At 68.7% G+C, this 54348-nt stretch carries 59 protein-coding genes (2 of these 59 only partly in view); 28 read left to right on the forward strand and 31 right to left on the reverse strand.

Features of this window, described 5'->3' with window-relative positions; all coding sequences use genetic code 11:
- Positions 1–378, reverse strand: partial view of a hypothetical protein gene (locus tag SPI01S_RS11110; protein ID WP_066722128.1) — the 5' portion only. Its footprint begins 39 nt before the window's first position; only the first 378 of its 417 coding nucleotides appear in the window; the start codon lies at positions 376–378; its stop codon lies off the left edge, out of view.
- A 578-nt stretch (positions 379–956) separates the two neighbouring features.
- Between SPI01S_RS11110 and SPI01S_RS11115 the strand changes: the two genes are divergently transcribed.
- Positions 957–1718 carry a histidine phosphatase family protein gene (locus SPI01S_RS11115; RefSeq protein ID WP_066722130.1) on the forward strand — a complete coding sequence of 254 codons (762 nt, stop codon included), beginning with the start codon at positions 957–959 and terminating at the stop codon, positions 1716–1718.
- Positions 1715–2590, forward strand: coding sequence for an NAD(P)H-hydrate dehydratase (locus tag SPI01S_RS11120; RefSeq protein WP_066722132.1), 876 nt, complete (start codon positions 1715–1717; stop codon positions 2588–2590). The genes SPI01S_RS11115 and SPI01S_RS11120 overlap by 4 nt, the downstream gene beginning before the upstream one ends.
- Here the strand turns inward: SPI01S_RS11120 and SPI01S_RS11125 are convergent.
- The 3 genes from SPI01S_RS11125 to SPI01S_RS11135 all read right to left on the reverse strand — a co-directional run bounded on the left by SPI01S_RS11125 (position 2587) and on the right by SPI01S_RS11135 (position 5425).
- The gene (locus tag SPI01S_RS11125; RefSeq protein ID WP_169804500.1) at positions 2587–3552 is read right to left on the reverse strand and encodes an alpha/beta fold hydrolase; all 966 of its coding nucleotides are present in this window, start codon (positions 3550–3552) and stop codon (positions 2587–2589) included. The genes SPI01S_RS11120 and SPI01S_RS11125 overlap by 4 nt on opposite strands.
- 98 nt (positions 3553–3650) lie before the next feature.
- Positions 3651–4688: an ATP-dependent DNA ligase gene (locus SPI01S_RS11130; RefSeq protein ID WP_066722134.1), complete on the reverse strand. Its 1038-nt coding sequence runs from the start codon at positions 4686–4688 to the stop codon at positions 3651–3653.
- Entirely contained in the window at positions 4685–5425 is a 741-nt protein-coding gene (locus SPI01S_RS11135) for a DUF72 domain-containing protein (RefSeq protein ID WP_066722136.1), read from the reverse strand. The genes SPI01S_RS11130 and SPI01S_RS11135 overlap by 4 nt, the downstream gene beginning before the upstream one ends.
- A gap of 318 nt (positions 5426–5743) precedes the next feature.
- Between SPI01S_RS11135 and SPI01S_RS11140 the strand changes: the two genes are divergently transcribed.
- The gene (locus SPI01S_RS11140) at positions 5744–7186 is read left to right on the forward strand and encodes a PQQ-dependent sugar dehydrogenase (protein WP_066722139.1); all 1443 of its coding nucleotides are present in this window, start codon (positions 5744–5746) and stop codon (positions 7184–7186) included.
- Positions 7187–7311: 125 nt separating this feature from the next.
- On the opposite strand, the gene SPI01S_RS11145 is transcribed toward SPI01S_RS11140, so the two are convergent.
- Both SPI01S_RS11145 and SPI01S_RS11150 read right to left on the reverse strand, forming a co-directional pair.
- The gene (locus SPI01S_RS11145) at positions 7312–8454 is read right to left on the reverse strand and encodes a cellulase family glycosylhydrolase (RefSeq protein ID WP_066722300.1); all 1143 of its coding nucleotides are present in this window, start codon (positions 8452–8454) and stop codon (positions 7312–7314) included.
- 29 nt (positions 8455–8483) lie between these two features.
- Positions 8484–9641: an aldose epimerase family protein gene (locus SPI01S_RS11150; RefSeq protein WP_066722140.1), complete on the reverse strand. Its 1158-nt coding sequence runs from the start codon at positions 9639–9641 to the stop codon at positions 8484–8486.
- Positions 9642–9957: 316 nt separating this feature from the next.
- Here SPI01S_RS11150 and SPI01S_RS11155 point away from each other — a divergent pair, with 316 nt between their 5' ends.
- Both SPI01S_RS11155 and SPI01S_RS11160 read left to right on the forward strand, forming a co-directional pair.
- Positions 9958–12723, forward strand: coding sequence for a TonB-dependent receptor (locus tag SPI01S_RS11155; protein WP_066722141.1), 2766 nt, complete (start codon positions 9958–9960; stop codon positions 12721–12723).
- Between the two features lie 102 nt (positions 12724–12825).
- A complete protein-coding gene (locus tag SPI01S_RS11160) occupies positions 12826–13794 on the forward strand; it encodes a family 43 glycosylhydrolase (RefSeq protein ID WP_066722302.1) in 969 nt (322 codons plus the stop codon).
- Between the two features lie 18 nt (positions 13795–13812).
- Here the strand turns inward: SPI01S_RS11160 and SPI01S_RS11165 are convergent, their stop codons facing one another.
- The 12 genes from SPI01S_RS11165 to SPI01S_RS11220 form a co-directional block, all read right to left on the reverse strand.
- Positions 13813–14526 carry a DUF3142 domain-containing protein gene (locus tag SPI01S_RS11165; protein ID WP_245653557.1) on the reverse strand — a complete coding sequence of 238 codons (714 nt, stop codon included), beginning with the start codon at positions 14524–14526 and terminating at the stop codon, positions 13813–13815.
- Positions 14527–14545: 19 nt separating this feature from the next.
- Positions 14546–16621, reverse strand: a complete 2076-nt coding sequence (locus SPI01S_RS11170; RefSeq protein WP_066722143.1) for a PA5441 family protein — start codon at positions 16619–16621, stop codon at positions 14546–14548.
- A gap of 131 nt (positions 16622–16752) precedes the next feature.
- Positions 16753–17478 (reverse strand): DUF6683 family protein, encoded by a 726-nt coding sequence (locus SPI01S_RS11175; protein WP_066722146.1) that lies wholly within the window; start codon positions 17476–17478, stop codon positions 16753–16755.
- An 18-nt stretch (positions 17479–17496) separates the two neighbouring features.
- Positions 17497–18381, reverse strand: a complete 885-nt coding sequence (locus SPI01S_RS11180; protein WP_066722148.1) for a DUF6683 family protein — start codon at positions 18379–18381, stop codon at positions 17497–17499.
- Between the two features lie 73 nt (positions 18382–18454).
- Positions 18455–19090 (reverse strand): hypothetical protein, encoded by a 636-nt coding sequence (locus SPI01S_RS11185; protein WP_066722150.1) that lies wholly within the window; start codon positions 19088–19090, stop codon positions 18455–18457.
- 151 nt (positions 19091–19241) lie between these two features.
- Positions 19242–19619: a helix-turn-helix domain-containing protein gene (locus SPI01S_RS11190; protein ID WP_066722152.1), complete on the reverse strand. Its 378-nt coding sequence runs from the start codon at positions 19617–19619 to the stop codon at positions 19242–19244.
- A complete protein-coding gene (gene sctT / locus SPI01S_RS11195) occupies positions 19616–20443 on the reverse strand; it encodes a type III secretion system export apparatus subunit SctT (protein ID WP_066722154.1) in 828 nt (275 codons plus the stop codon). Before sctT ends, SPI01S_RS11190 begins: the two co-directional genes overlap by 4 nt.
- On the reverse strand, positions 20440–20706 hold the full coding sequence (sctS, locus tag SPI01S_RS11200) for a type III secretion system export apparatus subunit SctS (RefSeq protein WP_066722156.1): 267 nt from the start codon (positions 20704–20706) through the stop codon (positions 20440–20442). The genes sctT and sctS overlap by 4 nt, the downstream gene beginning before the upstream one ends.
- Positions 20707–20835: 129 nt before the next feature.
- Positions 20836–21534 (reverse strand): type III secretion system export apparatus subunit SctR, encoded by a 699-nt coding sequence (sctR, locus tag SPI01S_RS11205; protein ID WP_066722158.1) that lies wholly within the window; start codon positions 21532–21534, stop codon positions 20836–20838.
- On the reverse strand, positions 21531–22448 hold the full coding sequence (locus SPI01S_RS11210) for a FliM/FliN family flagellar motor switch protein (protein WP_066722159.1): 918 nt from the start codon (positions 22446–22448) through the stop codon (positions 21531–21533). The genes sctR and SPI01S_RS11210 overlap by 4 nt, the downstream gene beginning before the upstream one ends.
- The gene (gene fliO / locus SPI01S_RS11215) at positions 22448–22768 is read right to left on the reverse strand and encodes a flagellar biosynthetic protein FliO (protein WP_066722160.1); all 321 of its coding nucleotides are present in this window, start codon (positions 22766–22768) and stop codon (positions 22448–22450) included. The genes SPI01S_RS11210 and fliO overlap by 1 nt, the downstream gene beginning before the upstream one ends.
- 24 nt (positions 22769–22792) lie before the next feature.
- Positions 22793–23950: an EscU/YscU/HrcU family type III secretion system export apparatus switch protein gene (locus SPI01S_RS11220; RefSeq protein ID WP_066722161.1), complete on the reverse strand. Its 1158-nt coding sequence runs from the start codon at positions 23948–23950 to the stop codon at positions 22793–22795.
- 474 nt (positions 23951–24424) lie between these two features.
- Here SPI01S_RS11220 and SPI01S_RS23035 point away from each other — a divergent pair, with 474 nt between their 5' ends.
- From SPI01S_RS23035 to SPI01S_RS11280, 12 genes are read left to right on the forward strand one after another with little or no spacing between them, the layout of a single operon-like run.
- Entirely contained in the window at positions 24425–25267 is an 843-nt protein-coding gene (locus SPI01S_RS23035) for a lytic transglycosylase domain-containing protein (RefSeq protein ID WP_245653559.1), read from the forward strand.
- A 2-nt stretch (positions 25268–25269) separates the two neighbouring features.
- On the forward strand, positions 25270–27231 hold the full coding sequence (locus SPI01S_RS11230) for a flagellar biosynthesis protein FlhA (protein ID WP_066722164.1): 1962 nt from the start codon (positions 25270–25272) through the stop codon (positions 27229–27231).
- Positions 27228–29066 (forward strand): type III secretion system outer membrane ring subunit SctC, encoded by a 1839-nt coding sequence (sctC, locus tag SPI01S_RS11235; RefSeq protein WP_066722166.1) that lies wholly within the window; start codon positions 27228–27230, stop codon positions 29064–29066. Before SPI01S_RS11230 ends, sctC begins: the two co-directional genes overlap by 4 nt.
- The gene (locus tag SPI01S_RS11240) at positions 29063–30286 is read left to right on the forward strand and encodes a hypothetical protein (RefSeq protein WP_157084654.1); all 1224 of its coding nucleotides are present in this window, start codon (positions 29063–29065) and stop codon (positions 30284–30286) included. The genes sctC and SPI01S_RS11240 overlap by 4 nt, the downstream gene beginning before the upstream one ends.
- Positions 30283–30591 carry a flagellar hook-basal body complex protein FliE gene (fliE, locus tag SPI01S_RS11245; protein ID WP_066722170.1) on the forward strand — a complete coding sequence of 103 codons (309 nt, stop codon included), beginning with the start codon at positions 30283–30285 and terminating at the stop codon, positions 30589–30591. Before SPI01S_RS11240 ends, fliE begins: the two co-directional genes overlap by 4 nt.
- 2 nt (positions 30592–30593) lie before the next feature.
- Positions 30594–31016, forward strand: a complete 423-nt coding sequence (locus tag SPI01S_RS11250; RefSeq protein ID WP_066722172.1) for an EscF/YscF/HrpA family type III secretion system needle major subunit — start codon at positions 30594–30596, stop codon at positions 31014–31016.
- Positions 31013–31777 (forward strand): type III secretion system inner membrane ring lipoprotein SctJ, encoded by a 765-nt coding sequence (gene sctJ / locus SPI01S_RS11255; RefSeq protein WP_066722174.1) that lies wholly within the window; start codon positions 31013–31015, stop codon positions 31775–31777. The genes SPI01S_RS11250 and sctJ overlap by 4 nt, the downstream gene beginning before the upstream one ends.
- Positions 31774–32250 carry a hypothetical protein gene (locus tag SPI01S_RS11260; RefSeq protein WP_157084655.1) on the forward strand — a complete coding sequence of 159 codons (477 nt, stop codon included), beginning with the start codon at positions 31774–31776 and terminating at the stop codon, positions 32248–32250. Before sctJ ends, SPI01S_RS11260 begins: the two co-directional genes overlap by 4 nt.
- Complete coding sequence (locus SPI01S_RS11265; protein ID WP_066722178.1) at positions 32247–32834, forward strand: FliH/SctL family protein; 588 nt, start codon at positions 32247–32249, stop codon at positions 32832–32834. The genes SPI01S_RS11260 and SPI01S_RS11265 overlap by 4 nt, the downstream gene beginning before the upstream one ends.
- Complete coding sequence (locus SPI01S_RS11270; protein WP_066722180.1) at positions 32831–34150, forward strand: FliI/YscN family ATPase; 1320 nt, start codon at positions 32831–32833, stop codon at positions 34148–34150. The genes SPI01S_RS11265 and SPI01S_RS11270 overlap by 4 nt, the downstream gene beginning before the upstream one ends.
- Positions 34140–34595 (forward strand): hypothetical protein, encoded by a 456-nt coding sequence (locus SPI01S_RS11275; RefSeq protein ID WP_066722182.1) that lies wholly within the window; start codon positions 34140–34142, stop codon positions 34593–34595. Before SPI01S_RS11270 ends, SPI01S_RS11275 begins: the two co-directional genes overlap by 11 nt.
- Positions 34592–35146, forward strand: a complete 555-nt coding sequence (locus SPI01S_RS11280) for a hypothetical protein (RefSeq protein ID WP_066722183.1) — start codon at positions 34592–34594, stop codon at positions 35144–35146. The genes SPI01S_RS11275 and SPI01S_RS11280 overlap by 4 nt, the downstream gene beginning before the upstream one ends.
- Positions 35147–35158: 12 nt before the next feature.
- On the opposite strand, the gene SPI01S_RS11285 is transcribed toward SPI01S_RS11280, so the two are convergent.
- On the reverse strand, positions 35159–35629 hold the full coding sequence (locus SPI01S_RS11285) for a hypothetical protein (RefSeq protein ID WP_066722185.1): 471 nt from the start codon (positions 35627–35629) through the stop codon (positions 35159–35161).
- 123 nt (positions 35630–35752) lie between these two features.
- On the opposite strand from SPI01S_RS11285, the gene SPI01S_RS11290 reads away from it, so the two are divergent.
- Positions 35753–36130: a hypothetical protein gene (locus SPI01S_RS11290; protein WP_066722187.1), complete on the forward strand. Its 378-nt coding sequence runs from the start codon at positions 35753–35755 to the stop codon at positions 36128–36130.
- A 4-nt stretch (positions 36131–36134) separates the two neighbouring features.
- Here the strand turns inward: SPI01S_RS11290 and SPI01S_RS11295 are convergent, their stop codons facing one another.
- The 5 genes from SPI01S_RS11295 to SPI01S_RS11315 all read right to left on the reverse strand — a co-directional run bounded on the left by SPI01S_RS11295 (position 36135) and on the right by SPI01S_RS11315 (position 40669).
- Positions 36135–36458: a hypothetical protein gene (locus tag SPI01S_RS11295; protein WP_066722189.1), complete on the reverse strand. Its 324-nt coding sequence runs from the start codon at positions 36456–36458 to the stop codon at positions 36135–36137.
- Positions 36455–37759, reverse strand: a complete 1305-nt coding sequence (locus SPI01S_RS11300) for a phage tail tip lysozyme (RefSeq protein WP_066722190.1) — start codon at positions 37757–37759, stop codon at positions 36455–36457. The genes SPI01S_RS11295 and SPI01S_RS11300 overlap by 4 nt, the downstream gene beginning before the upstream one ends.
- Before the next feature lie 150 nt (positions 37760–37909).
- Entirely contained in the window at positions 37910–38632 is a 723-nt protein-coding gene (locus tag SPI01S_RS11305) for a PEPxxWA-CTERM sorting domain-containing protein (RefSeq protein WP_245653560.1), read from the reverse strand.
- 158 nt (positions 38633–38790) lie between these two features.
- Entirely contained in the window at positions 38791–39711 is a 921-nt protein-coding gene (locus SPI01S_RS11310; protein ID WP_066722194.1) for an ankyrin repeat domain-containing protein, read from the reverse strand.
- Between the two features lie 34 nt (positions 39712–39745).
- On the reverse strand, positions 39746–40669 hold the full coding sequence (locus SPI01S_RS11315) for a Tle-like phospholipase domain-containing protein (RefSeq protein ID WP_066722195.1): 924 nt from the start codon (positions 40667–40669) through the stop codon (positions 39746–39748).
- Positions 40670–40849: 180 nt separating this feature from the next.
- Between SPI01S_RS11315 and SPI01S_RS11320 the strand changes: the two genes are divergently transcribed.
- The 9 genes from SPI01S_RS11320 to der all read left to right on the forward strand — a co-directional run bounded on the left by SPI01S_RS11320 (position 40850) and on the right by der (position 48913).
- On the forward strand, positions 40850–41692 hold the full coding sequence (locus SPI01S_RS11320) for a DUF1521 domain-containing protein (protein WP_169804502.1): 843 nt from the start codon (positions 40850–40852) through the stop codon (positions 41690–41692).
- Positions 41693–41855: 163 nt separating this feature from the next.
- Positions 41856–43118 (forward strand): YceI family protein, encoded by a 1263-nt coding sequence (locus SPI01S_RS11325; RefSeq protein ID WP_245653561.1) that lies wholly within the window; start codon positions 41856–41858, stop codon positions 43116–43118.
- Positions 43115–43528, forward strand: coding sequence for a GNAT family acetyltransferase (locus SPI01S_RS11330; protein ID WP_066722198.1), 414 nt, complete (start codon positions 43115–43117; stop codon positions 43526–43528). Before SPI01S_RS11325 ends, SPI01S_RS11330 begins: the two co-directional genes overlap by 4 nt.
- 6 nt (positions 43529–43534) lie before the next feature.
- Entirely contained in the window at positions 43535–43882 is a 348-nt protein-coding gene (locus SPI01S_RS11335; RefSeq protein WP_066722199.1) for an ArsC family reductase, read from the forward strand.
- A gap of 138 nt (positions 43883–44020) precedes the next feature.
- Positions 44021–44398, forward strand: coding sequence for a hypothetical protein (locus tag SPI01S_RS11340; RefSeq protein WP_066722200.1), 378 nt, complete (start codon positions 44021–44023; stop codon positions 44396–44398).
- A 48-nt stretch (positions 44399–44446) separates the two neighbouring features.
- Positions 44447–45307 (forward strand): 3-methyl-2-oxobutanoate hydroxymethyltransferase, encoded by an 861-nt coding sequence (gene panB, locus SPI01S_RS11345; RefSeq protein ID WP_066722201.1) that lies wholly within the window; start codon positions 44447–44449, stop codon positions 45305–45307.
- A 73-nt stretch (positions 45308–45380) separates the two neighbouring features.
- Complete coding sequence (locus tag SPI01S_RS11350; protein WP_066722202.1) at positions 45381–46094, forward strand: tetratricopeptide repeat protein; 714 nt, start codon at positions 45381–45383, stop codon at positions 46092–46094.
- The gene (locus SPI01S_RS11355) at positions 46091–47422 is read left to right on the forward strand and encodes an outer membrane protein assembly factor BamB family protein (RefSeq protein ID WP_066722203.1); all 1332 of its coding nucleotides are present in this window, start codon (positions 46091–46093) and stop codon (positions 47420–47422) included. The genes SPI01S_RS11350 and SPI01S_RS11355 overlap by 4 nt, the downstream gene beginning before the upstream one ends.
- Positions 47423–47545: 123 nt before the next feature.
- Positions 47546–48913, forward strand: a complete 1368-nt coding sequence (der, locus tag SPI01S_RS11360) for a ribosome biogenesis GTPase Der (RefSeq protein ID WP_066722205.1) — start codon at positions 47546–47548, stop codon at positions 48911–48913.
- 182 nt (positions 48914–49095) lie between these two features.
- On the opposite strand, the gene bfr is transcribed toward der, so the two are convergent.
- From bfr to SPI01S_RS11390, 6 genes are all read right to left on the reverse strand, one after another.
- Positions 49096–49578, reverse strand: a complete 483-nt coding sequence (bfr, locus tag SPI01S_RS11365) for a bacterioferritin (protein ID WP_066722209.1) — start codon at positions 49576–49578, stop codon at positions 49096–49098.
- A gap of 70 nt (positions 49579–49648) precedes the next feature.
- The gene (locus SPI01S_RS11370; RefSeq protein ID WP_010545522.1) at positions 49649–49819 is read right to left on the reverse strand and encodes a (2Fe-2S)-binding protein; all 171 of its coding nucleotides are present in this window, start codon (positions 49817–49819) and stop codon (positions 49649–49651) included.
- 34 nt (positions 49820–49853) lie between these two features.
- Positions 49854–51098, reverse strand: a complete 1245-nt coding sequence (locus tag SPI01S_RS11375) for a DUF418 domain-containing protein (protein ID WP_066722211.1) — start codon at positions 51096–51098, stop codon at positions 49854–49856.
- Between the two features lie 10 nt (positions 51099–51108).
- Entirely contained in the window at positions 51109–51762 is a 654-nt protein-coding gene (locus SPI01S_RS11380; RefSeq protein ID WP_245653562.1) for a nitroreductase family protein, read from the reverse strand.
- Positions 51763–51844: 82 nt separating this feature from the next.
- Positions 51845–52258, reverse strand: coding sequence for a DUF3052 family protein (locus tag SPI01S_RS11385; RefSeq protein WP_066722215.1), 414 nt, complete (start codon positions 52256–52258; stop codon positions 51845–51847).
- A 67-nt stretch (positions 52259–52325) separates the two neighbouring features.
- On the reverse strand, positions 52326–53354 hold the full coding sequence (locus SPI01S_RS11390; protein WP_066722217.1) for a sensor histidine kinase: 1029 nt from the start codon (positions 53352–53354) through the stop codon (positions 52326–52328).
- 270 nt (positions 53355–53624) lie between these two features.
- Here SPI01S_RS11390 and SPI01S_RS11395 point away from each other — a divergent pair, with 270 nt between their 5' ends.
- Positions 53625–54224: an alpha/beta hydrolase gene (locus SPI01S_RS11395; protein WP_066722218.1), complete on the forward strand. Its 600-nt coding sequence runs from the start codon at positions 53625–53627 to the stop codon at positions 54222–54224.
- 9 nt (positions 54225–54233) lie between these two features.
- Here the strand turns inward: SPI01S_RS11395 and SPI01S_RS11400 are convergent, their stop codons facing one another.
- Positions 54234–54348: the 3' portion of a cyanophycinase gene (locus SPI01S_RS11400; RefSeq protein WP_066722220.1), read on the reverse strand. 686 nt of this gene lie beyond the right edge of the window; 115 of the gene's 801 nt are visible here — the last part of the coding sequence; the start codon falls outside the window, past its right edge; its stop codon occupies positions 54234–54236.

The following is a 54348-nucleotide window of genomic DNA, read 5'->3' on the forward strand; positions in this document are numbered from 1 at the left end:
GCCCATCGATGTCGCGACCGCGTCCTGCAGGGCCTCGATGACCTGGAACGCGGCATATGGCCAGATGAATGCCGGCTGCAGGCTCGAAGCTCCGTCCCGCCAGGGGGCGTTGTCGACCACAAGATAGGGAATGTTCAACCGCGCCAGCGACAGCGGCAGGGACGCTGCCGATCCCCGAAGCCAGTCAGCGGCGATGATTGCGGCTGCGGCAGAGGGAGAAGCGTCGACCCAGGCGTGCAGTTGGGCAACGGAAGAAAAGGGGCCAACGGTCCGCAGCCCGAACATGGACAGCGCCTGGGCGAGGTACGCGGTACAAAACTCCTGCTGCGCGGCCAGCAAGATGGTCGACTGTCGAAAAAATGGTTGGGGCGCCCACATGCTCGCCTCCTTCCTGTTGCAGCCAGAACTTCGGTTTCGGTTGTAAGATCCCGACGAAGATATTGATCTACGTCTACGCCAGCGTTCCGCCGGCCATGGCCGTGCGCGGCGAGGGGCGACGCTGTCAGGCGCGGCATGCGCCGAGCCAAGCGGTACCGGCGCCTTGCGCCCTCCGCGCGGCGGGCTGAAGCGAACAGGCGGGTTTTTGCTACCAACTGCCTGCAATCCTTGAAATTTGTCGAGCGACGCCAATATTGCTGGCCTCGTGCAACAACAGAAAGGAGGTGGTCGAATGTCTCATTGTCCCACGCCGCTGAAGGCGGATCCGATGCGTATGGCCGACCTCGCGGAGGCTCGTCGCGTCTGACGTCCTGGCCTTCAGAAGGCAGGCAATGGAAGGGCCGCTCCAGCGATGGAGCGGCCCTTCGTGCGTTCGGCTGCCGGGACGCGGGGAACGATGGCGACGCGCTGCGCTCCGGCGGGCCAGGCCCGGGGAATAGCGATCCGCCAGCCGAGGGCGCTGTGACAGGACGAAGCGCGCGTCGGGAACGAGCGCGCGCAGGCAGCATTTATCTCCCATGACGTCCGTTGCTTCCCGCTGGCCGGCGCGCCTTTGGCTGATCCGGCATGGCCAGAGCGCGGGCAATGTTGCGCGCGATGCGGCGCATGTCGCCGGAGCGGAGCGGATCGCGCTCGACCAACGCGACGTGGACGTGCCGCTGTCGGCACTGGGCGAGCGCCAGTCGCAGGCGCTCGGGCGATGGTTTGCGGCGGGAGGGGGGCTGGGCGCGCCCGATGCCATCCTGTGCAGTCCCTATGCTCGCGCCCATGCGACCGCGCGGCTGTTTCGCGACGCCGGCGGCGCCGCGATGGGCGCGACGCTCTGTACCGACGAGCGGCTGCGCGAGAAGGAGTTCGGCATCCTCGACGGGCTCACCACCGCCGGCATCGCCGCGCAGATCCCCGACCAGGCCGAGTTTCGGCGCCTGCTCGGCAAATTCTATCATCGGCCGCCCGGCGGCGAGAGCTGGTGCGACGTGATCCTGCGGCTGCGCTCGCTGCTCGATACCGTTTCGCTGCACTATGCGGGACAGCAGGTGATGATCGTTGCGCACCAGGTTGTCGTGCTGTGCATGCGCTATATCCTCGAGGGGATGAGCGAGGCGGAGATCCTCGCGATCGATCGCGAAGGCGATGTCGCGAATTGTTCGGTCACCGAATATGTCTGTGACGACAAGGGCCTGGAGCTGGTCCGCTACAATGTCACCGCACCGATGGAAGACGATGTGGCGGCGACGGTGACGGCGGCGCCCGATGCAAGGGTGGGCGCCCGCGGATGATCGCGCTCGATCGCGCCTGGCTGGCCGCCAACCCGCTGCCGCCCTGCGACGGCGCGACCGACAAGAACGCACGCGGCCGTGTGCTGATCGCCGGGGGATCGGAGCAGTTGCCCGGCGCGCTGCGGCTGACCGGTGAGGGCGCGCTGCGCGCAGGGGCCGGAAAGGTCCAGCTTGCGACGGTGGAGCGCGCGGCGCTGGGGCTGGGGCTGGCAATGCCTGAGGCGGCCGTCTTCGGCTTGACGGCGAACGGCGCGGGCGAACTTGGCGGTGCGGCAGGACGCGAACTCGCCGGGCTGCTGGAACGATGCGACACGCTGGTGCTCGGGCCCGGCACGGGTGCCGATGCCGATGCGGGGCCGTTGCTGGATGCGGTGCTGGCCGCGAAGCATTCGGCGCCCACGCTGCTGCTCGACGCGGCGATGCTTGCAGTGGCGGCAGAGCGCGACGCGGCGATCGCGGGGCGTACGGGCGGCACCGTGCTGACGCCGCATCCGGGCGAAATGGCCGGGCTGATGGCGGTGGATCCGGAGCGGATCGCCCGTGCCCCAGCCGACATTGCCCTTGCGGCCGCGACCCGCTTCGGTGCGGTGGTGGCGCTGAAGGGGCCGGAGACGCATATCGCGACGCCGGAGGGGACGGTGCTCCGCTATCCGGAGGGCGGTCCAGGCCTGGCGACGGGCGGGTCGGGCGATGTTCTGGCGGGCGCCATCGGCGGGCTGCTGGCGCGCGGCGCCGATCCCCTGATCGCCACCGCCTGGGGCGTGTGGCTGCACGGCGAGGCCGGGCGGCGGCTGGCTGCGCGCGTCGGGCCGATCGGGTTTCTCGGCCGGGAACTCCCGCAGGAAATCCCCGGCCTGATGGCGGCGGGTTAGCCGCGCTCGACCGCGCCGACTGCGTCGGCCACCGCGTCGGGCTGGGCATAGTGGAAAAGATGTCCCTCGCCTTCGATCAGCCGGAGGGTAGCGGTGGGCAGTGCCCGGGCGAGGCGCTCGGCATGCCGCGAGGGCCAGGCGATCCGGTCGCCGGCACCGGCAAGGATCGCGATCGGCATGTCGAGGTCCTCATATCGACGTGACAGGCTGGCGGCCGCCGGCACCATCATCGCCGCTTCGGCGGAAGCGGCGCGGAGCTGGGAGGGGCGCAGCGCCAGCGCCTTGGGGAACCGTTCGAACTTCGGCGATACCGGCGCGGGTGCGAAGCTCGCGGCGACCACGGCCGGGCCGGTCGCCGCGGCGACCAGCGGCGAGACGGTGTGCGCGAGGACGTCGCCGGCCAGCGGCACCGCCGCCAGACCTGCGGGGGCCACGTCGCCCCGGACGGTCGGATAGTAATAGCCCGACATCAGGACCAATCCCGCCACCTTCTCCGGATGATCGAGCGCGAGTGCCAGCGCGACCATCGCTCCCCAGCTATGCCCCACGACCACCGCCGACTCGATGCCGAGCGTGTCCAGCGCCTTGGCGAACAGCGCCGCCTGCGCCGCGGGTGTCCAGGCCCGGCCCCGGGGGCGGCTGCTATGGCCGAAGCCCGGCCGGTCGATGGCGATGACCCGGTGCGTCATCACCAGCCGATCGAGCACATCGCTGGCGATGAAGTCGCCGAGCGACACGCCGTTGCCGTGGAGCAGCACCACCGTGCTGCCGGAGCCGCGGTCCACGAGGTGCAGCCGGACGCCGTCGACATCGACGAAACGCCCCTGCGGCGGGTTCTGCGCTTCGGCGCGTCGGCTCGCGAGATGATGGAACAGCGCGGTGCCGGCGGCTGCCACCCCCATGGCAGCCGCGATGCGGATCGTGCGGCTGCGTTCGGACGTCGCTGGATGGTTGCTGTGCATGGTCAGGGAACGTGTCGTGATACGGCTTGGTTGCGAGTGTTGCGTGCGGCTAGCGTCGCCGGCGCCGGGCGGATCGTTCGACAGCATGCCGGCACCGCTCAGGCTTGTCGGCTGTCGTCGGCGCGGGTCAGCGTCGAGAGCTCGGCAGGGCGCAGTTCGTGGATCAGCTGCTCCATGCGGCACTGGGCGGGTGCCTTGTCCGGGCGCCAGCGCAGCAGCCTTGTGCCGTGGCGAAACCGGTCGCCGGTCACCTGGTCGTACAGCACTTCCACCACCAGTTCCGGGCAGAGCGGTTCCCAGGCGCTTTCGGCGCCGTTGTTCCAGCGGCTCGGCCCGCCGGGCGCCTTGCCGGTGAAGCCGGGCGGGTCGATCAGCGGTTCCAGTCGAGCGAGCAGCGGCCCGCGCGCGTCTGCTGCGATGCCGGACGTAAAGCCGACATGATGCAGCAGGCCCGCATCGTCGTAGAGGCCCAGCAGCAGCGATGCCACGCCGCCGCCCTCCTTCGTCCGCCGAAAGCCGCCGACGACGCAGTCGGCGGAGCGATGCTGCTTCACCTTCAGCATTGCGCGCTCGCCCGGGCGATACGGCGCGTGGAGCTGTTTCGCGACCACGCCGTCGAGGGCGCCGCCGCCCTGGGCGAGCCAGGCGCGGGCGGTCTCGATCCGCTCCGTGCGGTCCGACAGCAGCAGCGCCGGTCCGCCATGTTCCTGATGGAAGCGCTCAAGGCAGCGGCGGCGCGCTTGCAGCGGGGCGGCGAGCAGATCCCGGCCGTCCAGCCGAAGGCAGTCGAACAGCATCAATTGCGCCGGGGTGTCGTGCGAGAGGCGCCGGATACGGCTCGGCGCGGGGTGCAGGCGCGCCTGGAGCGCGTCGAACGAAAGCACGCCCCCGATCGGCAGGATGAGCTCGCCGTCCAGCGTGAAGTCGTCGCGCCCCACCGCCTCGATCATCTCGACGATCTCGGGGAAGTAGCGGCCCAGCGGCTTGCCCGACTTGGACAGGATGTCGACCTTGCTCCCGCGCCGGAATGCCAGTGCGCGGAAACCGTCCCATTTGGGTTCGAACTGCCAGCCCGTTTCCTCCGGCAGCGCGGCGACGAGCCTGGCCTCCATCGGCGACAGATCGGGCGTCGTCATCGGCGCTCTCCAGGCGCTGGAAACCGGCGGGAAAGTTGGAGCGCGTCGCCCAGCGCTGCGGAGGCCGCCGTGTTGTCGAACATGCACCAGACGGGGCCGGCGGCCTCGGTATCGGCGAGGAGCGCCGCCGCGATGTCGCGCAGGCGCGGCTCGCCATAGGCGGAGCGATACATCACCGGCGATCCATGCAGCCGCCAGTAGGAGAGCCCATGCCAGCCGCCCGGCACCGCTGCTTCAGGGACGCGCGCCGGATCGGCGGCGACGCGCGCGACCTTCCACCGGATGAGCAGAGCCTCGGCTGCAGGGGTGAACCAGCTGGCATGTCTCGGCTCGCAGGCGACGGGTACATTGGTCTTCGCGGCAACGGTGGCCGCAAAGGCGGAGAACATATCCGCGTCAAAGGCGAAGCTCGGCGGCAGCTGGAGCAGAAGCACCGCCAGCTTCTCGCCAAGGCCGCCGGCTTCTTCCAGGAACTGCGCGAGCTGCGCCTCGACGTCGACCAGTCGCCGGTCATGGCTGATTGCCCTTGGGATCTTGGCGGAAAAGCGGAAATGATCGGGAACGCTCTCGCCCCAGCGCTGCCAGGTGGACCGCCGGTGCGGGCGGTAGAAGGAGGAATTCACCTCCACGCCGCGTAGCCGTGCAGCATAGCGCGCCAGCGCGGAGCCTTCGGCCGGGAAGGCAGGGCGATCGACGGCAGGGATGGACCAGCCTGCGGTTCCGATCACCAGTTTCATCTTCCCCCCTCCACGGCAGCCAGATCCCGCTGTCTCATCGATTTTGGACGGCGTTCGTTCCGAAACCCGGCGCGGACAGACGGTCGCGGAGCTGTCGCACTCGCCGGCCGCGGCCTCGCGCACGCATTTCGGGAAGGGCGTACACATGCTTGATGCGCTTCGGCGGTGGAAGGCACCTGGTTTCGTGACGTGCGGTCCAAAGGGTGTTGGATGCCCGCCAACGGGCGGAGAGGGGGGCACGTACGGCACGTCCGTTGACGTCGCCGACCGGGCTGGCGATGGCGCTCGCGCCGGACGCAACCGGCGAAGGGGGAAATCATGAAGTCGAATGCACGCGCCTTCTTGCGGATGGGGGGCGGTGTCTCTTCCGCGCTCGCGCTCAGCCTGACGGCATGCAGCGGTGGGGGCGGCGGATCCAGCCCCGCGCAGCCGCCGGTGTTCAGCTCCGCAGCCACCGCCAGCGTCGTGGAGAATGTGACGGGCAGCATCTATCAGGCGGTGGCCAGCGACCCGAACGGTGACGCGCTGACCTATGCCATCGTCGGGGGTGCGGACGCCCAGCGCTTCACGATCTCGGCGGCGGGACAGCTCTCCTTCGTGGATTCGCCCAATTACGACCTGCCCGCCGATGCCGACCAGAACAATGTCTATGAGGTTCAGATCGCCGCCAGCGACGGCAAGGCATCGACCACGCTGGCCGTGTCGGTGACGGTCGGTAATGCCAAGGAAGGCGTCGCCGTGCGCCGGGTGGGCACCGGCTTCACCAACCCGGTGGCGATGGCGCCGAAGGATGCCCAGACCATGCTGGTCGCGGAGAAGGGCGGCGCGATCTACAGCCTTGATCTGGCGAGCGGCGCGAAGACCCTGGTGCACCAGATCGTCAGCGTCGGGTCCGGCGGCGTTCTCGCGATCGCCTATGGGCGCGGCGCGATCACCGACGGCAGCTTCTTCGTCATGTATGTACGGGACAACGGCTTCCTCATCATCGCGCATTTCTCGCGGAACGGCTTGGGCAACATCGTCGAGGAAAGCATGCCGGTGCTCGCGACGAGCGCCCCGAACTATGCGGGTGGCGGCGGGTTCATCTACACCGGCGACGGCCTGTTCGCGGCGATCGGCGATGCCGGGGGCGCCGGCGATCCGAGCGGCAGCGCGCAGGACGATTCCTCATGGCTCGGCAAGCTGGTCCGCATCGTGCCCAATCCGGACCCCTATGCGGGCGCGTCCCCCCAGTATTTCCTCGTCTCGAAGGTCGCCAAGGGTCTGCACCAGCCGCGCGGCGGCACCGGGTTCTCGAACGGAATCCTCTTCGCCGACCATGGCCAGGCCGTTGCCGAGGAGCTGAATTTCTTCACCGCCAACACGACGGGCGTCAATTTCGGCTGGCCGTTCAAGGAAGGGGTGCGGATGGTTGCCGGAACCCCGCCGGCCGGGCTGACCGATCCGGTCCTCGAATATTACCGGACGGGCGGACTGCGGACGGGGCAGTCGATCGTTGCCGGTGCGCGCGGTCCGAGCCAGGTGGCGTCGTTGCGCGACGTCGTCATCTTCGCGGACCAGGGCGGTGCGATCTTCACGATCAAGGGCAGCTTGTTGGTGCCCGGCAAGTCGCTCACGTCGGATGTCGTGGAACGCCGCGACGCCGATTTCGCGCCCGATGCCGGTACGCTGAAGCGGCCGGTGGCGATCGAGACGTCGCCCGGCGGCCTGGTGTTCCTCCTCGATGCGGGCGGCGACGTGTTCGCGGTCGAAGGCAGCTGACCGGCTCGCATGCGACGGATGTGCCCCGCGCCGACCGATGTCGGCGCGGGGCCACGTGCATCAGAACGCCGCGCGGTAGCCCGGCGCGAAGGGCTGGCCGTTGGTGTGGACCACGCGGCGGACGATCAGCGCGCGGCGGGAACGACGCCCTTCGGCGCGGTTGCCAGGCGCTGGATCAGGTCCACCTCGGCCTGGCGATAGGGCTTGCCGTCGCCGTGGAACACCTCGTGGAACCAGATGGTCGGTTCCTCATAGGTATAGGGCTTCTTCCAGCTGTCCCAGGGCAGACGGGTCTGCGACTTGCCGTCGACGAAGCCCCAGTTGAACATGGCGATGTTCAGTCGCTTGCCGATCGGGAGCGTGTTGTCGAACGTCGATCCGTTGCCGCGCGCCATATATTCGGTGCACAGCACCGGACGGCCATAGCTGAGCATCTGGTTGGCGCGGTGTTCGAACGTCTCGGGCCAGCTGTAATCGTGGAAGCTCAGCACGTCGGACTGGGCGATCTGGATCTTCTCGACGGCGTCGAGCGTGGCCTGGTCGTCCCAATGGTCGCCGATCCACACGCCCGAGGTGAGCGGCTGGATCGGATCCGCCGCGCGGGCCGCCGCGAACATCCGGGGCAGCAGCAGCGCGACGTACTTGTTCTTGTCCGGCGTAGGGGCGTAGTTGCCGCCGCCGCCGTTGTTGGGCTCGTTCCAGATGTCCCAGCCGAGCACGCGCTCGTCCCTGGCGAAGGTGGTGACGATGTCCTTCACATAGGCTTCGAGCTTGCCGTATTGCGACGCATCCTTCAGCCGCGTCGCGCCGGGCGATTGGGCAGAACCGGAATTGTGGACGCCCGGAATCGGCGGATGCTGCGGGCCGGTCTTGGGATCGGGATCCCAGCAGCTGTCGAAGAAGATCCACAGCGTCTTGATGTGGTGCCTGGCCGCGATCGTCATGAATTCGTCCATGCGGCGCTTGAGGCCCTGCGGGTCGGTTTCCCACAGCAGATTGTGCAGGTTCACCCGCATCACGTTCATGCCGATCTTCTCGGCCCAGCCAAGCTCGAGGTCGATGCGCTTGGGGTCCCAGGTCTCTGCCTGGAACATCTCGAGCTGGTTGATCGCGGTCGCCGGGGTCAAATTGGCGCCCACCATCCAGGGCTGCCGGGCGTACCAGCTATTGGCCTGCGCCTTGGTCCACTGGTCGCGCGCTTCGGCGGCGGGAAGGGTGGCGGCGAGCGCCAGCGCGGCGCCGGCGAGAAGGAAACTGCGGCGGATCATCATCAGGTCTGCTCTCCTTTTCTGCTGTCTCAGCGCTTCTTCGGCGCCGCGGCTCCGCCCGTGGTCAGGCGGTAGGTCATCACGTTGCGATAGGTCTGGCCGGGATCGAGCCGGGCGTTCGGAAAGCCCTTCTGGTTCGGCGAATCCGGGAAGATCTGCGGCTCCATCACGATCGCGTCGCCTTCGCGGTAGATGCGCTTCGCCTTGCCGTGGGTGGTCCCGTCCAGGAAGTTGCCCGAGTAGAACTGGAGGCCCGGCTGGTTGGACCAAAGCTCGAAGCCGCGGCCGGAGGCGGGGTCGTAGACCCTCGCCATCAGGTGCTGGTCGCGGGTCACCTCGCGGCCGATCACCCAATTATGGTCATAGCCGCGGCCGAACACGATCTGCTGGTCGCGCGCATCGCGGACGCGATCGCCCACGGTTTGCGGCGTGCGGAAGTCGAACACGGTGCCGGCGACGCTCTTGAAGTCGCCCGTGGGAATCGCCCCGGCATCGGTGGGCAGATAGGCCTGCGCCGGGATGGTGACGCGGTGCCCCATCGCGCCGTTGGGGGCACCCTCGCCAGACAGGTTCCAATAGCTGTGATTGGTGATGTTGGCGATCGTCGGCGCGTCGCTGGTCGCGACATATTCGATCGTCAGGTTGTTGCGCTCGTCCAGGGCGTAGGTCGCGTCGACCGTCATCTTGCCGGGATAGCCCTGGTCGCCGTCGCGGCTGACATAGCGCAGCGTGACCGAGGCCGTGGGGCCGTCCTTCACCGAAACCACGTCCCAAAGCACCTTGTCGAAGCCGACGGTGCCGCCATGCAGCGCGTTCTTGCCGTCATTGACCGGCGTCTGGAAGCTGCGGCCGTCGAGCCGGAAGCGGCCTTCGGCAAGGCGGTTGGCGAAGCGGCCGACGGTTGCGCCGAAAAACTGCCCCTTGGCGATATAGTCGCCCATATTGTCATAGCCGAGGATCACGTCCGCCTTGCGGCCGTTGCGATCGGGCATGACGAGTGCCTGGAGCATCGCGCCATAGGCGACCACCGTCGCGGACACGCCCTTCGCATTGGTGAGCGTGACCGACGCGACCGTGCGCCCGTCCGTCATCTTGCCGAAGATGCCGCGCCTTGCGGTGGCCGCTTCGGCGGGGTTGGCCAGTGCGACCAGGGCGGCCATGCCGCCGATCGCTGTCAGAACCTTCATTGTCCTTCTCCTCCCGATTGCCGTTTTCTTGGATGCGGGCGTCGTCGATGCGAAACGAAGGGGAGGGGGCGAGCGCCGCATGGCAGCCGATCGCCATCCCCGCGCGAGGGACCGGCGCGCAGGATCTGCCGTTCCGGCATGGCATCCCATCTGGTTTCCACTGCATTCCTCCCCTGCCGGCCAGGTCGATTTTCCCCTGTGCCGATCGCCAGCAAATATATGATAAATATGTTGCTTGCGATGTCAGGCCTATCTAAACTCGCCGCAATCAACAAGCCCGACAACGCAGCGGGCCCAAAAAAAGGGGAGGTTTCGCATGAAGATGAAGGCATTGCTGTGCGCGTCGGTTTCGGCAGTGATCGGATGCGCAGCTGCACCGGCTGCGGTTGCGCAGGAAGCGCCCCAGCCGCAGACGTCCAGCGCCGACGCCATCAACCCCGCCGCGCCGCCGCCTGCCGTGCAGGAAAATGGGGGCGAAGAGGCGATCGTCGTTACCGGCCTGCGCCGCAGTCTCGCGTCCGCCCAGGCGATCAAGCGCAATTCGGACGGTATCGTCGATGCCATCGTCGCGGAAGACATCGGCAAGCTGCCGGATACCTTCGCCTCCTCGGCACTGCAGCGGGTCGCGGGCGTCAACGTCACGCGCGGCGGCGGGGAATCGGCAGGCGTCACGGTGCGCGGCCTGCCCGACCTGACCACCACCTACAATGGCCGCCAGATCTTCACGGCGGAGGGCCGCTACGTCGCCATCCAGGATTTTCCCGCCGGCACGGTCGCCGCGCTGGAAGTGTTCAAGTCCGGCCTCGCCAACCAGATCGAGGGCGGGATCGCCGGCGCGATCAACGTCCGCGGACGCCGGCCCTTCGACTTCAACGGCTTCGAGCTTTCCGGCTCGCTCAACGGCGTGCTGTCGCAACAGTCCAAGGGCACGACCTGGAACGGCAACCTGCTGATCAGCGATCGCTGGAACACCGGCATCGGCGAGATGGGGCTGCTGGTCAACGCCTCCTATGTCGGCATCAACTTCCTCGATTCCACGCGCGAACAGTCGCTGGTGATCGCGACCACCAATGCCAGCAATGCGCCCGCCGGGCAGACCGGGCTGCGCTATCCGGACGCGCAGGGTAACTTCCTCGGCTATGGCGATCGCTGGCGCCCTTCGGCCAACGCTGCCTTCCAGTGGAAGCCGACACCCGAGCTGGAAATCTATGCCGACGGCCTGTTTCAGGGCTTCCGCTCGCGCGACTATAATCGCTGGATGTTCATCCCGATCTTCGGCGACGGGATGCAGCTTTCCAACATCACCACCCGACCCGGCAGCAACCAGATCGCGAGCATGACCGTGACGGGCGCGGCACGGCCGGATGGGTACACCGGCTCGTTCAACGGGCATACCGACACCTATCAGGCCGGCGGCGGCGCGATCTGGACCAGGGATCGCCTGCGGGTTTCGGCAGACCTTGCCTATACGGACAGCCAGTACACCGCGAACAACGTCAATATCGACTATGCGGCAGCCAGCTCGCCGGTGCGCAACGTGCAGTTCGAGGCCCCGATCGATGGCGGCCCGACGCAGCGCTTCGTCAATTTCGACCTGACCAACCCCGCCAACTTCATCAGCCGCGGGCTGTGGCAGGAACTGCTGGTGGTGAACGGCAAGGATTGGCAGGGGCGGGCGGACATCTCCTACGACTTTGACGGCGGCTTGCTGAAGCGCGTCGACGTCGGCATCCGCTATTCGGATCGCAAGGCGGGCCGCGACCTCGGCAACCTCTACATCAACAACGAAGGCGCGCGCGTGCCGCTCACCGCGCTGCCGGGCGCCGTGGTGCAGGCGACGCGGCCGGGCTTCGTCTACAACGACGTGCAGCCCAACGTCTTCTACGCCGCCACCACGCGGGACAGCATCCGCGACAATCTGCCCGCGCTCCGCAGCTTCTTCGGCGTACCCGCCGGCATCCCGCCGTTCAACCCCGCCGAGAACTTCCGCGCGAACGAGAAGTCCTACGCCGCCTATGCGCAGATGAAGTACGGCTTCAACCTGGGGCAGACGGTCGTCGACGGGGTGGTCGGCCTGCGCGCGGTGAAGACCAAGACGCAGATCGACGGCTTTTCCCGAATCGAGGCGACCGGCGGTGCGGTCACCTATCCGGCGGTGAGCGCCGAGAACGAATATACCGACTATCTGCCGAACGTCAGCGCGCGGATCGGCTTCACCAACCAACTGCAGCTGCGCCTCGCCTTCACCCAGACGCGCACCCGGCCGAACTTCTTCGACCTGCGGCCGAACACGTCGCTGGGCCAGCCGGTGATCCTCGCGCCGGGCGATCCGTGCCTCGTCGATGCCACCACGCCGGAATGCGTGGAGCGCCTGCGCCGCGGCGGCTCTGCGGGCAATCCGAACCTCAAGCCGCTGACCTCCAACAACTACGACGCCAGCCTCGAATGGTATTTCTCCCGGGCGGGTTCGTTTACGGCCGCGCTGTTCCGCCACGATGCCGAAGGCTTCCTCGCCACCGTGGACGACCGTTCGCAGCCGGGCCTGCGGATCGCCTCGCCGATCAACCTCGGCAAGACACGCCTGCAGGGCGCGGAGGTGACCTTCACCAGCTTCCTCGACATCGACGGATTGCCGGAATGGGCGAAGGGCTTCGGCATCCAGGCGAACGGCACCTTCATCGACGCCAAGGGGGACCTTATCCCCAGCTTCGCCGGGACATATGGCAACCGGCAGCAGGACTTCCCGGGTGTGTCGAAATGGTCGGGCAACCTCGTCGCCTTGTACGAGAAGCCGCAATTCTCGGCGCGTGTCGCGTATAACTATCGCTCGAAGTTCGTCTCCTTCTACAGCCTCGAGGCGCTCGATCCCATCGCGCACCCGGTGATCGAGAAGAGCCGCGGCCAGCTCGATCTCTCGGCAACGATGACGCCGGTGCAGAACATCACCATCGCCTTCGACGTGGTGAACGTGCTGGGCAATCCGCTGCAGCGCTACCGTCAGTACGACACTGGCGACAGCTACACCCGGCAGGTGCTGTACCTGGAGCGTGCCTATTCGCTTGGCGTGCGCTTCCGCTTCTGACCCGCGAAGCGGGGTGCGGCCGAAGGGTCGCGCCCCGCATCGGCTGAATCAACGAGGATCGGAGATGTACCGGTGCGCATTGCGATGATGCAACGCAGCGGCATGAGGACGCCGCGCTGGCTGGTCGCGGCCTTCGCCCTTGCCCTTGCGGGCGCGGCGCAGGCGGACAACCCGCAGTTCAGCGGGGCGGACCCGCACGCGCTCTTCATCGGGGATTCGCTGTGGGTGTTTCCCACCGGTGGCCCGGGCGGCAGCTGGGCGGCGGACCGCTTCGGCGCCTTCTCGTCGCGGGACCTGCGGCATTGGCAGCCGCGGGGCGAATTGATCCGGCGCGACCAGATCGGCTGGATCCAGAACGATGGCGCGCCGGTCCATTTCCTCTGGGCGCCGGCCATCGCGGTGCGCCGGGGCCGCTATTATCTCTATTACTCGGTCGGACCCCAGAACCCGACGCCGAGCCGCATCGGCGTTGCCGTCGCCGACCGACCGGAAGGTCCCTATCGGGACGCCGGGCGGCCGCTCGTCGCCGATGGCGGCCACGGCTTCGAAGCGATCGATCCGATGGTGTTCGTCGATCGGCGATCCGGCAAGGCGTATCTCTATGCCGGTGGCAGCGCCGGCGCCAAGCTGCGGGTCTGGGAACTCGGCGCGGACATGACCAGCATCGCCCGCGAGATCCCCGTCGCCACGCCGCCGAACTTCACCGAAGGCGCGTTCCTGCACGCGCAGGGCGGCACCTATTATCTGTCTTACAGCCATGGACGGTGGAACGGGCCCGATTATTCGGTGCACTACGCGACCGCCCGGTCGCCGACCGGCCCGTGGACGTATCGCGGCGCGATCCTGACGGGCGATGCGCGGCACCAGGGGCCCGGGCACCACAGTTTCGTGCGGACGCCCTCGGGCCGATGGCTGATCGTCTATCATCGCTGGGAACGGCCGCCGGGGCCGGCGCCCTATGCCGGCGAGCGGCAGGTCGCGATCGACCGCGTGCGGTACGCCGCCGACGGCCGCATTCTGCCGATCCGCATGACCGATGGCGCGGCCGCACCGAGGCTGCCGCTGCATTGAGGAATGCGCCGCGATCGCTCAGGGGTTGAGCAGGAACACGACATACCCCTCGAAATGCGGGTTCGTCGCAAGGCCCGGCGGCGGCGTCCATTCGCCGCCTTGCAACAGGCCGATGCGAAAGGGGACGCGCAATCGGTCCAGCTTCGCCAGATAGGCGCCGTAGCCGGGAATGACGTGCCGGCCCTGGTAGATCTGCAGCACCACCTCGTCGACGACGCCGGCAAGCTGCTGCAGCCCCTCCGGATCGCCGTTGGCGCTCCAGTCCAGCAGGCCGGTGATCCCCAGCCTGTAGCGCGCAGGAATATGGCCGCGCAGCGTCCGGAGGAACGCGGCGTAGCGCGCAAGGTGGCGCGTTCGCGCGTCGAAATCGATTTGGACGCCGGCGACCCGGTTTCCCGCGCGCCGCCAGCGCTCGAGCGCGGCGAGCAGCTGGGCATGGATCTGGGGGTTCCAGGCGAGCGTCTCGACGCGCAGCACCATCCAGACATCGGCATGGCCGATCCGGGGGACGGCGGGGCGCTGCGCGATCAGTCGCGGCACGTCCCCGTCGACCACGGCACCGTGGAGCAGGTAGATGCGCCGCGCCCCGGCAAGCACGGGCTGCGGCCGCACACCGGCCCAGAGCCAGAAGGCGTCGTATCGCCGTGCGTCCACCCGGGCCTCGGGCGCGATCCGCGGCCGGGGCGGGGTGGCCGAGAGCAGCAGCGGCAGCAGCAGCGCAAGGCATGCCACCGCACGCCGCCGCACGTTCCTACCAGAAATAGCGCAGCTCCTGCGCCCAGCGCGATGTGGGATAGTCGCGCTTCAGGCGCTGGAACCAGCCTTTCCGCACCGCCGGCTCCACGCCCTTGCCGCCGCATTCGTTGCTGCCGCCGGGCGCATAGCAGTTCACCGCGCGGAACAGGGCATAGGCCTTGTCGTCCGGCGTCGCCTTGGGCGAGGCCATCACCGCCTGGTAGGCGTCCAGCCGCGAATAGGGCGGAAAGGCGAAGCGCGAGGGCGTGCCGCCGAGATGGTCGGCAGGGGGGCTGCCGTCGAGGTAGAATTCGTCGAAGCCGTTCACGCGCGTGAACTCGCCCAGGCAGAGCATCGCCTTGGCGTCACCCGGGTTCGCCGCCAGGCGGCTCTGCGTTTCCGGAAGCGGCGGGCAGCCATAGTCGCCCAGCTTGCGGCCCCTGGTGAAGATCGCCAGCGGAAGCTGATCGGGCGCGCCGAAATCATAATAGCCCCCCTCGGCCGGAGCGTTCGCCGGCACGAGGCGCGCGTCGGCGGCGAAGTCGCGGTGCGACCCGCGCGTCGCTTCCTTGTACAGCAGGGTGAACAGCGCGATCCGGCGCTCATGCGGCGAGGCGCCGGCCGCCTGCGCCTGCTGCCGCAACAGCTTTGCGTCGGCCAGGTTCATCAGCAGGGTGTCGCGAATTTCCTGCGTGCGGATCGGCGAGTCGGGCGCGAAGATCCGCGCAAGCCCGTCATGGCGCTCCTCGTGCATGGCCAAGGCGAGCTCGACCACCGGGCGCTGCCCGGTGCGCCTGGCGCCGGCGAGGAGATCGATCCAGAAGCCGCGGACATTGCGATCGGCCTTGCCTTCCAGCACGATCCCGCGAAGCATTTGCCGGCTGAACGCCACATAGCCGAAATCCGTCTGGTGCGACGCATCGGGGAGCAGGCGCAGGGCTTCGTCGGGCTGCGATGCGACGAAATAGGCATGGACCGCCAGCAGATAGCTGAACAGCGCGGGCTTGCCGGCGAACCTGGCGCGCTGTGCCTCGAGCGCGCCGCGGGAAATCGGCGTGCAGCACGGCGCACCGTCATAGTTCTTGCCGCGCATGTGCATCAGGTCGAACGCCGCGAGGAGCATGGGGTCGCGCAGCCTGTCGGCAGCGGCGGTGGCGAAGAGCTTGGCGTCGATCTCCTGCGCCAGCGACGCGGCGTCGATGCCGCGCTCGGCATCGGGAAGCGCGATCAGCGCGGCATATTCCGCTTCGAGCCGGCTCCAGTCCTGCGCCAGCCAGTAGACGCGGCGCAACAGGCCTCGGGCGGAGAAGAAATACGCCCCCTTGGGATAGGCCTTCATATAGGCGCGCAGGCCGTTCTCCGCGTCCGCCAGCAGCTTGGGCGCGATCTGCTTGCCCTCCCTGGGTGCGCCATATTCGTCGTAATAGTCCACCTGCGCGCGGTTCACGGCGACGCGGCCGAGCATGTAGCGCGCCGTCTCGCGAAGCCAGGGATCGCGGGCAGAGACAAGCGCGGCGAACCGCGCCGCGGCACCGTCGAAATCGGCATCGTAGAAGGCTGCGGCGCCTTCGAGATAGGCAGCGAAGACCTTGCCGGCATCCGATTTTACCCCGCGGGCGGCACTGGCGATCGCGGCCCCGGCGGCCGTTCCCAACGCGCAGTCGGGCTGGAGTGCGCGCCGCGCCGCGATCAGGGCCGTACGTTCCTGCTCCGGCACCTTGCCATTTGCGCGCACCGCGGCTTCGAAGCTTGCCGTCCCGCCCGGGTTGCTGCGACAGCGCGAGCCTTCGCCGTCGGAGAAGAACGGGCTCTCCTCACCTTCCGAAGCCTGCCTGAGCGTGGCGAGATCGAGGAAGATCGAGGTCTGGGCCGGACCCGTCAGCGGCCCCGCACCCGGCACGTCCGCCATCAGCAGCAGCAGGTTGATCCGGCTGTCGTTGCGCGGGCCGATCATCGCGGTGTCGTCGCAGCCGGTATAGCTTGCGTAGACGAGCTTGGTGACCGGGCCGCAGCTGGCGTCCCCGCTGGCGCGGGCGGGCATGGACCAGAGCATGCCGGCGCCCAGCAGGAGGCAGAGGATCACTCGAAGCATGCAGCAAATCTCGCAAATCTTGGGGCTGCGCGCGTAGCCGAGGCAGGGGCGTCGCGCCAGAGGCAGGGGAGGGGCGCATAAGGCGGCGCGCGCGGCGCCGGCCGGCAGTGTCGCCCGGGAAGAGGCAGTGGTCAGCGGCGGTCGTCCGATCCGCCGAGGGGCACGAATCCTTCGGACGTCAGGTCGATCGCGGCAAGGTCCAGGCCCATGGCCTGCGCGCCCCGGCCCACCGCCCCGCCGATCTGGCGCAGGCGGGCGCGATCCCCCTTGGCCTGTTCCACGGCACCGTCGATCAGCGCGGTCTGCACCCACAGGGCTTCGGCAAGTTCCTGCTTCTGCGCGTCGGTCGCCCGCGCCAGCTCGCCGGTCGCGCCGACCGCCCGCACTGCCTGCGCGCGCACGGCGGCAAGGGTATCGGCATCGGGCGTGTCGTTGTTGCCGCGATAGGCTTGCCAGGCGGTGATCCACCACAGGGCATAGGCATCCGCGACATTGTCGATGTGCAGGCCAGGCGGGGCCACGGCCGCGCGGATCTTCTCGATGAAGTCGCCCTCGGCGAACAGCTTTTGCAGATCGGCTGCGCCCTGCGGATCGGCCGCGCGCGTCTTCTGGACGAAAGCGGCGAGGTTGGCCGCGCGTCGCGCCTTGGAGGGCGTGTACTGCAACGCTGCCGGATCGGCCGTGGTCCGCGGCGTCGCCCCCGGTTCGTCTGCGTCGGCCGAGAAGCGGTCGGCATGGCCCTGAAGCGCGATCCGCGGCCCTTCGTAGAGCATCGGGCTGACCATCTGGGCCCTTGCGATGCCGGGCGCCACGAGGAGTGCGAGGCCCGGAAGAATCGCTGCGTGGCGCCGCTTCATGCGAGGATCCTCAGCGATTCAGCCGCGGCGCTGGCGCAGCATCAGGAACCCGCCGACGCCCATGCCGCCGGCGGCCAGCGCCAGGGCACCATAGGGGGCGGCGCTTGCTGGCTTGGGCGTTGTAGAGGGTGCGTCATTCTGGCCGACGCCAACGGGCACGAAGCCCTGCGAGGTCAGATCGATGGCATCGAGATTCAGGCCCATGCCCTTGGCGCCCTTGCGCACCGCATCGCCGACCGCGCGCAGGCGGGACGGATCACGCTTGGCCTGTTCGACCGCACCATCGATCAGCGCGCTCTGGACCCACAGCGCTTCGGCCAGTTCCTGCTTTTGGGCATCCGAGGCGCGCGCGATCTCGCCGGTGGCGACAACGGCGTTCGCCGCCTGCTGGCGGACGGCGCCGAGGACGGCGCGGCTGGGCGTCTCGTTGGTGCCGTGCGCGGCCTGCCACGCGGTGATCCACCATAGCGCGTAGGCATCGGCAACATTGTCGATGTGCAACCCTTGCGGCTGCACCAGCGCTGCGATCTTTTCAATAAAGTCGCCTTGCGCAAACAGCTTCTGCAGATCGGCTGCACCACCCGGGTCGCCCGCGCGCGTCTTCTGAACAAATGTGGCGAGGTTGGCGCTCCGTCGGGCCTTGGACGGCGTGTAGCGCAACGTCGCGATATCGGCCGGCTGCAGGTTGCGTGCCGCGCGCAAATCTGGCGTGCGCGGCGCGGTGCGGCGCGCACGCGTTTCCCCGCGCCGCTCCCGATCCTCCAGCGTCACGCTCAGCGGATCCGTGTGATACATGGAGGGCAGCATGAGCGACAATTGGGTGCTGTCCCACATCTGGGCCGTGGCAGTGCTGCTCCAGCCGGTGGCGACCACCAGTGCGAGAGCTCCCAAGATCTTTTTCATACTGCGCTCCTTTCCAAAAACGCGAAAAGGGGGGAGCGGCGCGCCGCTCCCCCGCGAAACTCGCAGAACCGTGTTACTGCTTGCGGGCCATCGAGCTGAGGCCTTCGCCGATCGTCTTGATGACAGTGCTGGTCGTGCTCATCAGATACCCGAACTCCTGGCCTGCGACGGTAAGGTCGGTGCTGGTCTTCGTCGAACGGTTCTTGCCCTGCTTGTCCAGCGACTGCGACAGGCTGTCCATGTCGGAGATCTTCTGGTCCATCGTGGCTGCCAGTGAATCGGCGATCGCCTGAAGCCAGCTGCGGCCCTTGCCGCTGCGCGAGGAGTGCGCCTTGGCCTGCGTTTCGCCGTCCTTCACCGCTTCGCTCAGCTGGGTGTAAAGGTCGCGCGAGTCCGACTCTGCGGCGCGCTGCAGTTCGCCCTGCTGCGACGGCGACAGGTCGAAATTCTGGGCGAGGCTGGCCACCGCTTCGGCGATCGTGGCCGGGCCGCCCGCCGAGCCGGTCGCCATCGAGAAGCCGTCCTGCACCAGGTTGATCGCGCTCTGCGGCAGGCCGAGCTGCTGGCCGAGCTGCTGCAGCACTTCCTTGGCGATGGCGGTGCCCAGTGTGCGCACCGCGAGCGATGCCCAGCCCGCCGGGCCCATCGCGAGGGAAGCCAGGCTGATCGGATTGACCAGAGACCGCGTAAGACCGCTCAGGAGACCCATGGATCGTTCCTTTCCATCCAGATATCGCGCTCCCCTCGGGAGCAAGCCGCCGACACCGCGTCGCCGGTACGAGAGCAGATTGCCCCGGATCGGACCCCTGCGCGCTCCACGATTCGTTTAGTGGCGCTCAACGAATCGTGGAGGCGCGCGTTCATTCGAGCGGCAGGAAGAGCAGTCCCGCCAGGCTGTTGAGCTCGCGAACGCCGTCGAGATCGAGCTTGCGGATCGCGTTGTTCATATGGGTGCGCACGGTGTTCTCGGTCATGTTGAGCAGCGTGCCGATATCGCCGTTCGCGCGGCCCCAGCCGAGGAAGCGGAGCACGGCGGCTTCGTTGCGGGTCAGCGTCTGCAGGCCGGCGAGGTGGAGCAGCGGCACGCGCCAGCCGGGGACGGTGAACTCGCCGATGCGGATCTCTCGAGTGGCGGCGCCGCGACGTTGCTCGGCGGCGCGCAGCTCGGCGATCAGCTGGGCGAGCTGCTCGGCATCGCTTGCGGGCGGCGGGCTGCGGAGGGCGGAGGCGCTGGTCATCGGGGCTTGGCCGTTCGCTGGAGGACGCCGCCCGCGATTTCCTCGCGCGTGCCGAGATCGGCGAGGATCGCCTGGGCGAGTAGCGGGAGCGTGAGGATGACGACGAAGGTGGCCGCGGCGGCCTTGATCGGCATCGCCATCGAAAAGACGTTGAACGACTGGGCGAAGCGGTTGAGGAACCCCATCGCCAGGTCGATCACGTAGAGCACGGTCAGCACGGGTGCGGCGAACAGGAAGGCGAGCGCGAATAATCGACCGAACTCGCCTTCGAAGAACATCAGCGCGCGGGCATCGAGCATCAGGCCGCCCGGGCCGAGCGGCCAGATCAGATAGCTGCCCATCACCGTGCCGACGAGCAGCGTCAGCCCGCCCGCGGTGACGAATACCACTTCGGCGAAGCGGCTGAGCAGGATGCCGGTGAGCGAGCTGGTGTTGCCGCTCAACGGATCGACCAGCTGGCCGATCGTCGCGCCCACCTTGGTGTCGATGATCTCGCCCGCCGCGCCCATCGCCCAGAGCACGGTACCGAAGAAGAAGCCGATCGCGCCACCGGCGGCGGCTTCCTTGAGCAGCATCTTCAGCCAGCCCATCGCCGACAGGGCGTTCGGGTGAAAATCCGGCTGCATCTGCAGCGCGACCAGCCCGAAGGTGACGATGATGCTGTTGCGCACCGTCCCCGGCATCACCTCGCGTGAGAACACGGGCACGAACACGAAGGCGAAGGCGAACCGCGCCGAGGCGACCGCGACCACCAGCAACTGGTCGAGCCAGGGCATCGCCGCGAACAGCGGCACGCCGACGCCGGGGGGCACCGCCTCGATCATCGCCCCACCGCCGCGATGCCGGAGAAGATCGAATCGGCATAGCTGTACAGCGTGCCCGCCATCAGGCTGGCGGTGACGAAGATGCTGATCACGATCGCGAAGAACTTCAGCGTATATTGCAGCGTCTGTTCCTGCAGCTGGGTCGCGGCCTGGACGATCGCGACGAGCAGGCCCACCACCGACGCCGCGATGATCGGCGGCGCCGAAAGGAGCAGCACCAGCCACAGCCCTTGCGTGGTGACGGCGACGAGGTCGTCGCTCATGACGTTTTCTCCGCGCGGTGCCGGCCCGCTCCCCCACCCGGCCACCCATAGGATACTGGCGTTGGGTGGCCGGGTGGGGGAGCGGGCCGGCACCGGACCTGCGCCCGTGGCGCAGCAAGAAGCGCCTCCTCAGGCATAGGAGAGCACCAGGCCGTGGCTCAGCTTCACCCAGCCATCGACCAGCACGAACAGCAGGATCTTGAACGGCAGCGAGATGGTGACGGGCGACAGCATCATCATGCCCATCGCCAGCAGGATGTTGGCGATCACCATGTCGATGACGAGGAAGGGCAGGAAGATCAGGAAGCCGATCTGGAAGGCGAGCTTGAGCTCCTTCACCACGAACGCCGGGATGACGATCACGAAATCGGTGTCGCGCAGGGTGCTGACCTTGGCGGGATCGCCGATGCGCTGCTGGGTGCGCAGGAAGAAGGCGCGCTCGCGCGGGTCGCTGTGCTTGACGAGGAATTCGCGCAGGGGCTCCTTGGCGCGATCGGCGGTGGCGAAGATGTCGCCGGTGCTCTCGATCGGGTTCTCGGCCTGCGCGGGCGGATCGCCGGGCATGGTGGGCGTGGCCGGCCCCTGCACCGCGGCGGCGGCCTGCATCTTTTCCAGCGTCGGGTACATCACGAAGACGGTGAGGATCAGCGCCAGGCCGTTCAGCACGAGGTTGGGCGGCACCTGCTGCAGCCCCAGCGCATTGCGCACCAGGCTGAGCACCACGGCGATCTTGGTGAAGCTGGTCACCATCACCGCGAAGAAGGGCGCTAGCGCAATCAGGACGACCGTGATCAGCGCCGAGCCGGGGGTGAACTGGGCGAGGTTCACGCGTCCACCTCCGCCGGCTGCTGCACCGTGGCTTCGACGAGGTCGACGCGGGATTCGATCAGCACCGCGAAACGGTCGCCGAGCTGGACGAGCTCGCCGCGCGCGAGCGGGCTGCCGGCGACGAGCAGTTCCACCGGCATGCCTTCGGCAATCGGGCCCAGCGGCAGCGCAACGCCGGGGCGCAGATCGGCCAGCGCGGCGGCACTCGTCAGCCGCTCGGGCAGGCGGAGGGTAAGGGGAACGGCGAAATCGCGGGGGGAGGGGGCGGCGTCGCTGGATTCCATGGGCGCTCCATCGGGATGCGAGGTGAAGATGCCGGCAGGCAGATCGACCTGTCCGGATTGCCGGAAGTGCGGGGCTTCGAGCGTGGCGATCGGGCGCGCGCCCATCAGCACCAGGTCACCGGGGGCGAGGTCGCTCGCTTCGGCGATGCCGAGCCGCGGCCCCTGCAAGAGCAGTCGGACCACCACGGGCAGGCGCGCGGCGGGCGGGGTGAGGCCCTCCGCCTCGGCGATCCAGTTGCCAGCATGCGGGTGCGCGCAGGGCAGCAGCAGCGCGGCGGTACGATCGTCGCGCGACAGCGCCAGGTGCAGTACCGGCGCTTCCGAAGCACCGTCGATCGCGTCCGGTTCGAGGTGCAGGCCCAGTGCCTGCTCCAGCGCCAGCAGGAGGGGCTCGGCCGCGTCCAGCACGGCCGCTGCCTCGGCGACGCGCTCGGGGTGGAGCGCCGCATCGCCGGGGCGGAACTGCACGCCATCGGCGCAGGCAAACCAGCTGCCGCGGGGCGGTGCGGCGAGAATGTCGACCGCAAATCCGGCATGTTCCAGCAGCCGCGCGACCGCGCCGGCGAGCGCGTCCTGCGCGGGATCGATCCGGGGCAGGTCGAGGGCATCGAGGCGGAAGGCGGTGGCCATCAGAAGCGCACCGGCACGGGCATCGGCTTGGCCGGTGCCTGCCCCTCGGGCCAGCGTGCGAGCAGCGTCACCGATCCGGCGGTGACGCCGACCAGCATCGTCTCGCCGCGCGCTTCGAGCAGCACCACGCGCTCGCGCTGGCCGAGCGGCATCGAGCGGAGGAAGCGGATCGGTGCTTCGCCCTCGCCATTGGCGGCGACGCCCAGTTGGCGATCCTGCAGCTTCTTCAGCAGCCAGATCACCCCCCAGGCCATGCCCAGGACCAGGGCAAGCGCCACGACGATGGCGAGGATCGAGGATAGGACGGCTCCGATTCCCATGATGCGGTTCGTTCTCCAGTCGGTTCAGCGAGGGGGCGCGGCGAGGCGCGGGGCGGCGGTGTCCATGTCGTGCTGCATCGGGCCCTCGCCGCTGCGGGCCTTGGCGGCCCAGAGGATCACGGCGGCGATCGCGTCGAACATGTCTTCCGGCACGATCTCGCCGATTTCGCCGCGCGCCCAAAGCGTGCGGGCGGCCGCCACGTTGCGCACGATCGGCACGCGCGCTTCCTCGGCTTCGGCGCGCATCGCGGCGGCGAGCTCGCCCATGCCCTTGGCGGCGATCACCGGCACCGGGCAGGTCGTCTCGTCATAGTTGAGCGCGATGGCGATGTGCGTGGGGTTCACCAGCAGCGCGGCGGCGCCCCGGGTGGCGCCGATATTGTTCTGATTGGCCCATTCCTGATGCATGTCGCGGCGGAGCGCACGGACCTGCGGATCGCCCTCGCTCTCCTTGTGCTCCTGCTTGATGTCCCGGCGGCTCATCTTCATCTTCTTGATGAAGCTGTGCTTGGAATAGATCCGGTCGGCGATCGCGACGAACAGGAATACCGCGACCACCATCGCCAGCATCTGCAGCGTCAGCGAATAGGTGAGGCCGATCGTGCTCAGCGCGGCGCCTTCGCGCGACTCGTCGATCGGCGAGGTGGCGGCGAGGCGAATCAACTGGCCGGAACTGGCGAGCGCGCTCCGGTAGACGAGGTAGCCGATCGCGCAGATCAGCCCGGCCTTCACCAGCGTCTTGGCGAGTTCGAACAGGCCGTCCTTGCCGAACATCCGCTTCAGCCCTTCGACGGGGTTGAGCTTCTCCAGCCCGAACTTCATCTTCTCGGTCGTCATCATCGGGCCGACCTGGAGGAATTCGGCGAAGGTGCCGATCAGCGCGGCCGGCACCAGCGTGACGAAGGTAAGGCGCAGCAGCGTCCACGCCGCATCCCAGCCGATCGCCGGCGCGGTCTGGTCGAACGAACCCGTCGCCGCCTGCGCCACCACATCGGTGGCGAGACGGGCGAGTTCGTTCGCGGCATAGCCCGAGACCCCGACGAACAGCAGCAGCCAGGCGAGCGTGAGAAGGCCGGTGGCCAGGTCCTTGGACTTGGCGACGTCACCCTTCTTGCGCGCGTCTTGCAGCCGCTTCGGCGTCGGGAGCTCGCTCTTGTCGGCGCTGTCCTTGCCTTGGCCCATGAAGTTGAACTCTTGCCGCCGAACCTCCCAGCGAAGTTGCTGGCGGTCCGGGCAGGTCAAGCAGGTCGACACATTGTCTGCCCGTGGGGCGGGGCAGCAACATGCTTAAAATCCTGTAACCGGTTCCTAGACGCAACAGGCAAATGTCGTGCCGGACGGCAAATGAATTGCTCGAACCCTAGGGAATCCGTGCTTTCTGCTGATTCGTCGCGCGACGGACCGTTGCGATGAATCGTTCAATGGTGCTGACAATCATGTCAGCAAAACCTATCCGGCAAAAGGTTCCGCGTCTCGTCTTTCAAACATGTCGTTTCGTCGTGCCGCAACGTCCTGAAATATTTCTGAATATCGACTTGAAATTGTAAGAAAATCGCGACAGCCTATAGGTGTTCCTGGACGAGCAGGCCGGGAATTGTGGGGCATCGTGCTGAGACAACTGTTGGCCAGGAGCGCCATCGGCTGGGGAGCGATGCAATGAGTAGAGTAGTTCTTGGCGTAACATCGCTGTCCCTGTGCGGGGCGGCACTGATTATTCCGCAAGCGGCATGGTCGCGGGACCGCACCCCGCCGCCGCCGCCTTGCCCGCTCACCGCAACGCTGCGGGTGGCGGATGCGGCGTCGCTGGCGGGCATCCAGTCCCTCCAGGGGTGCGGCACCAACATCGTCGTCGCTCCCGGCACGCCGGGGGAGATGCCGAAGGATGTCCGCATCGCGCCCGAAGCCGAAGAGGGTTCCTCGGGCGATCGCGCGGCCTCGTTCCAGCTGGTGTCCGGCAACAAGCGGCACGAAACGGAGCCTGCGTCTGCGGCCACGCTGCGCGTGGCGGCAATCGCGCCGCGGCGCCAGGAGCCCGCGCCGCTGGTTGCCGCTGCCTCGGATACCGCAATCCTGTCGATGCGGCCGCTCTCCTATACCACCCGCTACGACGCGATGATCCAGCGGGTGGCAGCGCGGCGCCGGGTCGATCCGCTGCTGCTCCACGCCGTCATCGATCAGGAATCGCGCTACCGTGCCGATGCGCGCAGTCCGGTCGGCGCGCATGGCCTGATGCAGCTGATGCCGGGCACGGCGCGGATGCTCAACGTCTCGGCATCCAATGCCGAGGCCAATGTCGACGGCGGCGCGCGGCTGCTCCGCCAGCTCCATGGCCGGTTCAACGATTTCAACCTGACGCTCGCGGCATACAATGCCGGGGAGGGCGCGGTGCGGCGCTACGGCAACCGCATCCCGCCCTATCGCGAGACCCAGGCCTATGTGGCCGGCGTGCTCGGCCGGTACAGCCGGCTGGTTGCCGAACAGGCCGTTCGGAGCCGCTGAGCATGGCCCCAGCCCTGATCCTGCGCGGCCTGCGCCGCATGCCCGTGCGCGTGGCCGACATGCTGCTGGTCGGCAGCGTCGTCACCGTCGTGCTGCTGATGATCGTGCCGATGCCGCCGCTGGCGCTCGACGCGTTCATCGCCACCAACATGACCGTGGGCATCCTGCTGCTGCTCAGCTGCATGTATGTTTCCAAGCCGTTGGATTTCTCGACCTTCCCGACGGTGCTGCTGCTCTCCACGCTGTTCCGGCTGGCGATCAGCATCTCGACGACGCGGATGATCCTGACCCATGTCGATGGCGGCGAGATCATCCAGCAGTTCGGCGAGATGGTGGCGGGCGGCAACCTGGTGGTCGGGCTGGTGGTGTTCCTGATCATCACCATCGTCCAGTTCATCGTCATCTCGAAAGGCGCCGAGCGCGTCGCCGAAGTCGCGGCGCGGTTCAGCCTCGATGCGATGCCGGGCAAGCAGCTGTCGATCGACAGCGACCTGCGCTCGGGCATCCTCTCCAAGGACGAGGCGCGCGAGAAGCGGCGCACGCTGGAGATGGAGAGCAAGCTCCACGGCAGCCTAGACGGCGCGATGAAGTTCGTGAAGGGCGATGCCATCGCCTCGGTGATCATCGTGCTGGTCAACCTGCTCGGCGGGCTGGCGGTGGGGATGCTCTACCACGGCATGTCCGCGGGTGAGGCGGCGACGACCTTCTCGATCCTGACGATCGGCGACGGGCTGGTCGCGCAGGTGCCGGCGCTGTTTTCGGCGATGGCGGCGGGCCTGCTGGTCACGCGCACCACCGACGAGGAAAGCGACGCCGATCTCGGCCCCGCCATCGCGCGGCAGATCACCGGCAAGCCGCATGTGCTGATGATCGCCGGCGGCCTGGCGATGCTGCTCGGGCTGGTGCCGGGCTTCCCGACGCTGATCTTCTTCGCCCTGGCAAGCGCGCTGCTGCTGGGCGGGGCGTTCCTCCACCCGACCTCGGGTGCCTGGCTGCGAGCGCGGCTGGGGCTTGGCTCGGGCGAGGCCGCGGTTGCGACGGGCGAGACGCTGATCGCCGCGCAGGCGCTGCCGGTGGTCGATCCACTCCGGCTCGCGGTGGGCCTGCCGCCGCAGCATCCCGCCTTTGCGGCGCTGGCCGAGCGGCTGCGCGAGGGCGCCGCGGCGCTGCAGACCCGGACCGGCATCGCCATTCCCGATCTGCGAATCGTGCCCGACGCGCGGCTGGGCGAGGGCGAGTGGCTGCTCAGTGCGCACGACGCCCCGCTCGGCGGCGGCGCAACCGACGCCGGCGCGCTGCCGGAGGTGGCAGCGGAGCGCGTCGCGCAGCTGCTCGAACGCAATCTCGGCCTGTTCCTCGGGCTGCAGGAGGTGACCGATCAGCTCAACCGGCTCGGCGAGACGCATCCCGAAGTCGTCAAGGAAGCGGTGCGCGCGGTGCCCACCGGCCGGATCGGCGAAGTGCTGCGCCTGCTCGCCGAGGAAAGCGTGCCGCTGCGCAACTTCCGCGACGCGGTCGAGGCGATCGGCGAGGTCGGTCAATATGAGCGCGAGGCGGTGCCGATGGCCGAGCGGGTGCGCGTGGCGATGCGCCGCCACCTGATCGCGCCGCTGTGCGAAGCGGGCCGACTGCGGGTGCTGATCGTCGGCGCCGATCTGGAGGAGACGATCCGCCAGACGGTCACGCCGGTCGACGGCCAGATGCGCCTTGCGATCAACCCGCACCAGATGCGCGCGCTGATCGCGCTGCTTTCCACCCAGGTCGCCAGCAGCGGCGCCCGGGCGATCCTCACCGCACAGGATCTCCGGCGGCCGCTTCGCCTGCTGATCGCAGGCGATTTGTTCGCGGTGCCGGTGATCAGCTTCAACGAGCTCAACCCGGCCGTGCCGCTCGACATCGTCGGCGAAATCAACGCCGCCCCGGAGAGCCTGACCAACCAGATGTCGGACGAGGTTTCCCTATGATCCGCGCTTCGCGCTTCCTAGCCCTGCTTGCCTGTACGGCGTTGCTGCCCATGGCCGCGCCCGCCGAGACGCCGCCGATGGGCCAGAAGAAGATCACGCTCACCGCGCGCGACCAGCGGGTGGATGTCGCGGTGATCGATCTGTTCGGCCAGGCCGGCATCAAGGCCAAGGTGAGTTCGGCGGTTACCGGCAAGGTCAACGGCGTGTTCGTCGGTACCCCCCGCCAGGTGTGGACGCAGCTCGCCAAGGCGTTCAACCTCGTCGCTTATTATGACGGCGCGGTGGTGCGCGTCTATTCGGCGGCCGAGGTGACCTCGCGCAGCTTCACCGCCGCCGATCCGGAAGCGGTGGTACGCGACGCGCAGAAGCTGCGGATCCTCGACGATGCCAATCGCGTCGCCGCGGCGAGCAATTCGGTGAGCGCCACCGGCGTGCCGGCGTTTCTCGATCGCGTGGCGCAGCTGGCGGGCACGGCGGGCAACCCGGCGGTGACGCAGGTCTCCGCCACTGCGTCGAATGCACCGGTGGTGTCGCCGCTGCTCGGGCCGGCGGCGCTGGAGACGGTGACGAGTTCACCGCTGCGCTCGAAGGTGCTGAGCGGGGCGACCACCCGTTCGCCCTATGAGGTGCGGATCTTCTACCTCCGCTATGCGCGCGCCGACGACACGATCCAGAAGAGCTTCGATCGCACCATCACCATTCCCGGCGTTGGATCGATCCTGCGCGGGATGATGGGCGACGGGCGGCCGAGTTCGACCGTCTCCACCGCGGGCAATTTCGACATCCAGCGCCAGTCGCTGCCCCGGCTCGGCGGGCGCGGGCTCAACGCGGTGCCGCCCGACGAGGCGCAGCGCAGCTTCGACCAGCAAGGCACGCCCGGGCTCGACACCGTCGTCGTCCGCGAGGCGGCGGTGCGCGACGTCAACGGGCCTCGCGTGGAGGTCGACCCCAGCAACAACGCCGTGCTGATCCGCGATCGCCCGGAGTCGATGACGGTCTATGAGGATATCGTCCGGGCGCTCGACGTCGAGCCGCGCGGCGTGGAGATCGAGGCGACCATCCTCGAGCTCGACACCAGCAAGCTCAAGGAATTGGGGCTCGATTTCGGCTTCCGGACCGGGGGGCTGGGCGCGCTGTTCGGCGGCAACGCGACCAACCCGGCGAACAACTTCTCCGGCGGCAATATCGGCGCGGCGTATCTGACCGGCGGGCTAGATCTGTTCGCCGCACGCATCACCGCGCTGGAGAAGACCGGCGCGCTGCGCGTGATCTCGCGGCCGCGCCTCAGCACGCTCAACAACATCCCGGCCGTGTTCAACAACCAGGTGCAATATTATGTCCGCGTCGCCGGCGACCGGCAGGTGGACCTGTTCCCGGTGACCGCCGGCATGGTGATGCGGGTCAACCCGTCGATCCTGTATGACGGCGGCGAGCTGCGCACCCGCATGTCGATCGAGATCCTCGACGGTTCGCCGACCGGCCTTGTCGTCGACGGTATCCCGGCGGTGAAGCAGAGCAGCATCAACACCAGCGCGGTGGTGAAGCAGGGCGAGAGCCTGCTGATCGGCGGCATGACGGTCGAGACGTCGTACGACTACAAGTCGAAGGTGCCGGTGGCCGGCGACATCCCGATCCTCGGCCAGGCCTTCCGCAAGAGCAAGAAGGGCGACCAGCATTTCGAGCGCATCTTCCTGATCACGCCGCGTGTCGTCTCCCGCCGCGAGCAACAGGCGGCGGCGGTGCAGCCGACCACGGCGACCAACCCGATCCCGCTCCAGCAGATCGAGGCGGCGGCCGACCACCACCAGAAACGCCGCCGGAGGAGCCGCCGGTGAACGCACCCTTCGCCCCCGTAAAGCCGGGCACCATGGTGCTGCGGGTGCTCAACGGCCGCCTGTCGGGTGCCGAGCACCGGCTGCACCGGGGCAAGTTCGTGCGCGTCGGGCACGGGTTCGAGCACGACATCGTGCTGCGCGATCCTTCGGCGCGCGGCGTCTCGCTCGAGCTCGACCTGGGCGAGGGCATGGCGTGCGTGCGGGTGGCGGCGGGGCAGGTCACCCTGCTCGGGCGCCCGGTCGCGGCGGGGGAGCAGGCGTCGCTGCCGCCCTTCGTGCCGATGCTGGTCGGATCGGTCGCGGTCGCGATCGGCGAGCCTGAGGACCCGCGCTGGGACGAGGCGATCCGCCTCGCGCCGATGGTTGCGCCCGCGGCTGCCGATGCAGCCGTGCCGGCGCCGCAGCGCGCTGCCATTCCCGAACGCGTCGCCACCCGGCTCTATCCGATGCGCGGCGCGCTGGCGCTCGATCGCACCTGGCCCGCTTATGCGGCGGCCGTGGCGGCGCTGCTGCTGCTCCTGCTGTTCGCGCCGCCGGCAATGCGCTGGGCGACGCGCCAGCTGCACGATACCGCCGGGGAACAGGCGATGCTCGCCGCCGCCGGCTTCCGCGACCTGAAGATCGAGGAAACGCGCAACGGCACGATCGTGCGCGGGATCGTGAAGGATGACACCGCGCTCGCCCGGCTGCGGCAGGTGGTCGCCGAGCAGATCGGCCCCGCCACGCTCGACGTCGAGACGATGGACGGCCTCGCTGCCGCCGCCACCGACCTGCTGCGCGCGCAGGGCGTGGATGCCGAGGCCATTCCCCGTCGCGGCAACGCGCTGATGGTGAAGGCCGAATTCCTCCCCGCCGATCGCCAGGCCGAACTGGCGCGGCTGATCAAGGAGGATGTGCCGGGGATCACCCGCGTCGTCTTCGCCGCCGATGCCGCGCGCGGCGACCGCGACCTGCAATATTTCTTCTCGGGCTCGCAATATGGGCTCGCAACCTTCGTCGACGGTGACCCGGGCTACCTCACCACCGCCGACGGTACCCGCTGGTTCGCCGGTGCCACGGTGCCCACCGGCCACCGCATCGTCGCCATCGGCAACGGCCGCGCCAGCTTCGAGCGCGACGGCCGGATCGAAGAACTCGTCCTGGGACCCAGCACGCCGCCGTCCCCGGCACCTTCCACCCCCACCCCTGGCGGCGAGACCAACGGAGTGACCACCCAATGACCAACCCGATCAACAGCGCCGTCCTCGGCACGATCGCCTCGCTCGGCAACATGGGCACCACCGAAAGCCGCACCGGCAAGGGCAATTGGTTCGAGGCGTTCGGCGAAGCCTGGGGCAAGGCGCTCGACACCCAGGCCGATGCGATCACCGCCCAGTCCGACGTGGTGAGCCAGGGCGGCGACAAGCCTTCCGACATCACCCAGCTGACCACCGAATCGATGCGGATGAGCTTTATGGCGAACAGCTCGCACAGCTCGATCGACAGCGTCTCCAAGGCGCTGGAAACCATGGCGCGGAAGAACTGACGATGAGCATCGATGCGATCGGCGCGCTGGTCGCGCCGGCCGGGGGGCAGGGCACGAACGGCGTGTCCCGCGCCTTCGAGCTGCTCGCCCCCGGCGGCCATGGCAGTGGCGGCACCACGCCGCAGTTCGACGCCCGCTTCCAGGCGGCGCTGGAGAAGATGGGCGGGGTGCAGGGCACCGTCGCCGCGGGTCCCATCCCGCCGGCGATGAAGGGCATGTTCAACGCGCTGGACCAGGTCAATGTCCAGGCCCGCGCCGTCTCACGCTATGCCGAGACGGCCGAGGCCAGCGGCGGGCAGCTCACGCCGGGCGAAATGGTGCAGCTCAACATGAAATGCTCCGAATTCATGTTCCAGGCGCAGCTTACCTCCAACATCGCCAACCGGAGTTCGGACGGCGTGCAGCAGCTGTTCAAGCAGCAATGAGCGGCCGCACCCCCGTTCGCCGCTGGCAGGCGCGCATCGCCGCGCCGTTGCTGGTGATCGCCGCCTTCGGGCTTGCCGGCTGCAGCCGGCAGGAAGTCTATGGCAAGCTCACCGAACCGGCCGCCAACGAGATGATCGCCGTGCTCAACCAGGCCGGCATCACCGCGAGCAAGGTAGCGGGGGAGAAGGGCGCGTGGAGCATCGCCGTCGACCAGGCGGACTTCGCGCGCGCGGTGGAGACGCTGCGCGCCCACGGCCTGCCGCACGAGGAGTATGACTCGCTCGGTTCGGTGTTCAAGAAGGAGGGCTTCACCTCCACGCCGCTCGAGGAGCGGGCGCGGCTGATCTACGGCCTGTCGCAGGAGCTGAGCCGGACGATCAGCGGCATCGACGGGGTGGTGCAGGCGCGCGTGCACCTGACCATGCCCGAGGCCGACCCGCTCTCGCGCGAGGCCAAGCCGTCGGCGGCATCGGTGTTCGTGAAGTATCGCACGGGGTTCGACCTGCGCAGCCAGACCGGGGCGATCAAGTCGCTGGTCACCAACTCGATCGATGGCCTTACCTATGACCGCGTCTCGGTGGTGATGGTGCCCGCCCAGGCCGCGCCGGTGCTGCCGGAGAGCGAGGGCATGGTGTCGATCGCCACGCTGATGCGCGGGGCGATCGGCATCGTCGCGCTGATCGTGCTGGCGATTGCGGCACGCGGCTTGTGGCGGATGCGCAAGCCGCGAACCAGCCTGCCGGATACGGTGCAGCGGTGAACCGGGAGGACCGTTCCGCCAAGCTGGCGCTGCTCGCCCGGCATTGCGGGCAGGGGCGCGGCGCGCGCTTTGCCCGGCGGGCGAGCGGCCAGCCGGGGGTGCGGTTCGGCGATCTCGCCAAGCTGCCCGACTGGCTGGACGCAACCGACGAGCAGCGCGCGCGGATCGCGGCGGCGGCCGGGTTGCTGCGGCACCGCCGGGCGATCGATGCCGAGCTTTCCGGGCTGCGTCTGGCCGCGCTCGCCGGTGCGGTGGGTGAGCCGTTGTTCGACGCGGTGTGCGAGGCCGAGGCGCCCGAGGGGATCGGTCCGGAGAAGCTGCCGCCGCCGCAGCGGGTGCTCGCCGCCGGCACGCAGCTGCTGGAAGCCGCATTGCCGCTCGCCTTGCAGGATCGGTTTCCCGGCGCGCGGGACGATGCCGTCGCGCGCGACCTGCTGGCGCGGGCGCAACGAATCGTGGAGACGCTGGAATGACCTATCATCTGGTCCATGCGGACGATGCCGCGCTGCTGTTCAGCGAGCGCGCCGTGATCAAGCGCGACGAGCGCCAGTCCTTCAGCGATGCGGTCGCGCTCCTCGGCGCCGTGCGCGCGGCGCAGGCGCAGGCAGCGCGGGCGGCCGAGGCTGCGCGCGAAGCTGCCTATGGCACCGCGCTCGCCACCGCGCGTGCCGAGATCGACGACCTTCTCGCCGGCGAGATCGCGCGCTTCGCCGCGGCGATCGATGCGCAGGAACAGGCGCGCCGCGCCGAGATTGCGGAGGCGGCGCTCGCAGCGGTGCGCGCCGTGCTGGGGGACCTGGACGATGCGGCGCTGGTGCCTGCGCTGGTCGCGCGGGCGCTCGATCGCCTGCAGCCGCAGGGCGCGGTGAACGTCGCCGTCGCGCCGGACCTGGCCGAGAAGGTGGCGGCACGGCTGGAATCGCCTGCTGAGGTCGGCATCCTCCCCGATCCGGCGCTGGGCACCCGCGACTGCGTGATCCGCACCGAACAGGGACAGGTGATCGCCAGCCTGTCCGTGCAGCTCGAAACGCTCGCCAAGCGCTGGGGGGTGGCATGAGCGATCCGCTGGCATTGCTCCGCGCGCTCGATGCCGCGCCGATGTTCGAGCAGCATGGCCGCATCGTCGGCGCGCTCGGCACCACGCTGCGTGTCACCGGCGTGCGCGCGCGGATCGGCGAGAATTGCGAGATCGTCGATGCCGAGACGGGCTTTTCGCTCTGGGCCGAGGTGATCGGCCTTGCCGATGGCGGCGCGATCCTGACCCCGCTCGGCGATCTTCGCGGCCTGTCGATGAACAGCGACGTCATCCTGCGCAGCGGCGAGGACCGGGTGCCGTACGGCGCCGACATGCTCGGCCGCGTGCTCGATGCCCGGCTCCAGCCGCTCGACGGTCTGGGGAGTGTCCGCCGCAGCACCGATCGCCCGATTCATGGCGAGGCGCCCAACCCGATGCACCGCCGCCCGATCGACGCGGCGATGGAAACCGGCATCCGCGCGATCGACGGGCTGGTGCCGATCGGCGTCGGCCAGCGCGTCGGCATTTTCGCGAGCGCCGGCGTCGGCAAGTCGACCTTGCTCGCCAACCTCGCCCGCAACGCCCAGTGCGACGCGATCGTCATCGCGCTGATCGGCGAGCGCGGCCGCGAGGTGCGCGAGTTCATCGAGGAGACGCTGGGCGCGGAGGGCCTCGCCCGCTCGGTGGTGATCGTCGCCACCTCCGACCGTCCGGCGATGGAGCGGGTGCGCGCGGCGCATGTCGCCACTGCCATTGCCGAGGGGCTGCGCGACGAGGGCCGGCACGTGCTGCTGCTGATGGACAGCGTCACCCGCTTCGCCCGCGCGCTGCGCGAGATCGGGCTGGCGGCGGGCGAGCCGGCGGTGCGCCGGGGTTTTCCACCTTCCGTCTTCGCCGAGCTGCCGCGGCTGTTCGAGCGCAGCGGCACCGCGGCGGCGGGCGCGATCACCGCGCTCTACACCGTGCTGCTCGAGGACGAGGACGGCGATCCGATCGGCGAGGAAGTGCGCTCGCTGCTCGACGGCCATATCGTGCTGTCGCGCAAGCTGGCCTCGCGTGGGCAGTATCCGGCGATCGATGTGCTGGGCAGCCTGTCGCGCCTGTTCCCCCGCCTCGCCAGCGGGGCGCAGCAGCGCGCGGCGCACGGGCTGCGGGCGATGCTGGCCAAGCTCGACGAGATCGAGTTGCTCGTCCAGATCGGCGAATATCAGCCCGGCCGCGATGCTTTGGCCGACCGGGCGCTGGCCGAGCGCGGCGCGATCGCCGCCTATCTGCGCCAGTCCGGCACTGAACGCACGTCGCTGGGCGAGAGCATCGCCCGGCTGCGCACCTTCGAGGAGATGGACCATGCCCGCTGACACCCGCGCGCCCGTGCTGGCGCGCATCGCCGAGATGCGCGCGCAGCGCCTGACCCGGGCGCTGATCGAAGCGCGCGAGGCAGCCGATCGCGCCGCCGCCGCCGCCGCCGCCGCCGAGGCCGCACGCACGGCGGCAGCACGCGAATGCGGCGATGCCCGGCTGCTTTTCCAGAAAAGCCCGGCCTGCCCGCAGACCCGCCTGTGGCTGGAGCAGCGCGTGGCGGAAGAGATCGGTGCCGTCGCGCGGGCGAGCGACCAGCGCGCGCGGCACGAAGTCGCGGTCGATGCGCAGGGGGCTGCCGGGCGGGCGCTGGACCAGCACCGCGTGCGCAGCGAGAGCGTCGCGGCGCATCACCAGACGCAGCGCCGGGCCGAGCAGCGCCGGGCCGAGGATCGCGCGGAACCCGAGGCTTCCTCCTTCCTGCTGTCGCGGGGCTGGGCATGAACGGCGCGTCGACCAGCGGCTCGGTCGCGCCCAAGTCCGCGCCCGCGCCGCGCAATGCTCCGGGCAAGGAGCAGCCCGAGCCGGCGCCGAAGCAGCGCAAGGCATTCGCCGATGCGCTGTCCCGGCACGCGGGCAAGCGCGCCGCCAAGGATCCGGGGATGGACAAGGCCGACGGCATGGCCGCGATGACCGCCCCGCGCGACTTCGCCGCGGTGGGCGTGACGGCGCGGCCTGCCGCGGCGGGCATCGTCGATCCTGCGCAGCATGCCCAGCTCGACCGCATCGCCGCCGCCATTGCCGAGGTCAGCAAGACTGGGCAGCCCGACGTGCATCTGTCGCTGCCGCTCGGCAGCTACAAGGTGGAAGGCGCGGTGCTGGGGCATGACCTGGCCGGGCAGATCAACGTGCTGCTGATCCCCTCGGCAGCCGTGCCGCCGGCGGTGGCGGCGCAGTGGAGCGAGCAGCTGCACGAGCGGCTGCTGCGGCGCGAGGTGCGCGTGGGCAAGGTGGGGGTGCAGGGAAGTGCGATGCCGGTGGCGGCGCGGCGCTGAACCTCGCGCCGCTCAGCGTACCCGGCTGTTCGGGTCCTCGCGCAGCTGGAAGATTGCCGAGTCGATCGTCGCCAGCGCTTGATCGGTGTCGGTCATGCCCGGCCGACCATCGGGATCGAGCAGCGCATAGCCGAGGCCCGAGAGCCGATCGAGCGCGTCGCTGGTCGGGCTGGCCGCGACCAGTGCCGCGACGTCGCTGGTGAAGTCGTTCAGCGCGCGCGACAGCCGGCCCGCATCGGCGGGGCTGGCGCCGAGCGAAGTGGCGAGTTCCCGCGCGGTGGCCTCGGCACCATAAGGGTCCGCCGAGCGCAGCGGCGCCTGCGCGCCGGGCACGAGCCCCAGTTCGCGGGTGAGCGTACCGACGACCCGGTTGGAAAGCACCGTCATCGCCCGGCCCGCGAGCGATCCCGGCGTCGCGCCGGTCGCCCCGATTGCGCCGATGGCGGCAGCGCGGGGCCCGCCGAGTCCGATGGGCTGGGTCATCGTCGAATCTCGTCCGTGGAATGGAACATGCCAGCGTAGATAGCGCCTCCGGGGCGCGCGCGCGCTCCACGAATCGCTTAGGCAATGCTACGGAACCGCATCGCCATTTGCGGGAGTCGCGTGATGATCCTTCCCCTGGTTGCCGCCGCTGCGGTGGAAATCGCGCCCGCCGACCGTGCCGCCATCCTGGAGGCCGCGCACCAGGCGATCGCCCGCCGCATCGGCAAGACGCCCAAGCTGCTCGTCCGCACGCTGCGACATCAGGGCGATTGGGTGTTCCTGGTCGCGACGATGCAGGACAAGAGCGGGCGCCCGATCAGCTATGCCGGCACACCGCTCGCCTCGGCAGAGGCCGAAGGAATGGTATCTAAGGACTATGTCGCGCTGTTCCGCCGCGTCGGCAAAGGCTGGCGGGTGGTCGAGGAGGCATTGGGCCCCACCGACGTTGCCTGGGCCGACTGGGCGGACAAGCACGGTGCGCCCGGATCGATCTTCGGCTGATCGCTCAGTAGGTCCCGTGCGCGTTGCCGCGGGTCCAGTATTCGAAGCTGCGGTCGAGCGCGCGGGTGGAGAACACCACATGGCCGCGGTTCCGCTCGAAGCCCATCGCGGGCGCCGTGTCGAGCGCCCCCGCCCACCAGCCGTTGGCGCGCTTGCCGGTGAAGACGACCTGCTTGCCGCTCTTGCCCTTCGCGCGCAGCTGGGTGGTGCCGCCCGCGCCTGCCTGTACCTGGATCGTGCAGGGTTCGGGCGGGGCGATGTCGAACACGCAGGTCGCGGGTTCGGCGGCGGCCGCGGCGGCAAGCGCGGCGAGGGGAAGCAGGATCATCGCTGGAAGATGGTAGCTGCCAGCTGCGCGCGATAGGCGGAATCGCCCACGACATCGGCAGGCCGTTCATAATAGCGGCACACGATCGCGCCCGCATCGCTTGCGCTGGTCGCCTGGGCGAGACGGCGGCCGGCGGCGCTCTCCGTGCCGCTGAGCTCATGCTGGACGAAGGCGAGTTGCTCCTCGAAGGTCGAGTTGCGGATGTCGTGCCCGGCAAAGACCGCGAAGTCGGCCTGGCGCGGCCCCTCCCACTGGCCGAGGCCGTAGCCAGGACCGCCGCCGATCTGGCGAATGTTGGCCTCCATCCGGCTCTCCGCGTCGAGATTGGCGACGATCCCTGCCGCCTGGGCGCGCGTCCAGCCCTGCGCCTGGAAATAGGTCATCGCCTGGTCGATCCGGCCCTGCCGCGTCGCGGAAGGCGCGCCGATGCCCGTGCTGCCGCTCGCTTCCGTCGCGCCTCTGGCGGCGACCGGCGCATGCAGGATCTTGGCGCCGTGCGAAAGCGCCCAGGAGAGGTTGCCGGTGGTCACCTTCTGGGTGCCGTCGGCATTGCGGTTGTTCGATCCGATCGTCTGGCCATTGCCTGCATAGAGCACGGTGTGGGAGACGCCGCCGCCCTGGATGATCACCACGTCGCCGGGCTTCGCCTGCGCCGCGCTGACCTCGGTCCAGCCCTGCGCCCGCAGCGTCTTGTCGAGCTGGGCGACCGAATCCGTGTGGAGATTGGCAGGCAGCTGCCCGGCTTCGGTAAGCACCGCCGAGACGAAATTGGCGCAGCAGACATTGGCCGGTACGTTGGCGTTCATCGGCAGGTTGTCGCTGCGATCGCCCCGCAGATCGGCGGCGTTGCGGCCAAGATATTGCCGTGCGACGTCGGCGGCGTTGCGCCCGGTGCCGCCGCCCTCGACGCCGCCTGCAGCTTCGGTGCCGCCGGTGCGCGGCGTGCCCCCGCCGTTCAGCCGCAGCGTCTGGCCGGGCAGGATCATGCCGGGATTGGCAAGGCCGTTGTCGAGCGCGAGATCGTGCCAGTCGAGCTCGAAGCGCGCCGCGATGCCGGACAGCGTGTCGCCCGCCTGCACGGTGTAGCTGGCGGCGCCCGATTGCGGCAGCGCGATCGTCTGGCCCGGGAAGATCAGGTTGGGATTGCGGATCTGCGGATTGGCTGCACGGAGCGCCGCGAGCGAAATGCCGTTCTTCGCCGCGATCCCCGAAAGCGTGTCACCATGGCGGACGGTATAGCCGTCATTGGTGCGGTTGCGGACGCCGCCGGTCGTACCGGTGCGGCTGATCGAGTCGAGCATGGAACGCCTCCCTGAACTGTCGGGCGGAGGCTCGCACCCGGGGGGCGACGTGTCTCTCGACGATTCGTTTAGGCGGTGGCGGCGCGGGAACGGGTGGGCGAACCGCGAGCGTCCGGCACCCGTCGGCACCGCCCGCCACCATACAGCGTGTCAGCGCGTCGTGCGCAGCCCGCTGCGCACCCGGCGCAGGGGCAGGCGCAGGCGCAGCGCGCCGCCTGCGATCCCGAACCCGCCGATCAGCAAGGCCCAGGCCGCCGGCTCGGGAACGCCTGCACCGATCGTCGCGCCCGGGCTGAAATCGGCCTTGAACTGCACGTCGCCGAGCCCGCCATAGACGTCGACCCACTTCTGCCCGACGACCGCATCCAGGCTGTCCCCGGCGTTGGTGTAGACGAAGTCGCCGCCCGCATAGGCGTCGCTGCCGAAAGCGCCGGCGGTCGGCATCCACGTGACACCGCCGTCTGCCGGCTGGTCGACCCCGGCCGTGGTGAGGAAGGCGACGTAGCGCTGGCCTGCCCTCAAATCGATCGCGCCCAGATCGAAGCGCAACGCCTGATAGGCATCGCCTTCCGTCCCGGCGAAGCTGCGCACGTCGCTGGCATAATAGGCGTGACCCAGCGGCCCGTTGCCACCCCACGAATAGACATAGGCGCGAACGTTGGTGGCGCCGCCGCCCAGGAAGAAGGTGAAGCCGTTCAGCGCGTTTGCGCTGCCCACCGTAAACGTCTGGCCGTAGACCGGTGTGTAGTGGGCTCCGAAATAATCGATCTTGCCCGCGTAGCTGCCGCTGGTGTCGATCGTATCGGCTACGGCCGGCCCCGCGATCGTTGCGCCCGCCAAACCGATGCACGCAAGTACAGCCATTCGTTTCATGCAGCCTTCCCCCAAAATGGACGCGTGGCAACGTCCGCCGATTCCTGGGAGAGCCTAGCTGCAGCCAGGCGGGTCGGCAATTGACAAGTGTTTCGAGACGTTTCGTTTTTCAGCACCTTGAACGAGCGCGGCAGGACATCGCAAGGCCGCCCGGCAGCTCAGCGCTTGGCCGCCCGCAGCCGCTCCAGCACCGGGGCCGCTATCGTCATTCCCGCCTTTGCCATGGCGGGCGTCGGCCAGGCGCCGCTCGCCACCTGCCGTTGCACGGTAGCGCGATCGGGCGGGGGCCAGCCGAAGCCGCCGTTCCGCGCGCGCTCCATCAGGCGTGCACGGGCGGCGAGCATTTCCGGGCTGGTGAACACCACCGGTTGCTCCAGCAGGGCATGCGCGGCCATGCTGCCGTCGTCGGCGACGCTCCACAGCGTGCCACCCTTCTCGACCAGCAGTTCGGCGATCGCGGCCTGTTCTGCGTCCATCGCCATGCGGACCGGATCGATCCCGAAGCGGTCGGCCCCGCGCGGATCGGCGCCGTGGCGAAGCAGCGTCATCACGCCGCCGAGATGGCCGAAGGTGATCGCGTTGCGCATCGGGCTTTCGCCGCCCTTCACCTGTGGGTCCGGCGAAGCGCCGGCGGAAAGCAGCTGCTCGGCCATCGCGGGGCTGTCCGCCAGGATCGCGAGCGACAGCGCCGCGCCCGTCTTGACCCCGTCCTTCGGCATGCCGGCGGCGAACAGCATCGTCGCTGCGTCGGCATCGCACCGGGCGACGGCGAAGGTGAGCAGGTCGCCATAGCGCCCGGCGGGCGGCTGCGGGACGTTGGGATCGTCGACCACCGCGGTGCTGATCAGCCGTGGATCGCGGGACAGCATCGCCCGTGCGTCTTCGACGCGCCCGTCGAGGATCGCTTCCGCCAGTGCGCGACCGGCCGCGCCGTTGCTCAGATGTGCCAGAACCTGGGTGCGATCGGGCAGCACCACCGAAGCGCGCTTGGTATAACAGGAAGGCTCGGCCGCCATGCATCCTCCGGTCGGTGCGGCCGCCAGCATCAGCGCGGCGAGGATGCGGAGGCGGCGGGTCACGGGACCCTGCTGTAGGGAGTGGGACCGGCGCGGGTCAATGTGCGCCCAGGCTGCTCTCCACCCAGTCCATGCCATGGCGGGCGAGCGGCGTATCCTGGTACCAGTGCTGGCCCTCTGGCTGCTTCGCGTCGAGCGGGATGCGGGTGCCATAGGCCTCGGACGCATCGGCGAAGATCGCGCCGGGGATACCGCCGAGGATGGCCCCGGCGACCCGGTCGCCGCCGTCCTGGATGGCGGAGAGGATTTCGCCGCGGACATAGAAGGCCGCGATCTTCGGCGCTGCGGCGCCGCCCCGGATCGTCTCCGCCTGGCGGACCGTGGCATCGCTGAGCCCGGCGGCATTGAAGGTCTGCGCGTCGCGCCCGCTGGCCAGCGCCGCCGCCGAGGCGAGGCCGCCGCCCAGCGAATGGCCGGTGATCGTCACCTGTGCATCCGGATGGCGGCCGATCGCCTTCGCGATCAGCAGTGCACGGCCATATTGGTCCGACGGCAGGCCCACGCCCTGGCGTGCATTGGCCTTCCAGTCGCTGCCGTCGGTGGTGCCACGAAAACTGACGACGTAATTCGGCCCGCCATCGCCCTCGGCGACATAGATGCGGGCGCGAAAGCTGCTCTGCGGCGAGGCGAGATCCTCGCCGCGCAGGCCGATCTGCGCCAGATCGTCGCTGCTTGCGACGCGATAGCCGGCGGGCGGGGCGGGCGTGTCGTTGTAGACGTCTGCCGCCATGGCCGCGAGATCGACGGTGGAAGGTCCGCCGGCCCGTTCGACCGTGAGCTGTGGGGCTTCGCTGCGAACGAACGGGACCGGCGGCACGGGCTGCTGCCAGGCAAGCAACTCGCGCGGGGGCAGGTGACGGCTCTGGAAATCGTCGTTCGCGGCGTGGTGCCGCGATGTCGATACCGGCGAGGAGGATGCGATGCCGGTGGGTCGCGAAAGCTGGTCAGCAGCCGACATCATTTGCCTGGTACCTCGCCATGGAGCCGTCCGCACTCCGGATGCCACGCCGGGGCGGCGCCGTCGCTAGACGATTCGTTTAGGCGCCCTACGCGATCCGCCGATGCCGCGGCGGCGGCGGTCATGGGAAGCAGCAGCATCACACCGGGTCCGCACCCCCATCCCATTTGCAGGAGCATGGACATGACGACGATCTCGACGGCCGCCTCGACGCCCTTCGCTGCCGCCAACCTGATGCTGGCGAGCGGCGTCCTCGCCCAGCAATTCTCGCCGCTGGGCGCCGGGCCGCTCGCCACCGCGATGCTGCCGTCGCTGCTGTCGATCCAGCTGGGCACGCTGGGCGCCGGCGCGCAGCTGCAGCCCCAGGCCGGCTTCACCGCGCAGACGACCGGGCAGAATACCGCCCAGATCGATCTTGGCGACGGTTACCACCTCGCCATCGACGAGCGGAACAGCCAGATGACGATCGTCAACGAGGCGACCGGCCAGAGCACCCGCGTGTGGGGCGACCCGCATGTCGACGTGAACGGCAAGCACCAGTTCGACTTCTACGGCACGACCACCTTCGAGCTGGACAACGGCACCAAGATCACGGTGAACACCGAGCAGGGGAAGAGCAATCCGAACGTCTATTTCGCCAGCCAGGTGGTAGTGACGCGCGGCACCAATGCCGTTGTGATCGACGGCATCAGCCAGCAGCAGCTGGGCGACCTTTCGGTCAGCGTCTCCACCAACGGCTATGCGCTCGATGCCGCCAATCGCGACGGCTTCACCGTGCACGAGGCCGCGGGTGGCTGGCAGACCGAACTCGGCGGCACCGTGACGCAGGCCGATGCGGACCTTACCAAGCCCGGGCAGATCTACGGACCGGACAGCGACATGCCGAGCCTGGCGGAACTGGGCACGGCGATCGGCGGCTTCCTGATGTTCGGCAGCCTGCTCGGCTTCGGCTTCGAAGCAGGCGCGCGCGCTTCTGCCGCTGCGCCCGAGAGCAGCCGCGTGCTCCGCCAGATCCTGTTCGCCTGAGGGCAAGGGCTGCGGCCTGGAACCCAGCGTTTCCGGCCGCAGTCTTGCCGATCGTACCGCACAAGGCGCACCATCCGCTCGTTGCGCCAGCGATTCGGCTTTCGGTTCGCGTGCAGCCGTGCGCGGCGTCGTCGCGTGCGCATCAGAATGAGCGAGGCTGTGCGTGGCGGGATTGCGGGAACGATATAGCGGGATTGCGATCCTGCTCCACTGGGCGCTGGCGCTGCTGCTGCTGTTCCAGCTCGGGCTGGGCTGGGCGCTGGAGGATCTGCCGCGGGCCACGATGTTCGTGGCCTTCCAGTTCCACAAGTCGGTCGGCATCCTCATCCTGGTGCTCTCGCTCGCACGGCTGCTGGTGCGCCTGGTCGTCCCGCGTCCTGCGGCAGAGGGCGCGCCTGCGCTGAAGCTGCTCGCCGGCGCGGTGCACTGGGCGCTCTACGGCGTGATGATCCTGGGGCCGCTGAGCGGCTGGATCATCGTCTCCACCGCGCGGGTAAAGCTGCCAACCCTGTTGTTCGGCACCATCCCGCTGCCGCATCTGCCGCTGGGTCCTGGATGGAACGAGCCGGCCGAGACGATCCATGGCCTGATCGGCTGGCTGCTCGCCGGGCTGTTCGTGCTCCACGTGGCGGGCGCGCTGCGCCATCACCTGCTCCGCGACGACCTGATCGGGCGGATGATGCCCGCTGCCCTGGCGCGGCGCCCTGCGCTGTCGATCGCCGTGGTGGTGGCGCTGGCGGCGTGCGTCGCGGCCTTCCTTGCCGGCTCCTGGCGCTATCAGGGCCATGCCGAGGTGCCGGCGCCGTCGCAGCCCGTGCCGGCACCGGGGTCGACCCCCGACATCGCCGCCGCTCCTGCACCGACCCCCGAGGCGTCGCCCGCCCTCGAGCCGAGCCCGTCGCCGTCGCCCACGGCGAGCGCGGCGGCGATGCCGGTGCGCAGCTGGAAGGTGGCGCCGGGCGGCTCCCTTGGCTTCCGGACCGTCTATAGCGGCGAGGCGATCAATGGGCGTTTCACCCGCTGGACCGCCGACATCCAGTTCAGTCCCGACGATCTCGCGCATTCGAAGATCGCGGTCGATGTCGACCTCGCCTCGGTGAGCAGCGGCGACGGCGAGCGCGACGATACGCTGAAGGGCGAGGATTTCTTCGCCATCGCCGCCCATCCGCGGGCGCGCTTCACCGCTACCCGCATCCGCAAGCAGGGCAGCGGCTATGTCGCCGACGGTACGCTGGCGCTGGCCGGCGTCACCCGCCCGATGCCGGTCGCGTTCAAGCTGACGATCGAGGGCGACCACGCCCAGGCAAGCGGCACGGCAACCGTGCAGCGCCTGGCGTTCGGGGTGGGCAAGGGCCAGTGGAGCGATCCGGGCACGATCCCCGATGCGGTGGCGGTCACCTTCCGCTTCGCTGCCGACGCGAAGTGACCCACCTCCTCGAAGCGACCACCGCCGATCGTTCGGCGGTGGTCGCGCTATGGCAGGAGGCGGGCCTTACCCGGCCGTGGAACGATGCCGGCGCCGACTTCGATCGGGCGGTGACCGGCGTCGCCTCGACGATCCTGCTGCTCCGCGCCCGCGAGGCGCTGCTCGGCACCGCGATGGTGGGGGAGGATGGGCATCGCGGCTGGGTCTATTATGTCGCTGTTGCGGAAGCCGCGCGGGGGCAGGGCCATGGCCGAACGCTGATGGCGGCGGCCGAATCCTGGCTGCGCGCCCGCGGCTGCCCCAAGCTCCAGCTGATGGTCCGCGAGGGCAATGATGCGGCGATCGGTTTCTATCGCGCGTTGGGACTGGAGGTGCAGCCGGTTGTGACGCTCGGCCGTTTCCTCCACTAAAGCGGCATGACCATTGCGCTGTACGGAATCAAGAATTGCGACACGATGAAGAAGGCGCGGGCCTGGCTCGACGCCAACGCAATTTCCTATGTTTTCCATGACTATAAGGCCGAGGGCGTGGACGCTGCACGGCTCGACCGGTGGATTGAAGCGGAAGGCTGGGAGCCGCTGCTAAACCGCGCCGGCACCACGTTCCGCAAGCTTCCCGAGATTGACAAGACCGACCTCGATTCGGCCAAGGCACGCGCGCTGATGATTGCGCAGCCATCGATGATCAAACGGCCGGTTCTGGAATATCCGGGTGGTTTGCTGATCGGATTCGCGGCGGAACGCTATGCCCGTGCGGTGCTCTGAGCACGAAAAATTTACGCGTTCATGGCCTAACCACCGTGTTTATCCTAAATTAACACGATAAACGACACGGACTATTGGGATCGCATGGCGTCTTATATTCGACAACGGCCAGCCAGCTGGTTTCGCACGGTCGCAACGATGCTGGTCCTGTGGGGGCTGCTCGGCTGCCTCGTCTTCTATTCCCATGCGACGCTCTCGCCGCACCGCGCGGGGGAACCCGCTCTCTGGAACTGGGAGTATTATCAGGCGGTTCCGCGCTGGTTCCTGATCGATTACGCCATCGGTGTCGGCGCCAGCCTGCTGGGTTCGCTCGCCATGCTGCGGCGCTCGCGCAAGGCCAACATCCTCTACGTCGTCTCGCTCGCGGCGGTGATCGTGCAGTTCGGCTATCTGTTCGCGACCGGCATGCTTTCGGGGCCGGTGCAGGCCTTCGTCGCCCCGGTGTTCATCCTGGGCGTGACGATCTTCCAGATCTGGCTTGCCGGCATGGCGACGCGAAGGGGCTGGCTCCGCTGATCCTCGCCGGGCTGGCGGGGCGGCGCCGGACCCGCTAGACCGCGCGCCATGTCGCACCAGCTCACGCTCGATACCGCCACCAGCCGCGCCAATCCCACGCCCGCGCCGATGAAGCGCGTCACCGTGCCGGCGATCCGCAAGCGCAAGGGCGGCGAACCGCTGGTGATGCTGACCGCCTATACCGTCCGCATGGCGCAGCTTATGGACGAACAGTGCGACATGCTGCTGGTGGGCGACAGCCTGGGCCAGGTGATCTACGGCCTGCCTTCCACCGTGCCGGTCACGCTGGAGATGATGGCGGCACACGGCGCGGCGGTGGTGCGCGGCAGCTACCATGCGCTGGTCGTGATCGACATGCCGTTCGGCAGCTATGAGGCCTCGCCGCAGCAGGCGTTCGAAAGCGCCGCGCGCCTGCTCAAGGAGACCGGCGCGGCGGCGGTGAAGCTCGAAGGCGGCGCGGCGATGGCGCCGACCGTCAGATTCCTCAACGAGCGCGGCATCCCGGTGATCGGCCATATCGGCCTGACCCCGCAGGCGATCAACGTGCTGGGCGGCTATGGCGCCCGCGGTCGCAGCGAGGCCGAGCACGCCAAGCTCGTCGGCGATGCCGTCGCGATGGATGAGGCCGGCGCCTTCGCGATCGTCGTCGAAGGCGTGGTCGAGCCGATCGCCGTCGAGATCACCAAGGCCGTGAAATGTCCCACCATCGGCATCGGCGCGTCGGCCGAGTGCGACGGCCAGGTGCTGGTCGCCGAGGACATGCTCGGCCTGTTCGAGCGGACCCCGCGCTTCGTGAAGCGCTATGACGATCTGGCTGGCCGCATTTCCGCCGCGGTTGAAACCTATGCCGACGAGGTACGGTCGCGGGCCTTTCCGGGACCGGATCAGGTCTATGCGCCGAAGGACTGACGGAGTAGGGCGATTTGCGTTCACCGGACGCGGCGCTAAGGTCCGCGGCCGCATCAGACCCATGGAGTAGATTTTGGCGCTTCCTCCTTCCGGTACCACCGACGAGGCCTTCCTTCGCGAAGTCGACGAGGAATATCGGCGCGATCAGCTGATCCGCGCCGGCCGCCGCTATGGCATCTGGATCGTCGTGGGCGTGGTGGCCTTCCTGGTCGCCGTCGCCGGCTGGCTGTTCTATGATCACAGCCAGCGCACCGCCGCCGAGGCACGCGGCGAGGAATATGACGCGGCCCTCCAGCTCGCTGCGCAGAACCAGGTTAGCCAGGCGCAGCCTGGTCTGGACAAGCTGGCGCAGGGCGAGGACGGCTATGCCGCGATGGCGCGCTTCACCCAGGGCAACCTGCTGTTCCAGCAGGGCGACAAGAAGGGTGCGGCGGCCAAGTTCGCCAGCATCGTCACCGATTCCAAGCTCGCCCAGCCGTTCCGCGATCTGGCGCTCGTTCGCCAGACCCAGGCCGAGTTCGACACGCTGAAGCCGCAGGACGTGATCCAGCGGCTCGGCACGCTCGCCAACCCCGATTCGGCATGGTTCGGCACCGCCGGCGAGATGGTGGCGGCCGCCTATCTGAAATCGGGCAAGCGCGGCGAGGCCGCCAAGCTCTATCGCCAGCTCAGCGAGGCAGGTGCGCGGGTGCCGGATTCTATCCGCGAACGCACCGCCGAACTCGCAAAGACGCTTTCGGTCGCTCCGACGACGACCGCTCAGACCCAGGAAAAGCAAGCTAAATGAACACGAAGGTTCGCGTTGTAACGGCGGTTGCCGCGCTCGCGCTGGTGAGCGGCTGCGGTGTCTTCAAGGGCGGCGGCGCCAAGAAGACGCCCGTGCTCGGCGAGCGTGTGCCGATCCTGGTGACCGAGAACGACATCACCGCCGACAAGACGCTGGCGGGCATCGAGGTTCAGTTGCCCGAGGCGGCGACGAACGAGAACTGGAACCAGCCGGGCGGCAGCGCATCCAAGGCGATGGGCCACCTCACGCTCGGCGAGTCGCTCTCGCGCGTCTGGTCGCGCCAGGTCGCCAAGCCTTCGAAGAGCGAGCGGCTCGCCGCCTCTCCGGTGATCGAAGGCAACAAGCTGTTCGTGATCGATCAGGCCGGCACCGTGCACGCCATGGCTGCTGACACCGGCGCGGAGCTGTGGAGCGCGCGTACCGGTGCGGGTGCGGACAAGCGCAGCCGCGGGGCGCTGTTCGGCGGCGGCGTCAGCGTCGAGGGTGACCATGTCTACGCCTCGAACGGGCTCGGCGACGTGGTCGCGCTCGAGATCGGCGACGGCAAGGAAATCTGGCGCAAGCGCCCGGGCGGCCCGCTGCGCGGCGCGCCGACGCTCGCCAACGGCAACGTCTATGTGGTGACGCAGGACAACCAGCTGTTCGCGCTCACCCAGGACAAGGGTGACGTATCCTGGACGGCGACCGCCAGCCTCGAATCGCAGGGCGTGTTCGGCGTGGCGGCTCCGGCTTCGGCGCAGGGCACGGTGATCGCCGGCTTCTCGTCGGGCGAGCTCAACGCCTATCGCTACGAGAATGGCCTGTCGCTGTGGGGCGACGTGCTGACCCGCAACACCATGACCACCTCGGTCTCTTCGCTCTCGGACATCGATGCCGAGCCGGTGATCGACCAGGGCCGCGTCTATGCGCTGGGCGAGGGCGGCCGGATGGTCGCGGTCGACATCACCAGCGGCTCGACCCTGTGGGAGCAGAGCATCGGCGGCCTCTCGTCGCCCTATGCGGTGGGTGAGTGGCTGTTCGTCGTCACCGACGATGCGCGCCTGCTCTGCCTGTCGCGCAGCAGCGGCAAGCCGCGCTGGATCGTCCAGCTGCAGAAGTACAAGAACGAGAAGAAGCTGAAGAACCCGGTCGCCTGGAAGGGCCCGATCGCCGCGGGCGGCCGCCTGCTGCTGATCAATACGCTGGGCGAGATCGTGTCGGTGTCGCCGAGGGACGGCAGCATCCTCTCCACCAAGGAGACCAAGGATCCGCTGTCGCTGGCGCCGGTGATCGCCAACAACATGCTCTACCTGCTCGACGACAAGGGTCGCCTGAGCGCCTATCGCTGAACCCGTTCCCCCGGCCCATTGCCGGGGAGCGATACCCATTCGGGGGCCGGGGCGCAGCGCTCCGGCCCCTGTCGTTTTTCCGGCGGCTTTGCGTCGCCCTTCGACTGCGTTAGAGAATCGACCATGCCTTTGCCGACTGTCGCCATCATCGGACGCCCCAATGTGGGCAAGTCGACGCTGTTCAACCGGCTGGTCGGAAAGCGCCTCGCGCTGGTCGACGACCAGCCCGGCGTCACCCGCGATCGCCGCGAGGGCGATGCGAACCTGCTCGGCCTGGAATTCCGGGTGATCGACACGGCGGGTTATGAGGACGAGGACGCCGCGACGCTCCCGGGCCGGATGCGTGCCCAGACCGAGGCGGCGGTGCGCGAGGCGGACGTCTCGCTGTTCCTGATCGACGCCCGCGCGGGTGTGACCCCGCTCGACGAGGAAATCGCCCGCTGGCTGCGCTCGACCGACCGCCCCGTGGTGCTGATGGCCAACAAGGCCGAAGGCCGCGCGGGCGAGTCGGGCATCCTGGAGGCGATGGCGCTGGGTCTCGGCGATCCGATCCCCTTCTCGGCCGAACATGGCGAGGGCGTCGCCGATCTCTTCGAGGCGCTGCTGCCGCATGTCGACCGCGAGGACGAGGAACCCGAGGAGGATCCCGACAGCCCCGATGCGCCGCTGAAGCTGGCGATCGTCGGCCGCCCGAACGCGGGCAAGTCGACGCTGGTCAACCGGCTGCTCGGCGAGGACCGGATGATCACCGGGCCCGAGGCCGGCATCACCCGCGACTCGATCTCCATCGATTACGAATGGACCGATTTCGAGGACAAGCCGCGCAAGGTGCGGCTGGTCGACACTGCCGGCCTGCGCAAGAAGGCGCGCGTCGAGGAGAAGCTGGAGAAGCTCTCGGTCGCCGATACGCTGCGCTCGATCGATTTTGCCGAAGTGGTGGTGCTGCTGCTCGATGCGACGCGCGGGCTGGAGGTGCAGGACCTCAAGATCGCCGATCGCGTGCTGCAGGAAGGCCGCGCGCTGATCATCGTCATGAACAAGTGGGACGTGGCGGAAAACGCCTCCAGCCTGTTCAACGGTGTGAAGGGCGCGCTGGACGAAGGCCTGGCGCAGGTGAAGGGCGTGCCGCTGCTCACCGTCTCGGCGATTACCGGCAAGGGCCTCGACACGATGATGCGCGTGGCGTTCGAGACGCGCGACGCCTGGTCACGCCGCGTGTCGACCGGCCAGCTCAACCGCTGGTTCGAGCGCGCGATCGAAACCAATCCGCCGCCCGCGCCGGGCGGCAAGCGGATCAAGCCGCGCTATGTCACGCAGAACAAGACGCGCCCGCCCAGCTTCGTGCTGTTCGGTACGCGGGTGGACCTGCTGCCGATGAGCTATCAGCGCTATCTGATCAACGGGCTGCGGCGCGAGTTCGATTTCGGCGCGGTGCCGGTGCGGCTGGTGCTGCGCGCGCCGAAGAACCCGTTCGACCACAGCAAGGATTGAGGGCGGGGCAGTCCATGACTGCCGCCTCCCCCAGCACCTTCGTCATTCCCGCGAAGGCGGGAATCCATTTGCCAGAACGGTTTAGCAGGAGCCCTGACGGCTCCATCAATGGATCCCCGCCTTCGCGGGGATGACGAGTATAGTGTGGCAGGTTGTCGACCTCCCTTGAGAGGTCGAAACACTTACTCCGCTTCGGTCGGCTTGCTGTTGAGCTGGATGTAGTTTTCCAGCCCCATGCGTTCGATCATGTCGAACTGGCGCTCGAGCGTGTCGACATGCTCTTCCTCGCTCTCGAGGATTTTGAGGAACAGGTCGCGGCTGACGAAGTCGCGGACGGTTTCGCAATGCTGGATTGCGTCGCGCAGCACGGCGATCGCCTCCACCTCCAGCGCCAGATCGGCGCGAAGCAGCTCTTCCACCGTCTCGCCGATGCGCAGGCGGCCGAGCAGCTGGAAATTGGGCAGGCCATCGAGAAACAGGATGCGCTCCGCCAGCCAGTCGGCGTGCTTCATCTCGTCGATCGATTCGTGGCGCTCGAACTGGGCGAGCTTCTGCACGCCCCAATGGTCGAGCATGCGGTAGTGCAGCCAATATTGGTTGATCGCGGTGAGCTCGTTCTTCAGCACCTCGTTGAGATACTCGAGAACCTTGGCGTCGCCCTTCATATACAAATCCCTTGTCGTTCGGCGGCCAGCCTAGCCGCGAAACGATCGGGACGGAACCTAGGAAGTGGCTTTATGCGGCGGCGCGTTCCTCGGCGATGATTGCGCGGGCGAAGGGGACGCACTGGCCGCATTTGGCCTGGCAGCCGAGTGCGCGATACGCCTGGCATGCACTCTGCGCGCCGGATCGCGCCGCTTCCCGGACTTCCCGTTCCCGCAGGGCATTGCACACGCAGACGACCATCGACATTCCCTCGATTCTCTCGCTGCGAAGAGATCTAGTGCGACTGCGAGCGATTCGCAAGGCTATTGCGAATGGGTTGCAGCCTGCCGCGCGCCAGGCTGCGCCACAGCCATTCCAGCGGCCCATAGCGAAAATGGATCAGCCAGGGCTGCGACCAGAGCAGCAGCAGCGCCCATACGCCCAGCACCACCGGATAGAGCTGCCAGCGGGAGAGATGGCCGAACCAGCCCAGGCCATAGCCGTCGAAGAACCCCACGCAGAGCAGGCTGGTCGCGAGGTAGTTGGAAAAGGCCATCTGCCCCGCCGCTGCCACCCGCCGGGTGAGCCAGCCATCGGAGCGCGCAATGCACAGGATCAGGCAGGCCCAGCCGAGGATCATCACCGGTCGCACCAGACCCGGCAGCGTCACCGCCGCCAGCAGCACGGAGGAGAGGCTGAACCTGGTAGCGATCAGCCATGCCGCCAGCAGAGCGTAGACGGGCAGGGTGATCGCCCAGCAGCGAAGCCACCACCGCCGATAGGTGTCGCGGGGCCAGGCGCCTGCAAGCAGCCCGCTGCGCAGCGCCGCCATGCCGAACAGCATGTAACCCAGCGTCTCCCAGCCATAGAGCGTCAGCAGGGCGAGCGGACTGCCGGCATATTCGCGAAATCGCTGCGCGACCACGCCGGCATAGGCGCCGCGGCGGACCGCCAGCTCCCCGGCGATGCGGCTTTCCGGCGGTATCCCGAAGGCCTCGACCAGCGAAGCATATTCGCCGTGCGCCGGCTGGGGTGCGAGCGACATGCGCCAGGCATCATGCGCCAGCATGCCGAACAGCGCCGTGCTTACCAGCACCAGCACCGCGCCCAGGCTCACCAGGCGCGACACGGGCAGCTTGCGCAGCGGGAAGGCGATCATGCCGACCAGTGCATAATGGGCAAGAATGTCGCCATGCCAGACCAGCCAGAGGTGCGCGAGGCCGAAGAGCAACAGCCATGCCATGCGGGCATAATGCGCGCGCGCCGGGTCGCGGCCTGCTGCCTCCGCCGCATCGGTCACGATCAGCAGCGACGCGCCGAACAGGAAGGAGAACAGTCCGCGCATCCGCCCGTCGAAGAACAGGAAGTTCACGGCCCAGGCGATCAGGTCGGCGCCCTGCCAGCCGCCATAGGCGCGCGGGTTGAAATAGGCTGCCTCGGGCATGCCGAAGCTGACGATGTTGAGCAGCAGGATGCCGAGCAGCGCAGTGCCGCGGACGAGATCGAGCGATGGCAGGCGGACGCTGGTCGGGTGTTGCACCCGAGTGCGCTTAGAACCAGCTGGCGATCTGATCGAGTGGTTTGCGTTCGAGCGCCGCGGCGGGCACCGTCGCATCGGGCGCGGGGTGGCCGGTGACGATCAGCATGATCGGCCTTTCCAGTTCCGGGCGCCGGCACAGGCGGTTGAGGAAACGCGCCGGAGTCGCGGTGTGGACCAGCGTCGCCAGGCCCGCGAGGTGCAACGTTGTCAGCAGGAGGCCGCAGGCCAGGCTCACGCTTTCGACGAGCTGCGGATTGGGGAAGCGATCGGTGTCGCTCGCCTTGGTCTGCCCGAAGGCGACGATGATCCAGGGCGCGATTTCCAGATACGGCTTGTCGGCCGTGGTGCCGAGGTTGCGCAATAGCCCCTGCCATTCGCTCCCGCCGATGCCGCCGTAGAAATTGCGCTCCTCCTCTTCCACCGCCACGCGCAGTGCGGTCTTGGCGCCGGGGGAGGAGAGGGCGGCGAAATGCCAGGGCTGGCGATTGGCGCCGCTGGGGGCAGTGCCGGCGGCGGCGATCGCGGTCTCGATGATCGCGCGCGGCACCGGATCGGCAGAGAAACTCCGGCAACTGTGACGGGTCGCCATCCGCTCGCAAAAGGCAGCGGCGTGGGCGATCCGCTCGTGATCCGGCAGATCGATGTCAGGAGTCCAAGGCCGCATATCAGGTTTCATAGAGAATATCGGCGCGGAACGTCGCCGAACGCGCCGCATATGTCTATTCGGTTGTTATGCGGAGTAGCGATTATGTCGTGCTTTTTACAGCATTCGGCGCGGTGCACGGGGTGAGTTTGACGCCGGACCAGCCTTGAAAGGCGCAGCGATCCCGTTCCTCCCAGCCTTGGGCGGCGGCGACATCGGCAACCGTCCCGCGGGCAAGGTCCGAAGCTTCGTCCTGTTCCGGCCAGGATACCCAGCAGAACCCGTTGCTGGCCAGCAGGCCGCGCAGCGCCCCCAGTTCGCGTTCGAGGTGATCGCGGCGGGACGTGAACAGATGCACGCCCTGCACGCCGTCGGTCGCGCAACCCAGTTCTTCCAGCGCGGCGCGTTCGGGGGCAATTGCGTCCCGCACCGCCTGCGGCATGTCGTGGAACCAGACGCGCATGCCGGGCTTGAAGCCGAGCCGCGTCGCCATCGGGGTGCCAGAACGCTGTTCCATGGTCGCCGCCCTCCTTGGGATCAGCCTACAGGATGCCCCCTCGCGGCGCCAGCAGCATTGATCGCGGTCAGACCGGGCGCGGCGCCGGCCCGATCGAGATGTCGTGCAGTTCCACCCGCGTGCCGGGCCTGCCGGGGACGATGCGGAGCTCCGCGCCGAGGCCCTGGCACAGGCTGCGGGCGATCCGCAGGCCCAGGCTGTCGACGGTCGCGACGTCGAACCCTTCCGCCACGCCCGCGCCGTCGTCGTGGATCGTCAGCGAGACGCGCTCGTCTTCTGCACAAACCTGGACCAGAATATTGCCTGTCGCGCGATCGGCGAAACCGTGCTCGACCGCGTTGGCGATCGCCTCCGCGACGATCAGCGCGAGCGGGATGGCGCGATCGGGCGGCAGGAGCACGGCGCTGTTCGCCTCCACCACGTGCCGGATGCCGGGATTTCCGCCGCTTTCGGCCAGATCCTCGACCAGCGCGGTGATGAAGGCATCCAGCGCCAGCGGCTCGCCGCGGCTGCCATAGAGCCGACGCTGGATGCGGCCGATCAGCTGGAGCTTGGCCGCCGCTTCTCCGATCGCCCGCTGGGCCTCGCCGTCCTTGACCCCCCGGCGCTGCAGGGCAAGCATCGCGCCCACCATCTGCAGGTTGTTGGAGACCCGGTGCTGCAGCTCCTCGAACAGGATCTCGGTTCTGGCGGCGAGCGCCGCGCTGCGCTCGCGCTCGGCGGCGAGGCGGGCATTGGCGACCTGCATCCAATGGACGAGCAGAATGTCGACCGTGACCACCCCGACATAGAACAGCAGCGCCACCCCGGTGCCCCGCGCCAGCGCGAAGCTGCAGAACGGCGGGATGAAGAAATACCAGGCGAGCAACCCGCACAGCAGCGCGGCGACGACGCCCGGCCCCCGTCCGAACAGGAACGAGGCGAGGATCACCGCCGGGAAGAACGTCAGATAGGGAAAGCCCGGGGGGAAATAGGGATCGAGCACCAGCCGGAGCCACCAGGCCACTGCGCAGAACCCCAGCGTGATCGCGTAGGCCAGCCCCCTTCGGCTTTGCAGCAAGGGCAGATGTTCCAGCGTACCATGAAAGGAGTTCATTGCCACCCGTTGCCCCGCCCCCGCCCGCTCCGTGGCTGTTCTTCAGGGGCGAACGGCCGGGCTGTCTCCCTCATCGTTCAGAAACATTGCAGACGCAAGCGCTGCCGCCGAGTTTTGCCGAGGGAGAGCCATGGCTCCCGGCGCGGCGGCGCGGCACGCATGGTCGCGCGCCGAGATGTGCGGCAGCTGCGACGCCGATCGCAGGATCCGCATTGCGCGGCGTCCCGCTCGCATATAGCCTCGGTCGACTTGCACACGGGAAGACTCGCCATGACCCTCGTGACGACCCCCCTGGATCGGTTTTCGGTGATCAGCACCGGCAACGGCCCCGCCCGCGCGCTTTCGGCGCTGTTCGGCGCGCCGCTGCGGGCCGATGCGCATCTCGCTTATTCGGAAGAGACGCCGCGCCAGCGCAGCCTGTGGGCGGCCAAGCTCGATTCGGCGATCCTCCATGCGGAACGCCCGGTGCTGCTGGTGGCGAACGGCGCCAGCTGTTTCGCCGCCACCTGGTGGGCCCGGCTCTCGCCGCACGACTATATCACGCGCGTCGCCGGCGCGCTGCTGATCGATCCGATCGCGGGGGAGGGCGACGCTGCGCATTTCGCCTCGCCCAGGATCCGGCTGCCCTTTCCGTCGCTGCTGCTCAGCGGCGATACGCCCGATGCCGCCGTGGCCGAGCGGGTGCAGGCGCTCGCCGCCGGCTGGGGCAGCGCGGTGGGCGGGATGCCCCAGCTTCCCCATGCCCGCCGCAGCGGCAGCCACTGGCAGGGCGCACGCGAGCTGGTGCTGCGGATGACCGCGGGCATCGTCGAGCGCCGCGCCCAGGCCGCGGACGCGCTGGCGGCGGTGCTGGCACCCGACCAGGACTGAGCGGCACGCTCACGCCTTCGGAGTAAGAGGCCGCCGTTCGTCGAGATCGAACTCGTCGCCATGGCTCAGCACGTGCAGACGCACATCGTGCATCGATAGCGTGCGTTCCGGGCTCGCCTCGGCG

Origin of the sequence: Sphingomonas pituitosa NBRC 102491, assembly GCF_001598435.1 — a bacterium.
GTDB classification, from domain to species: Bacteria; Pseudomonadota; Alphaproteobacteria; order Sphingomonadales; family Sphingomonadaceae; genus Sphingomonas; species Sphingomonas pituitosa.

What these genes read in the sequence shown, in the direction of transcription:
- SPI01S_RS11185 (WP_066722150.1), bottom strand. Translation starts at nt 19,090, where the DNA reads ATGGGTCTCCTGAGCGGTCTTACGCGGTCTCTGGTCAATCCGATCAGC.
- SPI01S_RS11275 (WP_066722182.1), top strand. Translation starts at nt 34,140, where the DNA reads ATGCCCGCTGACACCCGCGCGCCCGTGCTGGCGCGCATCGCCGAGATG.
- SPI01S_RS11130 (WP_066722134.1), bottom strand. Translation starts at nt 4,688, where the DNA reads ATGACGACGCCCGATCTGTCGCCGATGGAGGCCAGGCTCGTCGCCGCG.
- SPI01S_RS11120 (WP_066722132.1), top strand. Translation starts at nt 1,715, where the DNA reads ATGATCGCGCTCGATCGCGCCTGGCTGGCCGCCAACCCGCTGCCGCCC.
- der (WP_066722205.1), top strand. Translation starts at nt 47,546, where the DNA reads ATGCCTTTGCCGACTGTCGCCATCATCGGACGCCCCAATGTGGGCAAG.
- SPI01S_RS11125 (WP_169804500.1), bottom strand. Translation starts at nt 3,552, where the DNA reads ATGCACAGCAACCATCCAGCGACGTCCGAACGCAGCCGCACGATCCGC.
- SPI01S_RS11220 (WP_066722161.1), bottom strand. Translation starts at nt 23,950, where the DNA reads ATGGGCCAAGGCAAGGACAGCGCCGACAAGAGCGAGCTCCCGACGCCG.
- SPI01S_RS11295 (WP_066722189.1), bottom strand. Translation starts at nt 36,458, where the DNA reads ATGATCCTGCTTCCCCTCGCCGCGCTTGCCGCCGCGGCCGCCGCCGAA.
- SPI01S_RS11150 (WP_066722140.1), bottom strand. Translation starts at nt 9,641, where the DNA reads ATGAAGGTTCTGACAGCGATCGGCGGCATGGCCGCCCTGGTCGCACTG.
- SPI01S_RS11290 (WP_066722187.1), top strand. Translation starts at nt 35,753, where the DNA reads ATGATCCTTCCCCTGGTTGCCGCCGCTGCGGTGGAAATCGCGCCCGCC.
- SPI01S_RS11230 (WP_066722164.1), top strand. Translation starts at nt 25,270, where the DNA reads ATGGCCCCAGCCCTGATCCTGCGCGGCCTGCGCCGCATGCCCGTGCGC.
- SPI01S_RS11210 (WP_066722159.1), bottom strand. Translation starts at nt 22,448, where the DNA reads ATGGCCACCGCCTTCCGCCTCGATGCCCTCGACCTGCCCCGGATCGAT.
- SPI01S_RS11390 (WP_066722217.1), bottom strand. Translation starts at nt 53,354, where the DNA reads ATGAACTCCTTTCATGGTACGCTGGAACATCTGCCCTTGCTGCAAAGC.
- SPI01S_RS11340 (WP_066722200.1), top strand. Translation starts at nt 44,021, where the DNA reads ATGCTGGTCCTGTGGGGGCTGCTCGGCTGCCTCGTCTTCTATTCCCAT.
- SPI01S_RS11335 (WP_066722199.1), top strand. Translation starts at nt 43,535, where the DNA reads ATGACCATTGCGCTGTACGGAATCAAGAATTGCGACACGATGAAGAAG.
- SPI01S_RS11285 (WP_066722185.1), bottom strand. Translation starts at nt 35,629, where the DNA reads ATGACCCAGCCCATCGGACTCGGCGGGCCCCGCGCTGCCGCCATCGGC.
- bfr (WP_066722209.1), bottom strand. Translation starts at nt 49,578, where the DNA reads ATGAAGGGCGACGCCAAGGTTCTCGAGTATCTCAACGAGGTGCTGAAG.
- SPI01S_RS11265 (WP_066722178.1), top strand. Translation starts at nt 32,247, where the DNA reads ATGACCTATCATCTGGTCCATGCGGACGATGCCGCGCTGCTGTTCAGC.
- SPI01S_RS11135 (WP_066722136.1), bottom strand. Translation starts at nt 5,425, where the DNA reads ATGAAACTGGTGATCGGAACCGCAGGCTGGTCCATCCCTGCCGTCGAT.
- SPI01S_RS11140 (WP_066722139.1), top strand. Translation starts at nt 5,744, where the DNA reads ATGAAGTCGAATGCACGCGCCTTCTTGCGGATGGGGGGCGGTGTCTCT.
- fliE (WP_066722170.1), top strand. Translation starts at nt 30,283, where the DNA reads ATGACCAACCCGATCAACAGCGCCGTCCTCGGCACGATCGCCTCGCTC.
- SPI01S_RS23035 (WP_245653559.1), top strand. Translation starts at nt 24,425, where the DNA reads ATGAGTAGAGTAGTTCTTGGCGTAACATCGCTGTCCCTGTGCGGGGCG.
- sctS (WP_066722156.1), bottom strand. Translation starts at nt 20,706, where the DNA reads ATGAGCGACGACCTCGTCGCCGTCACCACGCAAGGGCTGTGGCTGGTG.
- SPI01S_RS11380 (WP_245653562.1), bottom strand. Translation starts at nt 51,762, where the DNA reads ATGCGGCCTTGGACTCCTGACATCGATCTGCCGGATCACGAGCGGATC.
- SPI01S_RS11145 (WP_066722300.1), bottom strand. Translation starts at nt 8,454, where the DNA reads ATGATCCGCCGCAGTTTCCTTCTCGCCGGCGCCGCGCTGGCGCTCGCC.
- SPI01S_RS11170 (WP_066722143.1), bottom strand. Translation starts at nt 16,621, where the DNA reads ATGCTTCGAGTGATCCTCTGCCTCCTGCTGGGCGCCGGCATGCTCTGG.
- sctJ (WP_066722174.1), top strand. Translation starts at nt 31,013, where the DNA reads ATGAGCGGCCGCACCCCCGTTCGCCGCTGGCAGGCGCGCATCGCCGCG.
- sctC (WP_066722166.1), top strand. Translation starts at nt 27,228, where the DNA reads ATGATCCGCGCTTCGCGCTTCCTAGCCCTGCTTGCCTGTACGGCGTTG.
- SPI01S_RS11155 (WP_066722141.1), top strand. Translation starts at nt 9,958, where the DNA reads ATGAAGATGAAGGCATTGCTGTGCGCGTCGGTTTCGGCAGTGATCGGA.
- SPI01S_RS11395 (WP_066722218.1), top strand. Translation starts at nt 53,625, where the DNA reads ATGACCCTCGTGACGACCCCCCTGGATCGGTTTTCGGTGATCAGCACC.
- SPI01S_RS11190 (WP_066722152.1), bottom strand. Translation starts at nt 19,619, where the DNA reads ATGACCAGCGCCTCCGCCCTCCGCAGCCCGCCGCCCGCAAGCGATGCC.
- SPI01S_RS11300 (WP_066722190.1), bottom strand. Translation starts at nt 37,759, where the DNA reads ATGCTCGACTCGATCAGCCGCACCGGTACGACCGGCGGCGTCCGCAAC.
- SPI01S_RS11270 (WP_066722180.1), top strand. Translation starts at nt 32,831, where the DNA reads ATGAGCGATCCGCTGGCATTGCTCCGCGCGCTCGATGCCGCGCCGATG.
- SPI01S_RS11320 (WP_169804502.1), top strand. Translation starts at nt 40,850, where the DNA reads ATGACGACGATCTCGACGGCCGCCTCGACGCCCTTCGCTGCCGCCAAC.
- fliO (WP_066722160.1), bottom strand. Translation starts at nt 22,768, where the DNA reads ATGGGAATCGGAGCCGTCCTATCCTCGATCCTCGCCATCGTCGTGGCG.
- SPI01S_RS11370 (WP_010545522.1), bottom strand. Translation starts at nt 49,819, where the DNA reads ATGGTCGTCTGCGTGTGCAATGCCCTGCGGGAACGGGAAGTCCGGGAA.
- SPI01S_RS11305 (WP_245653560.1), bottom strand. Translation starts at nt 38,632, where the DNA reads ATGAAACGAATGGCTGTACTTGCGTGCATCGGTTTGGCGGGCGCAACG.
- sctT (WP_066722154.1), bottom strand. Translation starts at nt 20,443, where the DNA reads ATGATCGAGGCGGTGCCCCCCGGCGTCGGCGTGCCGCTGTTCGCGGCG.
- SPI01S_RS11115 (WP_066722130.1), top strand. Translation starts at nt 957, where the DNA reads ATGACGTCCGTTGCTTCCCGCTGGCCGGCGCGCCTTTGGCTGATCCGG.
- SPI01S_RS11385 (WP_066722215.1), bottom strand. Translation starts at nt 52,258, where the DNA reads ATGGAACAGCGTTCTGGCACCCCGATGGCGACGCGGCTCGGCTTCAAG.
- SPI01S_RS11280 (WP_066722183.1), top strand. Translation starts at nt 34,592, where the DNA reads ATGAACGGCGCGTCGACCAGCGGCTCGGTCGCGCCCAAGTCCGCGCCC.
- SPI01S_RS11250 (WP_066722172.1), top strand. Translation starts at nt 30,594, where the DNA reads ATGAGCATCGATGCGATCGGCGCGCTGGTCGCGCCGGCCGGGGGGCAG.
- panB (WP_066722201.1), top strand. Translation starts at nt 44,447, where the DNA reads ATGTCGCACCAGCTCACGCTCGATACCGCCACCAGCCGCGCCAATCCC.
- SPI01S_RS11180 (WP_066722148.1), bottom strand. Translation starts at nt 18,381, where the DNA reads ATGAAAAAGATCTTGGGAGCTCTCGCACTGGTGGTCGCCACCGGCTGG.
- SPI01S_RS11315 (WP_066722195.1), bottom strand. Translation starts at nt 40,669, where the DNA reads ATGATGTCGGCTGCTGACCAGCTTTCGCGACCCACCGGCATCGCATCC.
- SPI01S_RS11355 (WP_066722203.1), top strand. Translation starts at nt 46,091, where the DNA reads ATGAACACGAAGGTTCGCGTTGTAACGGCGGTTGCCGCGCTCGCGCTG.
- SPI01S_RS11160 (WP_066722302.1), top strand. Translation starts at nt 12,826, where the DNA reads ATGAGGACGCCGCGCTGGCTGGTCGCGGCCTTCGCCCTTGCCCTTGCG.
- SPI01S_RS11175 (WP_066722146.1), bottom strand. Translation starts at nt 17,478, where the DNA reads ATGAAGCGGCGCCACGCAGCGATTCTTCCGGGCCTCGCACTCCTCGTG.